The 54,697-nt window shown below is 74.6% G+C and carries 56 protein-coding genes (2 of these 56 running past the window's edge); 33 read left to right on the top strand and 23 right to left on the bottom strand.

The window, feature by feature from the left end:
• Together ABD324_RS15560 and ABD324_RS15555 are read right to left on the bottom strand one after the other, a co-directional pair.
• A protein-coding gene (locus ABD324_RS15560; protein WP_344417130.1) for an SCO5389 family protein crosses the window boundary here: on the bottom strand, positions 1–218 show its 5' portion. It extends 172 nt beyond the left edge of the window; the window shows 218 of its 390 coding nt (coding positions 1–218); the start codon lies at positions 216–218; its stop codon lies off the left edge, out of view.
• Between the two features lie 208 nt (positions 219–426).
• Positions 427–1,353 (bottom strand): ATP-binding protein, encoded by a 927-nt coding sequence (locus tag ABD324_RS15555; RefSeq protein ID WP_344417127.1) that lies wholly within the window; start codon positions 1,351–1,353, stop codon positions 427–429.
• A gap of 141 nt (positions 1,354–1,494) precedes the next feature.
• On the opposite strand from ABD324_RS15555, the gene ABD324_RS15550 reads away from it, so the two are divergent.
• The 5 genes from ABD324_RS15550 to ABD324_RS15530 all read left to right on the top strand — a co-directional run bounded on the left by ABD324_RS15550 (position 1,495) and on the right by ABD324_RS15530 (position 7,538).
• Positions 1,495–1,662 (top strand): hypothetical protein, encoded by a 168-nt coding sequence (locus ABD324_RS15550; RefSeq protein WP_344417124.1) that lies wholly within the window; start codon positions 1,495–1,497, stop codon positions 1,660–1,662.
• A 75-nt stretch (positions 1,663–1,737) separates the two neighbouring features.
• A complete protein-coding gene (locus tag ABD324_RS15545; RefSeq protein ID WP_344417122.1) occupies positions 1,738–3,732 on the top strand; it encodes an ATP-binding cassette domain-containing protein in 1,995 nt (664 codons plus the stop codon).
• Positions 3,729–5,558 carry an ABC transporter ATP-binding protein gene (locus ABD324_RS15540; protein WP_344417119.1) on the top strand — a complete coding sequence of 610 codons (1,830 nt, stop codon included), beginning with the start codon at positions 3,729–3,731 and terminating at the stop codon, positions 5,556–5,558. The genes ABD324_RS15545 and ABD324_RS15540 overlap by 4 nt, the downstream gene beginning before the upstream one ends.
• A gap of 108 nt (positions 5,559–5,666) precedes the next feature.
• A complete protein-coding gene (locus ABD324_RS15535; protein ID WP_344417116.1) occupies positions 5,667–6,596 on the top strand; it encodes a proteasome assembly chaperone family protein in 930 nt (309 codons plus the stop codon).
• 141 nt (positions 6,597–6,737) lie between these two features.
• The gene (locus tag ABD324_RS15530; RefSeq protein ID WP_344417114.1) at positions 6,738–7,538 is read left to right on the top strand and encodes a PP2C family protein-serine/threonine phosphatase; all 801 of its coding nucleotides are present in this window, start codon (positions 6,738–6,740) and stop codon (positions 7,536–7,538) included.
• Between the two features lie 48 nt (positions 7,539–7,586).
• Here the strand turns inward: ABD324_RS15530 and ABD324_RS15525 are convergent, their stop codons facing one another.
• Entirely contained in the window at positions 7,587–9,917 is a 2,331-nt protein-coding gene (locus ABD324_RS15525) for a transketolase-like TK C-terminal-containing protein (protein WP_344417111.1), read from the bottom strand.
• A gap of 127 nt (positions 9,918–10,044) precedes the next feature.
• Here ABD324_RS15525 and ABD324_RS15520 point away from each other — a divergent pair, with 127 nt between their 5' ends.
• From ABD324_RS15520 to ABD324_RS15495, 6 genes are all read left to right on the top strand, one after another.
• Positions 10,045–10,521, top strand: coding sequence for an Lrp/AsnC family transcriptional regulator (locus tag ABD324_RS15520; RefSeq protein WP_344417108.1), 477 nt, complete (start codon positions 10,045–10,047; stop codon positions 10,519–10,521).
• Positions 10,522–10,645: 124 nt separating this feature from the next.
• Positions 10,646–11,209 carry a LemA family protein gene (locus tag ABD324_RS15515; protein ID WP_344417105.1) on the top strand — a complete coding sequence of 188 codons (564 nt, stop codon included), beginning with the start codon at positions 10,646–10,648 and terminating at the stop codon, positions 11,207–11,209.
• Entirely contained in the window at positions 11,210–12,607 is a 1,398-nt protein-coding gene (locus tag ABD324_RS15510; protein WP_344417103.1) for a DUF2207 family protein, read from the top strand. It begins immediately after the preceding gene.
• Positions 12,608–12,782: 175 nt separating this feature from the next.
• On the top strand, positions 12,783–14,093 hold the full coding sequence (locus ABD324_RS15505; protein ID WP_344417100.1) for a serine hydrolase domain-containing protein: 1,311 nt from the start codon (positions 12,783–12,785) through the stop codon (positions 14,091–14,093).
• A 180-nt stretch (positions 14,094–14,273) separates the two neighbouring features.
• A complete protein-coding gene (locus tag ABD324_RS15500; protein ID WP_344417097.1) occupies positions 14,274–16,052 on the top strand; it encodes a BCCT family transporter in 1,779 nt (592 codons plus the stop codon).
• Positions 16,053–16,266: 214 nt separating this feature from the next.
• On the top strand, positions 16,267–17,913 hold the full coding sequence (locus tag ABD324_RS15495; protein ID WP_344417094.1) for a hypothetical protein: 1,647 nt from the start codon (positions 16,267–16,269) through the stop codon (positions 17,911–17,913).
• 114 nt (positions 17,914–18,027) lie between these two features.
• Here the strand turns inward: ABD324_RS15495 and ABD324_RS15490 are convergent, their stop codons facing one another.
• From ABD324_RS15490 to ABD324_RS15475, 4 genes are all read right to left on the bottom strand, one after another.
• Positions 18,028–19,227 carry an MFS transporter gene (locus ABD324_RS15490; protein ID WP_344417091.1) on the bottom strand — a complete coding sequence of 400 codons (1,200 nt, stop codon included), beginning with the start codon at positions 19,225–19,227 and terminating at the stop codon, positions 18,028–18,030.
• 56 nt (positions 19,228–19,283) lie between these two features.
• Entirely contained in the window at positions 19,284–19,922 is a 639-nt protein-coding gene (locus ABD324_RS15485) for a GntR family transcriptional regulator (protein ID WP_344417089.1), read from the bottom strand.
• Between the two features lie 55 nt (positions 19,923–19,977).
• A complete protein-coding gene (locus tag ABD324_RS15480) occupies positions 19,978–20,328 on the bottom strand; it encodes a hypothetical protein (RefSeq protein WP_344417087.1) in 351 nt (116 codons plus the stop codon).
• A gap of 75 nt (positions 20,329–20,403) precedes the next feature.
• Complete coding sequence (locus ABD324_RS15475) at positions 20,404–20,973, bottom strand: hypothetical protein (RefSeq protein WP_344417085.1); 570 nt, start codon at positions 20,971–20,973, stop codon at positions 20,404–20,406.
• 238 nt (positions 20,974–21,211) lie between these two features.
• On the opposite strand from ABD324_RS15475, the gene ABD324_RS15470 reads away from it, so the two are divergent.
• The 9 genes from ABD324_RS15470 to ABD324_RS15430 all read left to right on the top strand — a co-directional run bounded on the left by ABD324_RS15470 (position 21,212) and on the right by ABD324_RS15430 (position 28,963).
• Positions 21,212–21,745, top strand: coding sequence for a hypothetical protein (locus ABD324_RS15470; protein ID WP_344417083.1), 534 nt, complete (start codon positions 21,212–21,214; stop codon positions 21,743–21,745).
• Positions 21,746–21,836: 91 nt separating this feature from the next.
• Entirely contained in the window at positions 21,837–22,862 is a 1,026-nt protein-coding gene (locus ABD324_RS15465; protein WP_344417080.1) for a DNA polymerase IV, read from the top strand.
• A 91-nt stretch (positions 22,863–22,953) separates the two neighbouring features.
• The gene (locus tag ABD324_RS15460; protein WP_344417078.1) at positions 22,954–23,742 is read left to right on the top strand and encodes a VOC family protein; all 789 of its coding nucleotides are present in this window, start codon (positions 22,954–22,956) and stop codon (positions 23,740–23,742) included.
• A 72-nt stretch (positions 23,743–23,814) separates the two neighbouring features.
• Entirely contained in the window at positions 23,815–24,264 is a 450-nt protein-coding gene (locus tag ABD324_RS15455; protein WP_344417076.1) for a hypothetical protein, read from the top strand.
• Between the two features lie 9 nt (positions 24,265–24,273).
• Positions 24,274–25,458, top strand: a complete 1,185-nt coding sequence (locus tag ABD324_RS15450) for an MFS transporter (RefSeq protein ID WP_344417074.1) — start codon at positions 24,274–24,276, stop codon at positions 25,456–25,458.
• 232 nt (positions 25,459–25,690) lie between these two features.
• Complete coding sequence (locus tag ABD324_RS15445) at positions 25,691–25,870, top strand: hypothetical protein (RefSeq protein WP_344417072.1); 180 nt, start codon at positions 25,691–25,693, stop codon at positions 25,868–25,870.
• A 198-nt stretch (positions 25,871–26,068) separates the two neighbouring features.
• The gene (locus tag ABD324_RS15440) at positions 26,069–27,649 is read left to right on the top strand and encodes a DHA2 family efflux MFS transporter permease subunit (protein ID WP_344417069.1); all 1,581 of its coding nucleotides are present in this window, start codon (positions 26,069–26,071) and stop codon (positions 27,647–27,649) included.
• A gap of 42 nt (positions 27,650–27,691) precedes the next feature.
• Positions 27,692–28,342, top strand: a complete 651-nt coding sequence (locus ABD324_RS15435) for a TetR/AcrR family transcriptional regulator (RefSeq protein WP_344417066.1) — start codon at positions 27,692–27,694, stop codon at positions 28,340–28,342.
• 201 nt (positions 28,343–28,543) lie between these two features.
• The gene (locus ABD324_RS15430; RefSeq protein ID WP_425565860.1) at positions 28,544–28,963 is read left to right on the top strand and encodes a cupin domain-containing protein; all 420 of its coding nucleotides are present in this window, start codon (positions 28,544–28,546) and stop codon (positions 28,961–28,963) included.
• On the opposite strand, the gene ABD324_RS15425 is transcribed toward ABD324_RS15430, so the two are convergent.
• The 3 genes from ABD324_RS15425 to ABD324_RS15415 all read right to left on the bottom strand — a co-directional run bounded on the left by ABD324_RS15425 (position 28,960) and on the right by ABD324_RS15415 (position 31,450).
• A complete protein-coding gene (locus tag ABD324_RS15425; RefSeq protein WP_344417062.1) occupies positions 28,960–29,838 on the bottom strand; it encodes an alpha/beta fold hydrolase in 879 nt (292 codons plus the stop codon). The two genes, ABD324_RS15430 and ABD324_RS15425, sit on opposite strands and share 4 nt — an antisense overlap.
• Before the next feature lie 106 nt (positions 29,839–29,944).
• Entirely contained in the window at positions 29,945–30,604 is a 660-nt protein-coding gene (locus ABD324_RS15420) for a 2OG-Fe(II) oxygenase (protein ID WP_344417060.1), read from the bottom strand.
• A 42-nt stretch (positions 30,605–30,646) separates the two neighbouring features.
• Positions 30,647–31,450: a response regulator gene (locus tag ABD324_RS15415; protein ID WP_344417058.1), complete on the bottom strand. Its 804-nt coding sequence runs from the start codon at positions 31,448–31,450 to the stop codon at positions 30,647–30,649.
• Between the two features lie 59 nt (positions 31,451–31,509).
• Between ABD324_RS15415 and ABD324_RS15410 the strand changes: the two genes are divergently transcribed.
• Positions 31,510–31,986 (top strand): peptidoglycan-binding domain-containing protein, encoded by a 477-nt coding sequence (locus ABD324_RS15410; RefSeq protein ID WP_344417056.1) that lies wholly within the window; start codon positions 31,510–31,512, stop codon positions 31,984–31,986.
• A gap of 69 nt (positions 31,987–32,055) precedes the next feature.
• On the opposite strand, the gene ABD324_RS15405 is transcribed toward ABD324_RS15410, so the two are convergent.
• The 3 genes from ABD324_RS15405 to ABD324_RS15395 all read right to left on the bottom strand — a co-directional run bounded on the left by ABD324_RS15405 (position 32,056) and on the right by ABD324_RS15395 (position 35,464).
• Positions 32,056–33,810 carry an N-acyl-D-amino-acid deacylase family protein gene (locus tag ABD324_RS15405; protein WP_344417054.1) on the bottom strand — a complete coding sequence of 585 codons (1,755 nt, stop codon included), beginning with the start codon at positions 33,808–33,810 and terminating at the stop codon, positions 32,056–32,058.
• Entirely contained in the window at positions 33,807–34,697 is an 891-nt protein-coding gene (locus ABD324_RS15400) for a 3-keto-5-aminohexanoate cleavage protein (protein ID WP_344417051.1), read from the bottom strand. Before ABD324_RS15400 ends, ABD324_RS15405 begins: the two co-directional genes overlap by 4 nt.
• A 110-nt stretch (positions 34,698–34,807) precedes the next feature.
• A complete protein-coding gene (locus ABD324_RS15395; protein ID WP_344417048.1) occupies positions 34,808–35,464 on the bottom strand; it encodes a response regulator transcription factor in 657 nt (218 codons plus the stop codon).
• Between the two features lie 47 nt (positions 35,465–35,511).
• Here ABD324_RS15395 and ABD324_RS15390 point away from each other — a divergent pair, with 47 nt between their 5' ends.
• Both ABD324_RS15390 and ABD324_RS15385 read left to right on the top strand, forming a co-directional pair.
• A complete protein-coding gene (locus tag ABD324_RS15390) occupies positions 35,512–36,930 on the top strand; it encodes an ATP-binding protein (RefSeq protein WP_344417046.1) in 1,419 nt (472 codons plus the stop codon).
• The gene (locus ABD324_RS15385) at positions 36,927–37,634 is read left to right on the top strand and encodes a class I SAM-dependent methyltransferase (RefSeq protein WP_344417044.1); all 708 of its coding nucleotides are present in this window, start codon (positions 36,927–36,929) and stop codon (positions 37,632–37,634) included. The genes ABD324_RS15390 and ABD324_RS15385 overlap by 4 nt, the downstream gene beginning before the upstream one ends.
• Positions 37,635–37,643: 9 nt before the next feature.
• Here the strand turns inward: ABD324_RS15385 and ABD324_RS15380 are convergent, their stop codons facing one another.
• Entirely contained in the window at positions 37,644–38,138 is a 495-nt protein-coding gene (locus tag ABD324_RS15380) for a carboxymuconolactone decarboxylase family protein (protein WP_344417042.1), read from the bottom strand.
• A 47-nt stretch (positions 38,139–38,185) separates the two neighbouring features.
• Between ABD324_RS15380 and pdxR the strand changes: the two genes are divergently transcribed.
• Both pdxR and ABD324_RS15370 read left to right on the top strand, forming a co-directional pair.
• Positions 38,186–39,706: a MocR-like pyridoxine biosynthesis transcription factor PdxR gene (pdxR, locus tag ABD324_RS15375; RefSeq protein WP_344417040.1), complete on the top strand. Its 1,521-nt coding sequence runs from the start codon at positions 38,186–38,188 to the stop codon at positions 39,704–39,706.
• A 39-nt stretch (positions 39,707–39,745) separates the two neighbouring features.
• Positions 39,746–40,639, top strand: coding sequence for a cation diffusion facilitator family transporter (locus tag ABD324_RS15370; protein WP_344417038.1), 894 nt, complete (start codon positions 39,746–39,748; stop codon positions 40,637–40,639).
• A gap of 45 nt (positions 40,640–40,684) precedes the next feature.
• Here ABD324_RS15370 and ABD324_RS15365 read toward each other — a convergent pair whose 3' ends face one another.
• From ABD324_RS15365 to ABD324_RS15345, 5 genes are all read right to left on the bottom strand, one after another.
• Positions 40,685–41,116: a Zn-ribbon domain-containing OB-fold protein gene (locus ABD324_RS15365; protein ID WP_344417036.1), complete on the bottom strand. Its 432-nt coding sequence runs from the start codon at positions 41,114–41,116 to the stop codon at positions 40,685–40,687.
• Complete coding sequence (locus ABD324_RS15360) at positions 41,116–42,243, bottom strand: thiolase family protein (protein WP_344417034.1); 1,128 nt, start codon at positions 42,241–42,243, stop codon at positions 41,116–41,118. The genes ABD324_RS15365 and ABD324_RS15360 overlap by 1 nt, the downstream gene beginning before the upstream one ends.
• Before the next feature lie 50 nt (positions 42,244–42,293).
• A complete protein-coding gene (locus ABD324_RS15355; protein WP_344417032.1) occupies positions 42,294–42,971 on the bottom strand; it encodes a GntR family transcriptional regulator in 678 nt (225 codons plus the stop codon).
• A gap of 69 nt (positions 42,972–43,040) precedes the next feature.
• Positions 43,041–43,859, bottom strand: a complete 819-nt coding sequence (locus ABD324_RS15350; RefSeq protein WP_344417030.1) for an SMP-30/gluconolactonase/LRE family protein — start codon at positions 43,857–43,859, stop codon at positions 43,041–43,043.
• Positions 43,860–44,027: 168 nt separating this feature from the next.
• Complete coding sequence (locus tag ABD324_RS15345; protein WP_344417028.1) at positions 44,028–46,049, bottom strand: ATP-dependent Clp protease ATP-binding subunit; 2,022 nt, start codon at positions 46,047–46,049, stop codon at positions 44,028–44,030.
• Here ABD324_RS15345 and ABD324_RS15340 point away from each other — a divergent pair.
• From ABD324_RS15340 to ABD324_RS15305, 8 genes are all read left to right on the top strand, one after another.
• Positions 46,048–46,500: a MaoC/PaaZ C-terminal domain-containing protein gene (locus ABD324_RS15340; protein ID WP_344417026.1), complete on the top strand. Its 453-nt coding sequence runs from the start codon at positions 46,048–46,050 to the stop codon at positions 46,498–46,500. The genes ABD324_RS15345 and ABD324_RS15340 overlap by 2 nt on opposite strands.
• Before the next feature lie 84 nt (positions 46,501–46,584).
• Positions 46,585–47,613 carry an iron-siderophore ABC transporter substrate-binding protein gene (locus ABD324_RS15335; RefSeq protein WP_344417024.1) on the top strand — a complete coding sequence of 343 codons (1,029 nt, stop codon included), beginning with the start codon at positions 46,585–46,587 and terminating at the stop codon, positions 47,611–47,613.
• Positions 47,614–47,723: 110 nt separating this feature from the next.
• Positions 47,724–48,047, top strand: a complete 324-nt coding sequence (locus ABD324_RS15330) for a hypothetical protein (RefSeq protein ID WP_344417022.1) — start codon at positions 47,724–47,726, stop codon at positions 48,045–48,047.
• Entirely contained in the window at positions 48,047–48,988 is a 942-nt protein-coding gene (locus ABD324_RS15325; RefSeq protein ID WP_344417021.1) for an FAD:protein FMN transferase, read from the top strand. The genes ABD324_RS15330 and ABD324_RS15325 overlap by 1 nt, the downstream gene beginning before the upstream one ends.
• Complete coding sequence (locus ABD324_RS15320) at positions 48,985–49,608, top strand: ferric reductase-like transmembrane domain-containing protein (RefSeq protein ID WP_344417019.1); 624 nt, start codon at positions 48,985–48,987, stop codon at positions 49,606–49,608. Before ABD324_RS15325 ends, ABD324_RS15320 begins: the two co-directional genes overlap by 4 nt.
• Complete coding sequence (locus ABD324_RS15315; protein ID WP_344417017.1) at positions 49,605–50,822, top strand: NADH-ubiquinone oxidoreductase-F iron-sulfur binding region domain-containing protein; 1,218 nt, start codon at positions 49,605–49,607, stop codon at positions 50,820–50,822. Before ABD324_RS15320 ends, ABD324_RS15315 begins: the two co-directional genes overlap by 4 nt.
• Positions 50,819–51,100 (top strand): ferredoxin, encoded by a 282-nt coding sequence (locus tag ABD324_RS15310; protein ID WP_344417015.1) that lies wholly within the window; start codon positions 50,819–50,821, stop codon positions 51,098–51,100. Before ABD324_RS15315 ends, ABD324_RS15310 begins: the two co-directional genes overlap by 4 nt.
• Positions 51,101–51,159: 59 nt before the next feature.
• On the top strand, positions 51,160–51,459 hold the full coding sequence (locus tag ABD324_RS15305; protein ID WP_344417013.1) for a DUF3040 domain-containing protein: 300 nt from the start codon (positions 51,160–51,162) through the stop codon (positions 51,457–51,459).
• A gap of 52 nt (positions 51,460–51,511) precedes the next feature.
• Here the strand turns inward: ABD324_RS15305 and ABD324_RS15300 are convergent, their stop codons facing one another.
• The 4 genes from ABD324_RS15300 to ABD324_RS15285 form a co-directional block, all read right to left on the bottom strand.
• Complete coding sequence (locus tag ABD324_RS15300; RefSeq protein WP_344417011.1) at positions 51,512–52,375, bottom strand: aldo/keto reductase; 864 nt, start codon at positions 52,373–52,375, stop codon at positions 51,512–51,514.
• 58 nt (positions 52,376–52,433) lie between these two features.
• Positions 52,434–53,684 (bottom strand): deoxyguanosinetriphosphate triphosphohydrolase, encoded by a 1,251-nt coding sequence (locus tag ABD324_RS15295; RefSeq protein WP_344417008.1) that lies wholly within the window; start codon positions 53,682–53,684, stop codon positions 52,434–52,436.
• On the bottom strand, positions 53,681–54,298 hold the full coding sequence (locus ABD324_RS15290; protein WP_344417260.1) for a YdcF family protein: 618 nt from the start codon (positions 54,296–54,298) through the stop codon (positions 53,681–53,683). The genes ABD324_RS15295 and ABD324_RS15290 overlap by 4 nt, the downstream gene beginning before the upstream one ends.
• A 77-nt stretch (positions 54,299–54,375) precedes the next feature.
• On the bottom strand, positions 54,376–54,697 hold the final stretch of the coding sequence (locus ABD324_RS15285) for an XdhC family protein (RefSeq protein ID WP_344417006.1). It continues 692 nt past the right edge of the window; 322 of the gene's 1,014 nt are visible here — the last part of the coding sequence; its start codon lies off the right edge, out of view — the gene reads right to left on this strand; it ends in the stop codon at positions 54,376–54,378.

Raw genomic sequence — 54,697 nt, 5'->3', positions numbered from 1 at the left:
CTCGCCAGCGCCCGCAGCAGCTGGCCCCGCTCCTGCTCCGAGGGCGGCGGGACCTCGTGCTCGCCGAACGGCCTGGTGCCGTCCTGGTCCGCGGCGGCGAGCGAGACGACCTCCCAGGCGTACGGCAGGGAGTCACGGACGACGGCGAGGAACTGTGCGTCGTCCATCTCGCGGCGCTGCGCGGCCTCGAGGACGGCGGTGGGGACGTCGAGGGACATGGATGTGTGCCTTTCTGCTTGTCGACCGGGACGGTGGGGACCGCTCCAGGGAGCGTCTGACGGACCCCCGCCGGCCCGCGACGCCCCAGGCGGACGCCCCGCGGCGTTGGCGACAGGCCCGAATACGCCCGGTATGAGGGCCCGGCGCCGCCTTGCGGGGCATCCACCTGGAACGCCGCGGACTCGACGGCGACCCGTCAGACACTCCCTAGCGGGCGTACGCGCTCACCGGGGGGATCTGGTTGTCCGCGTGGGGCGCCCAGGCCCGCACGTTGCGGAGATGGAACTCGACCGTGTCGCGGTGGTAGGCCTCCCAGTCGCGGGTGCGGGCGTCGAGCTCGGCGACGACCCGGTTCAGGACGGCGCGGTTGGCCGGCTCCAGCTCGGCCAGCGGCCGCACCGAGCCGCGCTCCGCGGCCCGGATCCACGGCGACTGGGACAGGCAGCCGATCAGCGACTCCCCCACCTGCTCGCGGAGCCAGGCGACGTCGTCGTCACCGCTGATCTTGTTGCCGAGCACGCGCAGGGCGACGCCGTGGGTCGCGGCGTGCTCGGCGTACTGCTCGTACACGCCCACGCCGCGGCGGGTCGGCTCGCACACCAGCACCGTGAGGTCGAAGCGGGTGAACAGGCCGGAGGCGAAGGCGTCCGCGCCCGCGGTCATGTCGACCGCCACGTACTCCCCCGGCCCGTCGACGAGGTGGTTGAGGTAGAGCTCCACCGCGCCCGTCTTCGAGTGATAGCAGGACACGCCGATGTCGGCCTCGTCGAACGAGCCCGTCACCAGGTACGGGACACCGCCGCCCGCCCCGGCGAAGCGCTGCAGCAGCTCCCCGGCGGGGTCGAGGCCCAGCAGCCGCGAGCCGGGACCGGGCGGCGATGTCTTGATCATGACGTCCGCGCTCGGCAGCAGCGGATTGTCCGCGCGCAGGTGGTCCTTCAGCCAGGTCAGGTCGCCGCCGAGCGCACGCGGCGGAGGTGCGTCCGGGTCGGCGCCGAGCGCGACCCCGAGGTGCTGGTTGATGTCGGCGTCGATCGCGAGGACCCGCGCGCCCCGCTTCGCGACCGTCCGCGCGAACAACGCCGCCGTGGTCGTCTTCCCGCTGCCGCCCTTGCCGACGAACGCGATCCGCACGTCGTCTCCTCTCCTTGTCGACCACGGTAACGATAACGATGTTCACTAACGGGTGATCAGGGTGGTCGGCGAATTCGCGCCGGAGGGGAACCAGCCGGGCGTACCGTTCGTCCAACGGAGGAAAGAAGAGGAGGCCCGACGATGGTGCTCAAGGTGCTCGGAGCCGCACTGCTGATCTTCCTGGCGCTCTCGCTGGTCGGGGCCGTGTTCAAGTTCCTCGGCGCCGCGCTCGTGATCGGGGCGATCGTCCTCGTCGGGGCCGCGGGGTACTCCGCGCTCAAGGGGGCCAAGCGCAAGCAGCTGCCGTGATTCGCCGGAGATGCCCGGAAAGGGCCTGATCAACCGGGTCGTCGTCGGCCCGGCGGGGGTTCTAGCCTCCGGGCCGTGAGCACCCTGAGTCCGGCCCGGCAGGCCGCTCGTTCGGCCGCCGGCGCGGTCCCCGGCGAACGGGCCACCGGTCGTCAGGCCATGCGGCTGCTCGCCGCGTCGAGCCGGCCCCTCGTGGTGGGCGTCGTGGCGTGGACGGTGGCGAGCGCGCTGGCGCCGGCACTGGTCGTCGTGGCGCTCGGCGCCGTGGTCGGCGCGGTCACCGCCGCGGCGCAGCACGGCCTGGGCTCGGCGGACGGGCACCGGCTGCTGGTCGCGCTCGGCCTCGCCGCGCTCGTCTACGCGTTCTCGCTGGTCCTGGAGCCGATCGGGACCGCGCTGGGGACTGCGGCGCGCAGCAGGATCACCGGGGCGTTGCAGGGCAGGCTGCTCGCCGCCGTGGCGACCCCGGTCGGGACCGGCCATCTGGAGGACCCGGACGTCCTCGACCGCCTCGCCCGCGCGGAGGGCGGTCTCACCGGTTTCTTCCCCGGCGACGCCCCCGTGACCTGGGCCGGCGCGCTGGCGACCCGGCTCTCGGGCTACCTCGGCTGCGTCGTCGTGGCGGTCGCGAACTGGTGGATCGGCCTCGGGCTGCTCGTGATGTGGGTGCTGGTGCGTCGGATCGTGCTGGCCGCGGTCGTGCGGCAGGCCACCGAGCACCGCGGCCGGACCACCGCGATGCGCCGTGCCTGGTACTTCGCGGCGCTCGGCTCCAAGGCGGCCGCGGCGAAGGAGATCCGGGTCTTCGGGCTCGGTCCCTGGGTCGCCGGCCGGTTCGGCGACGAGTTCGGCGCCGCGATCCGCTCGGGCGCGGCGGGGTTGCGCAGCCTGCACCGCCGGGCGGCCGGCACCTTCCTCGTGGTGCTCGCCGGCACGACCGCCGCGCTCCTGGTGATCGGCGGGGACGCGCGGGGTCCGGCCGGAACAGGGCTGACCGGGACGGGGCTGGTCGGGACGGGGCAGATCGGGACGGGGCTGGGTCTGGCGGCGCTCGCCACGCTGCTGCCGATGCTCGCCGTCACCATGTCCGCGGGCACGGTCACGTTCGACGACATCACCCTCGCCTGGACGCTCGCCGGTCTCCCGGACGTCGACGGCCTGGAAGCCCGGCTCGCGCCCGCCCCGATGACCGGCGCCCGGGACGCCACCGGGCTGCCCCGCGGCGCGATCCGCCTGGAGGGGGTGCGCTTCCGCTATCCCGGCCAGGAGTCCGACGTCCTCGCCGGGGTCGATCTCGAGCTGCGCGCCGGCACCTCCACGGCGATCGTCGGGGTCAACGGCGCGGGCAAGACGACGCTGGTCGGGCTGCTCTCCCGGCTGCGGGACCCCGGCGGCGACGGACCGGCCGACGGCGACCCGATCCTCGGCGGCGGCCGGACCCCCGACGGCAGCCGGACCCCCGACGGCAGCCGGATCCTCGGCGGCGGCCGGATCCTGGTGGACGGCACCGACGCGCGCGAGCTCGACCCCGCGAGCTGGCAGCGGCAGGTGGCGATGGTGCCGCAGGCGCCCGTCCACTACCCCGCCAGCGCCTACGACAACGTCGCCTTCGGCGCGCCCGAGCACCTCGACGACCGCGAGGGCGTGCTCGCGGCGGCCGAGCGGGCCGGGTTCGCCGCGGTCGTCGCGACCCTGCCGGCGGGCTGGGACACGATGCTCGCCCGCGAGCTGCCCGGCGGGGTCGATCTGTCCGGTGGGCAGTGGCAGCGGCTCGCGCTGGCCCGGGCGCTGTTCGCGACCCGGCACGGCGCCGGCGTCCTGGTGCTCGACGAGCCCACGGCGGCGCTCGACGTGCGCGGCGAGGCCGACTTCTACGACCGGTTCCTCGGCATCACCGAGGGCCTGACCACGGTCGTCATCTCCCACCGCTTCTCGACGGTCCGGCGGGCCGACTCGATCTGCGTGCTCGACGGCGGCGTGATCACCGAGCGCGGCACGCACGACGAGCTGGTGGCCGCGGGCGGCACCTACGCCCGGATGTACGCCCTGCAGGCGGAGCGGTTCGCGTGAGCTCCCCCCGGCGTCCACTCCTGAGCCCACCCCGGAGCTCACCCCGCCGCGCCCGCCGGCTGCTGAACCTCCTGCTCCTCGACGGCTTCCGCACGGCGCCCCTGCAGATGTCGGTGATGACGGCGCTGCTCGTGCTCGGCGGGGCCGCGGCCGTCTGCTACCCGCTCGGGTTCCGCGTGCTCGTCGACGGGGCCCTGGCCGGGAACACCGGGCAGACGGTGACCGGTGCGCTGGTCGTCGGCGGGCTGCTGTCGTTGTCCTGGGTGCTGCAGGCGATCGGCGCGACGGAGGCGATGACGCTCTCCGACCAGGTGTCGGTGGCGCACACCGGCCGGCTGGTGCGGCTGATCAGCGGTGTCGACGGCCTGGAGCACCTGGAACGCCCGGAGTACCTCACCGAGGTCGAGCAGATCAGCACCCATCGCCGTCAGCTCGCGTCGGCGCCGCGGCTGCTGATGGGCAACGTCGCGTCCGTGGCCCGGATCGTCGCGTTGCTGGTGCTGTTGGCGTCGGTGTCCTGGTGGCTGCTCCTGGTGCCGCTCTGCGCGGTCCCGCCGCTCGTCGCGGACCGGTGGGCGAAGCGGATCACCCGCCGCACCGAGGACGACGCCGCCCACGACCGCCGCCGGGCCGGGATGCTGTTCTCGCTGGCCACGAGCGCGGACGCCGCCGGCGAGCTGCGCTCCTACGGGCTCGTCGGCCACCTCGCCGCCGAGCACCGCCGGCTCTCCGAGGCGGTGGACCGGCGCAGCGCCCGCGAGGCCGTGGCCGTGCTCGCGGTGCAGGGCACGGGCTGGCTGCTCTACGCGCTCGGGCTGATGGGGGCGATCGCGCTGGTCGTCGTCCAGACCACCCACGGGCTGCTCTCCTACGGGGCACTGCTCATGGCCGTCACGCTGATCCGGCGGGCCCGCGCGCAGCTCGCCACCGCGACCACCCGCTCCGGGCAGATGCTCACCACGCTCACCACCGCGGACCGGCTGCTCTGGCTGGAGGACCACGCGGCCGCGGAGTCCGCGCGGCGCGGCACCGGACCGGCGCCCGGGCACCTGCGCGGCGGCATCCGGCTGCGCGGGGTGGAGTTCACCTACCCGGGTACGGAGCACCCGGTGCTCGACGGCGTGGACCTCCTGCTGCCCGCGGGCGCCACCGTCGCGATCGTCGGCGAGAACGGCGCCGGCAAGTCGACCCTGGTCAAGCTGCTGCTGGGGATGTACCGGCCCGACGCCGGGAGCATCGACGTCGACGACGAGCCGCTCGCCGGCATGGACCCCGCGGCCTGGCGCGAGCGCTGCACCGCGGCGTTCCAGGACTTCGCGCGGCTGCACGAACCCGTCCGGACCTCGGTCGGCGTGGGTGATCTTCCCCGCATGGCCGACGAGGACGCCGTCACCGGAGCCCTGGACCGGGCGGGCGCCACGACCCTGGTGACGCGGCTCCCCGAGGGCCTCGACACGCTCGTCGGCAGCGCCTACACGGGCGGGCACGGCCTGTCCGGCGGACAGTGGCAGAAGCTCGCGCTGGGCCGCGGCCTGATGCGCGACGACCCACTGCTGGTCGTCCTCGACGAGCCCACGGCCAGCCTCGACGCCCAGGCAGAGCACGCCCTCTTCGCGCGCTACGCCCGGGCCGCACAGCGCGGCGCGGCCCGCTCCGGGGCCGTGACCGTGCTCGTCTCCCACCGCTTCTCGACGGTCCGGGCCGCCGACCTGATCGTCGTGCTGGAGGACGGCCGGGTGCGCGAGCGGGGCAGCCACGAGGAGCTGCTCGCGGCGGGCGGGCGGTACGCCGAGCTGTTCGCGCTGCAGGCGGCCGGGTACCGGTAGCGGCGCCCGTCGGGGGATGCTGTGCGCACGCCGGGGCGTTGCACGCGAGGATGGGTACCCGGCACCCGCCGTACTCGCGCGCTGTTCCGACCGACGGAGGACGTCACTGTGCTGGATCCCGCGGACCTGTACCGGGTCGAGGAAGGCGCGGAGGACAACCCCGCCGCCGACACCGACGGGTCGGTGCTGCTGGTGGTGCTCGACGGGTTCGTCGACGCCGGCAACGCCGGGCGGCTCGCGGTCGCGGCGCTGCGGGAGGGGAAGGAGCCCCGCGTCGTCGCCTCGTTCGACGTCGACCAGCTCGTCGACTACCGCTCCCGCCGGCCCCCGCTGACCTTCGACACGGACCGCTGGGCGGGCTACGAGGCCCCAGTGCTCGACGTCGTGGCCCTCACCGACTCCGCGGACACCGAGTACCTGCTGCTCGCCGGGCCCGAGCCGGACACCCAGTGGGAGCGGTTCGTCGCGGCCGTCGAGCAGATCGTGCGCCGCTTCAACGTGCGCCTGGTCGTCACGCTGTCGGGCATCCCGATGGCCGTGCCGCACACCCGGCCGATCGGCGTCACCGCGCACGGTTCCCGCAAGGAGCTGATCGAGGGCCACGAGCCCTGGTTCGCCGAGGCGCAGGTGCCGGGCAGCGCGCTGGCGCTGCTGGAGTACCGGCTCGGCGAGGCGGGGATCGACGCGATGGGCTTCGCCGTGCACGTCCCCCACTACCTCGCCCGCGCCGAGTACCCGCAGGCCGCACGGATCCTGCTGGACCACTCGTCGGTGTCGTCGGGGCTGTACCTGTCCACCGAGGAGCTGTCGAAGGCCGCGGAGCGCACCGACGCGGAGATCGCCGAACAGGTGGCCGGGTCGAGCGAGGTCGCCGAGGTCGTCGAGGCGCTGGAGAAGCAGTACGACACGGTCGCGGCCGGGCGCGAGAGCGGGATCGGGCTCGACGACCTGCCCAGCGCGGACGAGCTGGCCGCCGAGGTCGAGCGGTTCCTGGCCGGGCGCGAGGACCGCGACGACAAGGACGAGACCGGCCAGTAGCGGACAACAGGGCCGTCTCAGCGCCTCCACAGACGGGCCACAGGAAACGGGGGCATCCTCGGTCGTACGGCGCGGGTCGGTGGCCGACATCCCCCCTCACGGTCATCGGCCCGTGCCTCCGACATCTCCGGGAGGTGCCCCGTGCAGACCCCTCAGCGCACCCGCCCGATCCCCGCGCCGCGAGGGTCCGACGGACCGGCCACTCCCGCCGACCGGCTCGGTGAGACCGGCCCGCTCACGCCCGTCCTCTCCCGCGTGCCCGGGGTCCCCGGCCCCTCCGGGTCCGCCTCGGTGCGCGGGCTGCGCCGGGTGGCCGCGGACGCGACGGCGGTGCAGGGCGTCGGCGCCGGTCTGGCGCTCGCCGTGGCGGACGGCATCGGGGACTCCGCCGACGCCGCCCGGGCGGCGCACGTCGCCGCGGACGTGGCCGCCGCGGTCGCGCCCCGGGTCGGCAGCTTCCACGCGGTCCTCGCCGCCGGCGACGCCGTGCGCGCGGACTGCGCGACCGGCGACACCGTGCTCGTCGTCGCCGCCGGGTTGCCGGACGGCGGCTGGAGCGTCTCGTGGGTGGGCGACAGCCGGGCGCTGCTGGTCACCGAGCGGGACACCGAGGCGCTGACCCACGACCACACGGTCGCCGAGTACTTCCGGGAGCGCGGGGAGACCCCCGGCCCGCGGTGGGAGAACGTCGTCACCACGACGGTCCGCACGGCGACCGCCGACCAGGTCGGCACCGCCCGCGGCCCCGCCGTTCCCGGGACGCTCGTCCTGCTCAGCGACGGCATCCACCGCACCCTGGACCCGGAGACCATCGGCTTCCTCGTCCGCCGCGGCCCCGGCCCCGCCCGGGCCGCCCGCGCCCTGGTCGACGCGGCCCTCGCCGCCGGCACCCGCGACAACGCCACCGCCACCGTGGTCCCGCTGCCCCGTGAGTGGCGGTAGTCCGGAGCGCTCTGCTCACCGGCCCCCGGCCGCCGCTCGCGAGCTGGGTTACAGCAGGTCGAGGGCGGCGGCGACGACCGAGTCGGCGTCGATGCCGTGGTAGCGGTACACCGAGTCGAGGTCGCCGGACTGGCCGAAGCGGGTCACCCCCAGGTGCGTGGCCCGCACCTGGTTGATCCCCGCCAGGAACGCCAGGGTGTGCGGGTGGCCGTCGAGGAGCGTGACGAGCGGCGCGGCGCGGCGCGCCGGGAAGGCGGCGTCGAGGACCCAGGTGTCCGCGGCGCCGTGGCCGGCGCGGGCCTGGACCGCGTCGAACAGCAGCCCGGGGCTGGTGACCACCACGACGTCGACCGCCGTGCCGAGCGACTCCAGGCGCTCGGCCGCGGCCAGGGCCTCGGGAACCATCGCGCCCATCGCCGCGATCGTCACGGCCGGGTTCTCGGTGGAGCGCGGAGACGGAGCGTGCGGAGTCGACCATGAGCGGAGTGGGTAGGCGCCCGCGACGACCTGCTTGCGGCGGCGCTCCCGGGCCGCGGGATCGGCCGGGACAGATGCGAGTGACTGGTCCACCGGGCGCGTCGAGAGCCGCAGGTAAGCGCTGCTGCCGTCCGGGCGCCCGAGCCGCGCCAGCGAGGCCAGCAGCGTCCACTCGACGTCGATCGCGAACGCCGGCTCGTAGGTGAGGCAGCCCGGCTGCTCCAGACCCACGGACGGCGTGGTGATCGACTGGTGCGCCCCGCCCTCCGGCGCGAGCGACACCCCCGACGGCGTGCCGACCAGGATCGACTGGCCGCCGGCGTAGATCCCGAACGACCACGGCTCCAGCGCGCGCTCGACGAACGGGTCGTACATGACCCCGATCGGCAGCAGCGGCTGCCCCCAGCGCGACCAGGTCGCGCCCAGCTCCCCCAGCGCGCCGACGAGGTTGCCCTCGGCGATGCCCAGCTCGATGTGCTGCCCCGTGGGCTTCTCCCGCCAGTGCAGGATCGTCTCCGGGTCGTCGTCGAACCAGTCCCGGCGCTCGTCCGGCGACCAGACGCCGACCTTGTTCACCCAGCCGCCCAGGTTGGTGCTCGACGAGACGTCCGGGCACAGGGTGACCACCCGTCGCGCCGCCTCGGGGGCCTCGCGGGTGAGGTCGAGCAGCGCCCGTCCGAGCGCGGCCTGGGTGGTCGCCCGCCCGCTCGGCGTGCGGCCGATGTCCGTGGGCAGCACCGGGGCCGGCACCGCGGCGATCGGGTCCCGGCGCAGCCGCGACGCGGTCTCCGCGCACACCCGCCCCGCCGCGCTCGCCTCGGCGAACCGCTCCCACGGCTGCTCGGCCGACATCCCGGAGGCCGCCGCCAGCTCCCCGAACTGCTCGGCCGAGAGCAGCGACGAGTGGTTCTGTGGGTGCCCCTCGCTCGCCAGCCCGAAGCCCTTCACCGTGTACGCGAAGATCACCGTCGGGCGGGTGTCGTCGATCGCGGCGAAGGCGTCCCCGACCGCCGCCAGGTCGTGCCCACCGAGGTTGCGGACGGCGGCGTGGAGCGTCTCGTCGTCGAGCGTCGCGACGAGCGCGGCGAGCTCCGGGGAGTCGGGCAGCCGTTCGCGCTGCTGGGCCGGGGTGCAGCGCAGCAGCCGCTGGTACTCCGGGTTGGCCATCTCGTCGATCCGGCGGCGCAGCGCCTCACCCCCGGGCCGCTCGAAGAGCTCGGTGAGGATCCGCCCGTACTTGACGGTGAGGACCTGCCAGCCCGCGGCGGCGAACATGCCCTGCAGCCGCGGCGCCCCGATGTTCGGGACGACCCGGTCGAGGCTCTGCCGGTTCAGGTCGACGATCCACACGACCTCGCCCAGCTCGGCGACCATCGGATCGAGGATGGCCTCCCACACCGCGCCCTCGTCGAGCTCCGCGTCCCCGACCAGCGAGTACTGGCGACCCGCGCCCGCCTGCTCCCCCAGCGTCGTCACGTAGCGGCGCGCCAGCGCGCCCCAGATCGGGGCCGTGGCGCCGATGCCGACCGAGCCCGTGGAGTAGTCGACGGGATCGGGGTCCTTCGAGCGCGACGGGTAGGACTGCAGCCCGCCGAACGCGCGCAGCGTGGTCAGGTACTCCTCGTCGAGCTCGCCGAGCAGGTAGTTGATCGCGTGCAGCACCGGCGAGGCGTGCGGCTTGACCGACACCCGGTCCCCCGCGCGCAGCTGCTCGAACCACAGCGCCGTCATCAGGGTCGTCATCGACGCCGACGACGCCTGGTGCCCACCGACCTTCAGCCCGGTCGGGTTGGGCCGCACCCGGTTCGCATGGTCGATGATCGCGGTGGAGAGCCAGCGCACCCGCTGCTCGATCTCACCCAGCACCGCGAGACGGTCCGCTGTGGGGGCCGGCGCTGACATGGGGCTCCTCTCGACGCACACTGCTTCACACAGGCCATCACTTCCGATGATCCTGCACAACTCCGGGCCTCACGACCGTGCAGAATGCACGTTGACGGACCCCGGACCCCGCACGGAGGCGAGCAGAGTGCCCAACCCGATCGACGCCCTGGACGCGCGGCTGCTGCGCGCCCTCACCGCCCACCCGCGGGCCACCGCGCTCGCGCTGGCCGAGCAGGTCGGGGCCTCCCGCAACACCGTGCAGGCCCGGCTGGGGCGCCTGGAGGAGGCGCTGGGGAGCTTCGAGCGCCGGATCGACCCGGCGTCGCTGGGCTATCCGCTGTCCGCGTACGTCACGGTCACGGTGGTGCAGCGCCTGCTCACGCCGGTGTCGGAGGCGCTCGCCGCGGTGCCGGAGGTGCTCGAGGTCCTGGGCATGACGGGCGACGAGGACCTGCTGGTGCGCCTCGCCGCCCGCGACGCGGACGACCTCTACCGGATCGCGGGCCGGCTGCTGGCGATCGAGGGCGTGGAACGGACCTCGACGTCGATGGTCATGCGCACGCTCGTCGAACACCGCGTCACCCCCCTCCTCGACCGCATCACCGCACGTCAAACCCCGTGAGTGGCAATAGTCGCCAGAGCGACTATTGCCACTCACGAGGGTTCCCGGGCCTACTTGTACGAGTTCGGCCCGTTCGTCGCTCTTCTCCCCGAGAACCCGCCTCCCCGCCCCCCGGAGACCCGTCATGACCACCGTGCTGATCGTCATCGTGCTGCTCGTGGTGATCGTCGTCGTGGCCGGCGCGCTCGCCGTCGTCGTCTACAACCGGCTCGTGACCTCGCGCAACGCGGTCGACAACGCCTGGTCGCAGATCGACGTGCAGCTGCGCCGCCGCCACGAGCTCATCCCCAACCTGGTCGAGACGGTGAAGGGGTACGCCGCGCACGAGCGGCAGACCCTCGACTCGGTCACCGCCGCCCGCGCCGCCGCCGTGTCCGCCACCGGGCCCGCCGAACAGGCCGCCGCCGAGAACCAGCTGACCGGCGCGCTGCGCAGCCTGTTCGCGGTGGCCGAGGCCTACCCGCAGCTGCAGGCCGGGCGGAACTTCTCGGAGCTGCAGGCCGAGCTCGGCGAGACCGAGAACCGCATCGCCTACTCGCGGCAGTACTACAACGACGCCGTCCTGACCTACAACAACGCCTGCCAGACGGTGCCCACGAACATCGTCGCGGGCATCGCCGGCTTCCGGACCCGCGACTACTTCACCGCGCCGGACGCCGAGCGCGGCCCCGTCCAGGTCCGGTTCTAGATGTCCGTCGCGCTCGCGCTGCTCGGCGTCCTGATCGCCGGCGGCGCCTGGTTCGCGCTGCTCACGGTCGTGATGGCGGCCTCCCGCACACCACCGGTGCGGCCCGGACCCGCGACCGGCGCGCTCGGCCCGGAGTCGCCGGCGATCGTCGACCTGGTCACCGGCGGCTGGGAGCTCTGCGACGAGGCCGCCTCGGCGACCCTGCTCGACCTCGCCGCCCGGCGGGTGATCGGCATCGAGGAGATCGGCCCGGAGCTGTCGCTGGTCCGGCTCGGCCGCGGCGATCCGCCCGCGCTCGCCCCCTACGAGAAGCTGGTGCTCGACCACGTCCGGACGCTGGCGACGGCCGACGGCGTGGTCGCCACCGGCGCACTCGCCGAGGGCGCCCGCAACCTCGGGAGCTGGTGGAAGAGCTTCACCAAGGCCGTGATCGCCGAGGCCCGCGCGGCGGGGCTGTCCCGTCCGCGCTGGAGCGCGGCACAACGGACGCTGCTGCTCGGCGCGGCCGTGGTTCCCGCCGCGGTCGTCGGGATCGCCGCCGCGGTCTGGCTGACGAAGCCGGACGACGGCCCGATAGGCCCCTTCGCCGGCGGCGCGGTGCTCGCGTTCGCGGGGCTGTCCGCGCTGGTCGGCAAGCTGGATCGGGAACGCGGCACGCAGGCCGGGGCCGACGCCGCGGGACGCTGGCTCGGGGTGCGCGAGCACCTCGCGGGCGCCCGGTTCGCCGAGGCGCCGGCCGCGTCCGTGACGATCTGGGGCCGCCCGCTCGCCTACGCCGCGGCCCTCGGGCTGGCCGGCCGGGCCGTCGCGGGGCTGCCGGTGAGCACCCCCGCGGACGACAGCCGCGCCTGGTCGGACCGGGGCGGGATGTGGCACGTGGTCCACGTCGACTACCGCGGGCCCGGCCCGTGGGGGCGGTTCTTCTGGGGCCGCTCGCCGCTGCACACGGTCGGCCGGCTGGCGCTGGCGGCGATCCCGTCGTGGGGGTTCGCGTTCCTCCTGGGCATCCTCGCCCGCGCCCTGCTGGACTCCCCGTTCCCGCCGGAGGCCGTCGGGTTCGTGGGGCTGGTGCTGGTCGTCGCGGTGCCGCTGGTGAACCTGCTGCTCGACGCCGCCGGGAGGTCCACCGTGGAGGGTCAGGTCGTGCGGCTGCGCACGAAGGTGCGCAAGCAGAACGACAGCTCCACCACCTACGACCACTACGTCGGGCTCGACACCGGGGCCGCCCGCGGCGTCCACGCGGTGGGCACCGACGAGACCCGCTGGAACTCCCTGACCGAGGGGGACGTGGTGCGGGCGACGATCTCCGGACGGATCGGCTGGCTCCACGAGGTCGAGATCCTCACCCCCTCCCGCATGCGCCCCACCGGCCCCGCCGCCGCCCCCACCCCGGACTGAGCGAACGGCACTCTCGCTCAGTCCTAGTGAGCGAGCGGCACTTTCGCTCACCGGCCCCGGTGCCGGCAGCGGCAGCCGCCACCCCGCGCCCGCCCAATGAGCGAACGGCACTTTCGCTCGCTAGGTGTGAGCGACCGCGCCGCTCGCTCATTCGGCGTCGCGATAGCGTCCGATCATGTCGCTGTTCCCCTCCACCGAACGGACCCTGCTCGCCCGCGTCGCCCGGGCCCAGTGCGACGGGCGGTGTCCCTCGCTCGTCGCCGGGGTCGTCCGCGAGGGGAAGCTGGTGTGGCACACGGGAAGGGGGGCTGTCGAGGAGCCTGCCGACGACGTCCAGTACCGCCTCGGCTCGATCTCCAAGACGGTCTGCGCGATCACCGTCCTGCGGCTGCGCGACGAGGGCCTGCTCGACCTCTCCGACACCCTCGAGCAGCACCTCCCCGGCACCCCGCTCGGCGACCGCACGCTCACCCAGCTGCTCTCCCACACCGGCGGCGTGACGAGCGAGTCCCCCGGCCTGTGGTGGGAGCGCACCCCCGCCCAGGAGCTGCCCCTCTCCGCCGCCGACCGGGTCCTCCCCGCGGGTCGCCGCTTCCACTACTCCAACCTCGGTTTCGGGCTGCTCGGCGAGCTGGTCGCCCGCGCCCGCGGCCGTTCCTGGGACGTCGTCGCGACCGACGAGGTGCTCCGCCCGCTCGGCATGACCCGCACCACCCCACGCCCCGAAGGCCGTGCGGCACAGGGCTATGCCGTGCACCCGTGGTCGGACGAGGTGCTGCCCGAGCCCGAGCACCACGCCGGGATCATGGCTCCCGCGGGCCAGCTCTGGGCCACCGCCCGCGACCTGGCCCGCCTGGGCGCCTTCCTGCTCGGCGACGGCGGCGGAGTCCTCTCCCCGGACACCGTCGAGGAGATGACGCTCCCGGCCGGCGTGGACTTCTCGGGCGCCTGGGGCTCGTACGGGCTCGGAGTGCAGGTGCAGCAGAAGGACGGGCGCACCCTCGTGGGGCACGGCGGCTCGATGCCCGGCTTCCTGGCCGGCCTCTGGTGCGACCGCGAGGAGGGCACGGCGGCGCTCGCGCTCGCCAACGTCACCTCCGGGCTGGACGGCGCCCTGCCCGCGACCCTGCTGGCCGATCTCCGCGAGGCCGAGCCGACGATCGTCGCGGAATGGTCGCCGTCGCCCTCGCCGGTGCCCGCGAGCCTGCTCGGACCCTGGTACTGGGGCCCCTCGCCGTACGTGCTGCGCGCGGTCCCGGGAGGACTGCTGCACCTGGGCGGGCTCGGCAGGCCCGGGCGCTCGTCGCGGTTCCGGGCCCGGGAGGACGGCACCTGGGTCGGCCTCGACGGCTACTTCGCCGGGGAGACCCTCCGGCTCGACCCGGTCGCCCTCAACCTCGCCACGTTCGTCTTCACCCGCACCCCGTACGACCCGGCCGCACCCGTCCCCGGCGGGGTCGACGCCGGAGGCTGGCAGGTCCCGTGACGTTCGGGTAACGATCACCGCACCGCTGCCCCACGGTCGTCGGGCACGTTCCGGCAGGTCGCCGCAGTGCGCAACACGGCGCAACTCGCGAAACAAATCCGGACTCATCGGTTGACGACGGCGAATTCGGGTCCGATGGTGACGAACACGACCACCGGACCCGACCCGAGGACGCCGCCGATGACCGTCAAGGAACCCACGACCGGGCCCGACACCGCGCCGGACCCCGACCCGGAACCGCGTCCCGATGCCGCAGCGGAGACGGGCGCAGCGGAGACGGGCGCGGCGGAGCGGCCCCGCTCGACCGACCGTGTGGTGTTCGGCGTCTCGGCCGCCCTCGTGGTGGCGTTCATCGCCTGGGGGATCCTCGGCACGGACACTCTGTCCTCGGTGGCCACGGCGGCACTCGGCGGGATCATGAGCGGCGGCGGCTGGTTCTTCATCCTGGCCGCCAGCGGGTTCGTGGTGTTCGCGCTCTGGCTCGCGATCAGCCGCTACGGCCGCATCCCGCTGGGGCGCGACGGCGAGCGTCCCGAGTTCCGGACGAGCTCGTGGGTGGCGATGATGTTCTCCGCCGGCATGGGCATCGGGCTGATGTTCTACGGCGTCGCGGAGCCGCTGTCGTTCTTCACCTCACCGCCGCCGGGCTCCGGCGCCGCGCCGGGCACCCCCGCCGCGCTCGACGCCGCGATGGCGACCACGCTCTTCCACTGGACCCTGCACCCGTGGGCGATCTACGCCGTCGTCGGGCTCGCGATCGCCTACGGCACCTTCCGCAAGGGCCGCAGCCAGCTCATCTCGGCCGCGTTCGCGCCGCTGCTCGGCACCCGGCGCACCGAGGGCCCGCTCGGCAGGGCGATCGACATCTTCGCGATCTTCGCGACGCTCTTCGGCTCGGCCGCCTCGCTGGGCCTCGGCGCCCTGCAGATCGGCGGCGGGCTGAAGGCCGGCGGCTGGATGGAGAACCCCGGCACCGGGCTGCTCGTCGGCATCATCGCGGTGCTCACGGTCGCGTTCATCGTCTCCGCGGTGTCGGGTGTCGCCAAGGGCATCCAGTGGCTGTCGAACATCAACATGGTGCTCGCCGCGATCCTGGCGTTCTTCGTGTTCGTGGTCGGCCCGACCGTGCTGATCCTCAACCTGCTGCCGGGCACCGTGGGGCACTACCTGTCCGACCTGGCGTCGATGGCCGCCCGCACCGGCGCCGACGGCCCCGAGGCGGCCTCGTGGCTGCAGAGCTGGACGGTCTTCTACTGGGCCTGGTGGATCTCGTGGACGCCGTTCGTCGGCATGTTCATCGCGCGGATCAGCCGCGGCCGTTCGGTCCGCCAGTTCATCGCCGGCGTCATCCTGATCCCGAGCGTCGTGTCGCTGGTGTGGTTCGCGATCTTCGGCGGGGCGGCGATCTCGCAGCAGCAGTCCGGCAACGACCTCGCGTCGGCGAGCACCGAGGGCCAGCTGTTCGGGCTCCTGCAGTCCTACCCGGGCGGGGCGATCCTGTCCGTGGTCGCGATGCTGCTGGTGGCGATCTTCTTCGTCTCCGGGGCGGACGCCGCGTCCGTCGTCATGGGCACGATCTCCCAGAAGGGCTCCATCGAGCCGGGCCGCGGCATCGTGATCTTCTGGGGCACGGTGATGGGCGCGATCGCGGCGGTGATGCTGCTGGTCGGCGGCTCGGACGCGCTGTCGGGCATTCAGAACATCACGATCATCATGGCGCTGCCGTTCGTGATCGTCATGGTGGCGCTGTGCGTCTCGCTGTTCAAGGACCTGCGCTCGGACCCCTTGATGCGCAGGGAGAACAAGGCCAGCGAGGCGGTCGAGCAGGCGGTCGAGTACGGCATGGAGGCCCACGACGGCGACTTCATCCTCACCGTCAAACCGCGCACGATGGCGGAGGGCGCGGCGGAGGCGAAGTCCCGCGGCGGCGGCACGAGGCTCCCCGGCGAGCCGCGGTAGCCCCGGTAGCCCCGATCGCCCCGCGAGCCGGAACCACCCGCGAGTCGACACTTCTCGGAGGCCGAAACACACATCTGCGACGTCGGCGGGTGAGCCGAGCAGACCCTTCCGCACCGCGAGCCGGGGTCCGGCACGGCTATACCCGATCGTCCCGTCCGGGTGCCCGGCCACCCCCTCTGTCCCCCCGCCCCGGGGAGCTGAGAGGGTGGCCGGAATGCGTCTCGTCTTCGCCCCGGGTGACGACCAGGGATACGCCGGAGCGCGGGACCGGTTGCTGGAAGCGTTCCTCACCTGGTCGCGCCGGCGCCGCGTCTCCGCCGACGTCTTCCTGGTCGCCGCCGCACTCGACTACAAGTACGCGCTGGACCGCCGGCTCGGCCGCTGGACCCGCGCGCACGTCGCCGATGCCCTGGGCATGTGGTTCCCCCGGCACGTCACGGTGCTCGACGCCGACGAGGTGCCGGAGGCCTTCCACGCCCTGATCGACTTCCTCGGCGACTCCGACGGCCTGGACTCCCGGAGCTCGTCGCGCGCGGAGCTGCACGCCCAGGTGCGGGACTCCACGCCCGCCCTGCTCGACGGCATCGCCGACGAGCGCAACTACGACCTCGGCAAGTTCTGGGGCGTCCAGCTGCGCCGCCACGGCGTCGACCCGGCCGATCCCCGTGCGGTGCAGCGTTTCCTCGACCGGGCCCGGTCCGGCGAGGTCGACATCGACCGGGCCGCGCTCGCCGAGATCACCCGCCGCGAGGAGCAGACCCCGCGCGATCCCGCGCCCCCGCCCGAGCTGCCGCCGGTGCTGCTGCCCAGCGCGGCGGACATGGTGCAGGCCGCCCAGGACAGCGTCGCGCTCGACCTGCTGCGCAGGCTCACGGGCTGGGTGCGCGCGGGCCGCCGGCTCACCCGCGACGGCCGCCTCGGCCTGGCGGACGCGCTGAGCCTCGCCGAGCTGCTCGGGCTCGACCAGCTCTACCGGGACACCGCGCGCAAGAGCACGGACCTGCCCGACACGTCGATGATGCTGCACTGGGCCAAGGCCGCGCGGCTCGTCCGGCCGGTCAACGGGCGACTCGTGCAGGTCAAGAGCGCGGCGCGGGACCTCCACCGGCCCATCGAGCTGTGGCGACGCGTGTTCGGCTCGGTCGGGCGGATCGGCGACCACCTGGGCGGCACGGACGTCTTCGGCGCGCCGTCGCTCTTCGGCATGTCCCTGGCCGACGCGTTCCCGATCCTCTGGCTCGAGCTCTACGCCGCGGGCGGCGGGCCGATCCCGGTCGAGCTGTTCCACCGGCTGGTCCGCGAGGCGGTCAACGACTCGTGCGGCTGCGTCGTCGACGACCTCGCCGGGGACGCCGAGGGCCGGCTCTGGCGCCGGGACGTCACCGCCCTGCTCGACGCGTTGGAGCTGCTCGGCGCGGTGGAGCTCGGCGAGCTGCTCGACACCGACGAGCTCGACGGGCTCGTCGAGCTGTCCGGCCGCGAGGACCCGGACCCGACCATCGTCTCGCTCACGCCGATGGGGCTGTGGGCGGTGCACGAGATGCTCATCGACCAGGGCCTGCACGCCCCGCTGCCGGGCGAGCTCGCGGACGAGGACATCGAGTACGTCTGCGTGCGGATGTCGGACGTGCGGCCGGCCGTCGCGGAGGCGGAGCTCGACGCGTGGGTGGCGGCCCGGGCGTCGAGGGACGCGGCCCGGGAGCTCACCCGCTTCCTCGCCCGCACGGACGATCCCCTGCACCGCGACCTCGCCCTCCACGCCCTGGCCCGCACGGGCTCGCGGGGCCTGGCGGAGGCCAAGCGCCTCCGCTCGGTCACCGACCCCGCCGACCCGAGGGACGACGAGCTCCTCCTCTCGTAACCCCGCTCAGACCCGCGAGTCGGCACGTTCGGGAGGCCGAATGTGACGTTCGCGCGCGTCGTGAGCGTGTGTTTCGGCCTCCGAAAAGTGCCGACTCGCGGGTCTGGTGGGGGTCTAGACGGGCGTGGGGAGGTCGCGGCGGGAGTGGCGGAGGATCACCGCGGTGCCGGCCAGGGCGAGCAGGACGAGGCAGCCCAGCAGGAACGGGTAGCTCGCCAGGCCGCTGAGCAGGGCGAGGACGCTCGGGAGCAGGAAGCCGACGTAGGCCAGGGCGTAGTAGGCGCCGGTCATCGCGGCGAGGCGTTCCGGGCGGACCAGGCGCTGCAGCTCCAGCAGGCCCCCGACCAGCGCGATCCCGTAGGCGGCGCCGAGCACGAGCGCGGCGGCGAGGGCCGGCCACGGCGAGCGGAGGGCCGCCGCGACCGCGCTGACCGCCAGGCCCGCCGACATCAGCACCATCCCCGACAGCACCGCGCGGGCGCTGGTGGTGCGGTCGAGCCGGCGGGCGAACGGCTGCACCAGAGCCCCCGCGCCGAGGGTCGCGACCGTGATCAGCGTCGAGAAGGCGAGGCCGTGCGACCCGAGCTTCTCCCCCACGACCTGCGGGAGGATCGCGTAGGCCACCCCGGCCGAGCCGAAGATCCACGGCGCCATCGGGGCGATCACGCGCAGGAAGCGGGGACGGCGGGCGTCGGCGAAGCGGGCCGACGACGCCGCCGGACCCGCCCCGCGGGTCTCCGGTACCCGGACCAGCGAGACGAGCGCACCTGCGGCGAGCACCGCGTGCAGGACGAAGGGCCACACCCGCACCCCTGGCACGTCGAGCCAGGTCAGGAGCTGGGCGAACGCGCCCGCGACGCCCGCGCCGAGGCCGAACCCGAGGGTGAGCCAGAGGGCGCCGCGCCGGGTCCCGGTCGGGGCCGGTGCCCCGCCCAGCACGGAGAGCTCGGTGACCCACGTGGATCCGACGGCCATCGCGACGGCCACCCCGAAGCCCGTCACGAAGCGGCCGGCGGCCACCCAGCCCACGCCGAGCGGGCCGAGGGCGATCAGCACGCTGGCCAGCAGCGACAGCGCCGTCCCCGCCACCATCACGGGTTTGCGGCCGAAACGCTCGCTCAGCGAGCCGGCCAGCAGGAGGCCGGGCACGAGCCCGATCACGTAGGCGCCCAGGAGGGCGTCGACCGTGACGATCGAGAGCCCGGCCTCGCGGTAGACCACGAGCAGCGGGGTGAACTGGTTGCCGCCCCAGCCGCACGCGAAGACCGCGACGGCGGCGGGCCACCAGATGGACCTCGCGGCGGACCGCGGCATCGAACCTGCGGCGGGCCGCGGCGTCGAACCTGCGGTCGCCGTCCGGTCCTGCCTGCTCACCGCCGGTGCGTCCCGTCCAGGTGGGCGCGTAGGGCGGTGGCGAAGCCGGCGTCGTCCCCCGCCTCGACCTGCCCGATCAGCTCCTCGTGCTCCCGCAGCACCACGGCGGTGTGGCCGGGCACCGGGCCGAGGGCGTGCACGCTCATCCGGCGCTGCCGGTCCGCGAGGCTCTCGTAGAACCGCATGGTCAGCGCGTTGCCCCCGGCGGCGACGAGGGTGCGGTGGAAGGCCTCGTCCGCCTCGGCGAAGGCGTGCAGGTCGGTGTGGCCGTGCTGGACGTGGCTGTGCTGGACCTCCAGTGCCGCGCGCAGCTCGGCGACGGCGGCGGGGATCCGGTCGGGCCGGCGCAGCAGCCGGCGCACGGCGGCGATCTCGACCGCCTCGCGCGCGTCGAGCACGTCCTCGGCCTCACCCGGCGGCACCGGGACGACGACCGCGCCGCGCTTGGGGATCAGCCTGAGGAGGTCCTCGGCCTGCAGCCGCAGGAACGCCTCGCGCACCGGGGTGCGGCTCACGCCGAGCCGTCCGGCGATCTCGCCCTCGCTGAAGAGGTGGCCGCCGGGCAGCTCCCCCGACAGGACGAGCTCCTTGGTCAGGGCGTAGGCGCGATCGGCCGCGGGCGCTTCGGGGGACACGCCCGAGACGCTAACAGCACAGGTGCAAGCTTGTATCTATGCTGGCCGTCACGGCTCAGTTCGGAGCGGCGTCCCCGTAGTGGATCATCGGCGCGGTGCCGGACAGCTCGTCGCAGAGATCGGACAGGCGGCTGTCGAGCCGCTGCTGCACCCGCTCGAGCCCGTCGAGCTCGATCATGATCTCGACGGAGCTGCGCGGCCCGTCGATGCCGGACAGCACCCGGCGCAGCTCGGCCCGGAGCTCGGCGATGCGCTCGCGGCACTCCTCGACGGCACTGCGGTGCGCCGCGAGCCGGGCGCGCTGGCTGGCGTCCAGGGACTCCGGCAGGGAGTCGAGGCGGTCCTGCAGGCGGTGCGGGTTCACGGGCGGGTCCTCCCCGGTGATGGTCGAGGTGTCGACGATCACGATGTGATCGTCGACACAGCCGACGGTAGACGAGGACCGGCCGGAGTGAAAGGCGGTCCCGAAGTGTGGGAACGCTCAGGCGGAGCGACGGTCCTGCTGCTGCGGGATGACCACGCCCGACGCCGGGATCCCCAGCGCGCGGCGGCGCTCGGTGGCCAGGTCGGTGGTCAGGTGGAAGTGCCCGTGCCGCGACCGCTTGCACACGTAGGCGCGCTGCGCGCGGGCGCCCAGCTCCTCCAGCTCGCGGGCGGCGGCCTCGGCGGACTCGCGGTCCGAGTAGATGACCTTGCCGTCGCCACCGATGCCCTGCCGGCGCGGGGCGGCGCCTGCCAGCTCGGCGCGGCTCGGCTTGCAGAAGACGGGCCGGCCGGAGTTCATCAGCCGCGCGTAGCGCAGGAGGATCCGGGCACGGTCGCGGTCCACGACGTGGCCCTGGGGCTCGGCCGGCTCGCGGCCGACCGCCACGGACAGCCCTGCGGGGCCACCCTCGGGGGAGACGCGCTGGCGTGGCAGCAGCCGGGCGACCTTGGCCAGGTCGCTCGGGGACGGGGCCTGGCGCGGCACGAAGCGCCGGACATCCGCGAGGTCGCCGGCGCCGTCGCCGGAGCCCGCGTTGTCGCCGATGCCGTGTGCCTGCTCGCTCATGCCGTCCTCCACTGTCCGTGACCGGTGGCTCGTCCGTTGTCTGGTGATCGTGTGGACCATCCTGCCCCGTTACCGGCCTGCGCCGGGGTCCCACGATCGTGTCGATTTTCCGATGACGTAACGGTCCGTAGCAGATCACCGCTGAGGTTGACGACGCTGCGCACACGGTTCGGTACTCGTCGCTGCTGCCCGTATCCGACGCGGCCTATGATGCAGGTCACGTCGGGAGGAGGCGTCGATGGCGGTGGACGTGGGCGACCAAGGGCTCGTCGGCGAGGTCGGCAGAGCGGTCGACCGGGCCGCCGACTGGACCGTCTGGTTCGCCCGCTCCGCGCTCGCCCCGACCGTCTTCGAGGTGCGCCCGGCCGGCCGCTCCGCCGTACGGCGCTGGCTCGCGGGCGAGCACCTCGCGACGGCCGGCGGGCGCGATCCGCACTCCCCCGTCGTCGACGCGTGGGCGGTGCTCGACGGCGGGATCGTCGCCGTGGCGCGCTGGGACCGGCCGGGCACCCCGCCGCCGCCGGACGTGCTGCCGGCCGGGCTCTACGTCGTCGGGTTCGGGGCGTTCCGGCTGCTCACGGCCGCGCTCGGGGTGCCGCGCCCGGAGCGTCCGCTGCCCGGTGAGCCGCTGTACGAGGCGGCCGTGCTCGCCCGCGCGCACGAGGACACGTGCACCGAGGACGCCGACGAGGTGGCCCAGCTGCTGGCCTCCTGCTCCGACTCCCGCGAGCTGCGGCTCGTGGCCGGCGCCCTCGCGGGTGCCCCGCCCTGATCCGCACCGTGAGCCCCGCTCCGAGCTGCGCCGCGAGCCGCGCCGGGCGCACGCCCTGCGCGAGGCGCCGGGCGGACGGCATGATCCCGGCGTGACCCGCTGGGTGCTGCACGTCGACCTCGACCAGTTCCTGGCGGCCGTCGAGCAGCGCCGGCACCCGGAGCTCGCCGGGCGGCCCGTGGTCGTCGGGGGCAACGGGGACCCGGCGTCACGGACGGTGGTCGCGACGGCGTCCTACGAGGCCCGCGAGTTCGGCGTGCACTCCGGGATGCCGATGCGCCTGGCCGCGCGCCGATGCCCGCAGGCCGTGTTCCTGCCCGCCGACAACCCGGCGTACGAGGCCGCGTCGGAGGAGGTGATGGCCGTCCTGCGGGGGTTCGCGGTCGTGGTCGAGGTGATCGGCTGGGACGAGGCCTTCCTCCAGTGGGACGGGGACGATCCCGAGGCCCTGGCCGCCGAGGTCCGCGCGGAGGTCCGCGCCCGCACCGGGCTGTCCTGCGCGACCGGGATCGGCGACAACACCCTGCGCGCCAAGATGGCCACCGCCTTCGCCAAGCCCGGCGGGGTGCACCGGATCACCGCGGGGAACTGGTTCGCCACCTTCGGCACCGAGCCGACGGGCGTACTGCACGGCATCGGCACGAAGACCGAGCGCAAGCTCGCCGAGCTGTGCATCCACACCGTCGCCCAGCTCGCCGAGTCCTCCCCGACCGCGGTGGGCGAGCGGCTCGGCCCGCGGATGGGGCCGTACTACGTGTCGCTCGGGCGGGGCATGGGGCGCACCGAGATGGAGGCGACGCCGTGGGTGCCGCGCTCGCGCAGCCGCGAGACCACCTTCGACGTGAACCTCGAAAACTGGACCGCGGTGCTCGCCGAGATCCGGGTGCTGTCCGCGCGGGTGTCCGGCGACGTGGAGGCGGAGGGTCGGGACGTGGCGCGGGTCGGGGTGAAGGTGCGCTACGCGCCGTTCCTGACCCGCACGCGCAGCCTCACCCTGCCCGCCCCGACCCGGGACCCGGCGGTGCTGGAGGCCGCCGCGCTCGAGGTCGCGGGCTGGTTCCCCCACGACCGCCCCGTCCGGCTCCTGGGGGTCAGGGCCGAGTTCACCCCTGCCTGACGACCGTTCACCGCAGCGCGCCCGGAACTGTCGGTGGGTGGTGGGAGGCTCCGCCCACACCGGACCCGACTCTTCCGTAGGAGCGCGCGCCATGTCCTTCACCGACCAGCCCTGGCCCGACGGCTCGCCCTGCTGGGTCGATCTCGCCGTCCCGGACATCGCGGCGGCCACCGACTTCTACGGCGCGGTGGTCGGCTGGACCTTCCTCGACGCGGGCGAGGAGTTCGGCCACTTCCACGTCTGCCAGACCGAGGGCCGGGCCGCCGCCGGGATCGGGCCGATCATGCAGGAGGGGCAGCCCAGCTTCTGGACGCTGTACCTCGCCACCCGGGACGTCGACGCCACGGTGAAGCTCGTCGGCGACAGCGGCGGCGGCGTGATCGCCGGCCCCATGGACATCCCCGGCAACGGGCGCATGGCCGTGTGCACCGACGCCACGGGCGGGGTGTTCGGGCTGTGGCAGGCGGCCGGGCAGATCGGCGTCGAGGTCTACAACCAGCCCGGCTCGCTCGTGTGGGAGGACGCCCGGCTCACCGACGTCGCGGCCGGCCGCGAGTTCTACTCCGGCCTGTTCGGCTACACCTACGAGGCGGTCCCCGGCCTGCCGGTCGAGGAGTACGGCACGTTCTCCCTGGACGGCCGCCCGGCCGGCGGCATGGGCGGGATGATGGGCGCGCCCGAGGGCGTGCCGAGCCACTGGGTCGTCTACTTCGGGGTCACCTCGGTGGACGCCGCCGTCGCCGCGGCGACCGAGCGCGGGGCGAGCGTGATGATGCCGCCCGAGACCACCCCCTTCGGCCGGATGGCCGTGGTCACGGATCCCTTCGGTGCGCCCTTCGCCCTCCACGAGCCGGTGGCCGAGATGCCGTACGGCGGCTGAACCTCGCACGGAGTCGCCGAGCGAGCATCCGACACCGTCGGCGCGTCGATCACCGCCGTAGGCTCCCGGTCCGTGGCTGCGCACGAGTCGGTGGGGCACGAGACGGTGGGGCACGAGACGGCGGGGCACGAGACGGTGGGGCACGAGACGGCGGGGGACGAGACCTGGGACGCGGCGCGCTGCGCCGAGGAGTGGGGCGTCAAGCCGCAGACCTGGCTCGGGTACGTCTCCCGCGCGCAGGCCCCGGCGGCGCTGCCGGCGAGCGACGGCGCCCGCCGCTGGTCCCCCGCCGAGGTCCGGGCCTTCCCGCGCCCCGGGGTGGGCCGCTCGCGAACCGGCGCCGGCCCGGAGGCCCGGGCGCTGCTGTCCGCGATGGAGCAGGTCGCGGCCCGGATCGCGGACCTGCGCGAGGAACAGCGCCGGCTGCTGGTCGAGGGCCGGGAGCGGGGCCTGGAGATCAGCCCGATGGCCCGCGCCCTCGACATCTCCCGGCAGACCGCCTACGCCTGGCTCAAGGACTGACCCCGCCGGATGACCGACACGGCAGACGCCCGGCCGGGCGCCGGGGCGAGCACGGGTGCGCTGCGCATGCTGCAGCTCGGCGTGGGCACCAGCAGCCTCGACCGCTTCGCGATCGGGCCCCTGCTGCTGATGATCTCCGCGGACCTCGGGGCCTCGCTCTCCGAGGTGGCCGCGGCGGCGTCGGCCTACTTCCTCGCCTACGGGCTTTTGCAGCCGCTGTGGAGCATCCTGGGCGACCGGATCGGGCTCGTCCGGGTCATGCGGATCGCGATGCTGGTCGGCGGGCTGAGCGGGCTGGCCTCCGCGTTCGCGCCGAACGTGCTGGTCCTGGCCCTGCTGCGGACGGTCACCGGTGCCTGCATGGGCGGGATGAGCCCGTCGGGCCTGGTCTACATCGGCACCGTGTGGCCCGAGGGGATCCGCCAGCGCGCGCTGGCGGACATCGCGGTCGCGGCCTCCTCGGGCCTCGCCCTGGCGACCGCAGGCGCGGGCCTGCTCGGCGACGTCGCCGGCTGGCGGGTGGTGCTGGGCGCCACGGCGGCCGCCGCGCTCCTGGTCGCGCTGCTGCTCCGCCGCCTCCCCCGGCCGCCCCGCGTGCGGGCGAGCCCGCCGCTGCGCGCGATCGGCACGGTCCTGCGCGACCGCCGGGCGGTCGCGTTGCTGGTGCTGGCGTTCGTCGAGGGTGCGCTGATGCTCGGCTCGCTGACCTACATCGCGCCCGCCGTCGAGGACCTGGGCTTCACGACCACGATCGCCGGGCTGGCCGCGGCGGGGTTCGGCGTCGGCGTGGTGCTGTTCTCCCGGCTGGTGCGACCGCTCGTCGGCCGCCTGACGACGACCGGCCTGGCCGCGATCGGCGGCGGCTTCCTGGTCGTGGGCTGGGCGGTCCCCGCCGCCGCGGTCACCCTCGCGACCGCGGTCGTCGGCGGTCTGCTGCTCGGCGGTGCCTGGGCCTTCCTCCACTCGACCCTGCAGAACTGGGCGACCGGCGTCGTCCCCCACGAGCGGGCCACGGCGGTCGCCCTCTTCGCCACCAGCCTGTTCCTGGGCAGTTCGGCGGGCACCGCGATCGCCGCCCCGGCCGCGGACGCGGGTGCCTTCGACTGGCTGTTCCGGGTCACCGCCGTGCTGTCCGTGCTGCTGGCCGTGGCGGCGCCCCTCGCGATCGCCCGCTCCCGCCGCCGCCGCGACTGAGCCGCCCGCGGCCCGCCCGGCCGGCGTGCGGGCCACGTGATCACGCCCCGTCGACGCGCCGGTCGCTCGGCGCCGACACGCCGCCGCCCGTCCCTCGTCCGTGGAACGTCGACTCCGGTCGGTGGACATTCCTTGCCTCTGCGTCACCGAACGAGCGATGATTTTCCTGCACGGTCCGGGCACACCTCGTGACGGAACGTGAGTCCGGTCCGGCGGCGACAAGGAGACGACGATGTCGGGCGATCACGATCTCAGCAGTGACTACGGGTACGACCTCGCGCACGAACTCACGATCGCACTGCGGGCGCCCCAGCGGCGGCCGAAGACAGTTGTCTCCGTCCCGGCGCAGATCCTGCGGCGGGAGCTCGACGCGGACTCCGACCTGGGCTACGACGCCGCCCACGAAGTCTGACCGGACCCGACCGAGCCCGACCGGGCCTGACAGCACGACCCTTCCTGTAACGCACACGGGGCCACCGGCGAGATCCAGCCGGTGGCCCCGTGTCGTGTCCATACCCTCTTGTGACGCGGCTCATGAGTATTTCCGTGGCCGGGTGTCGCCGAATCCGGTTCACTATCCGGAGACACCCACTCCACTTAGAGGACGGTCATGTCCAGCAGCCCGGAGCCCCCCGGCCCCGCCACCCTCCCGGCCGACCCGGCCCCGAACTCCACCAAGCTCGACCGCGCACTCCTGGCCGTCGCCTCGGTCACCGTGCTCGGCGCGATCATGTCCATCCTGGACGTGACGGTCGTCAACGTCGCGATCAACACCCTGGCCAGGGACTTCCAGACCTCGCTGACCACGATCCAGTGGGTCGCCACCGGCTACACGCTGGCGCTGGCGACCGTCATCCCGCTCACCGCGTGGGGCGCCCAGCGCTTCGGCACCAAGCGGCTGTACATGATCTCCATCACGCTGTTCGTACTGGGCTCCGTGCTCGCCGGCACCGCGTGGGACGCACCGTCCATCATCGTCTTCCGGATCCTGCAGGGCCTCGGCGGCGGGATGATCATGCCGATCGGCATGATGATCCTGACCCGGGCCGCGGGCCCGCAGCGCATCGGCCGGGTCATGGCCGTCATGGGCGTCCCGATGCTGCTCGGCCCGATCGCCGGCCCGATCCTCGGCGGCTGGCTCGTCGACAGCTTCTCCTGGCGCTGGATCTTCTTCATCAACCTGCCGATCGGCGTCATCGGCGTCTTCCTGGCCGCGCGGATCCTGCCCCGGGATGCCCGCGGCGGGCGCGCCAAGCTCGACCTCCTGGGCCTGGCCCTGCTCTCCCCCGGCCTCGCGCTGCTGATCTACGGCCTGGCCGAGTCCGGCGCCGAGGGCGGCTTCGGGCACGCGAAGGTGCTGGTCCCCGCCCTGATCGGGGTGGTGCTGCTCGCGGGCTTCGTGTGGCACGCGCTGCGCGCCGAGAGCCCGCTGATCGACCTGCGGCTCTACAAGAACAAGGTGTTCGCCAGCTCCAGCATCACCCTGATGCTGCTCGTCATCGCCGTGTTCGGCGGCATGCTCCTGATGCCGCTCTACCTGCAGCTCGTCCGCGGCGAGAGCGCGCTGGACACCGGCCTGCTGCTCGCCCCGCAGGGCCTCGGCGCCATGCTGGCGATGCCGGTGGCGGGCCAGCTCGCGGACCGCACCGGCATCGGCCGGATCGTCCCCGTCGGCCTCGCGCTGGTGGGTGGGGCGTTCGTGTGGCTGACCGGCCTGGAGGCGAACACCTCGTACTGGCACCTGTCGATCGCCCTGTTCGTCATGGGTGTCGGCATGGGCTTCACCATGATGCCGACGATGACGGGCGCGCTGCAGACCATGCGCCGCGCCTCCATCCCGAGCGCGAGCACCTCGCTGAACATCACCCAGCAGGTCGCGGCCTCGCTCGGCACGGCCGTCATGACCGTGCTGCTGGTCAACGCGATGTCCTCGAAGCTGTCGGCCCTGCCCGGCGGCGCCGCGGGCGGGACGGGGAGCCTCGGCGACCTGGCCTCGATGCCGCGTGAGGTGTTCGCACAGGTCCAGCCGCTGCTCGCGGAGTCCTTCGGGCAGACCTTCTGGTGGGCGCTCGGGTTCGTCGGCGTCGCGTTCCTCGTCGCGCTGATCCTGCTGCCCAAGCGCAAGCCGGCCCCGCTCGAGGAGGACGCCGACGCGTCCGACGGCGCCAACGCGCCGGTCATGCTGCACTGACACGCACCTGACACAGCGACCGACACGGCGGCTGACACACCGATGAACACGGACACGACCACCTCCCGCCCGCTGCGGGCGGACGCCGAGCGCAACCGCCGGCGGATCCTCGCGGCGGCGCGGGAGGTGTTCGCCCGCCGCGGTCTCGACGCCGGGCTGGACGAGATCGCCAAGCACGCGGGCGTGGGCACGGGCACCGTCTACCGGCGCTTCCCGGACAAGAAGGCGCTGGTCGAGGCCCTGTTCACGGAGCGGCTCGCGGACCTCACGGCCACGGCCCACCGGGCCGCGGGCCACCCGGACCCGTGGGCCGGGCTCGTCGAGCTGTTGGAGTCCGCGGTCGCGATGCAGATCGAGGACCGCGGCCTGAAGGACCTGCTGTTCGCCTACGGCGACAAGGGGGCCTTCCGCGAGCAGCTCGCCGTCCTGCAGGAGGTGCTGCGCGAGGTGTGCGCGCGGGCGGTCGCGGCCGGCGACCTGCGCCCGGACGTCGACCTGACGGACCTGGCGACGGTGCAGCTCATGACCACCCAGGTGGCGGCGTTCGCCGAGCCGGAGTCACCCGGCCTGTGGCGCCGCTACCTCGGCCTGATGCTCGACGGCCTGTGCACCCGCCGGGAGTCCCCGACGCCCCTGCCCCACCCGCCGCTGGACACGCTCACCTTCGAACGCCTCTGCCACCCACCCCGCTGACCCGACGCCGCCACCCAGGCGGCTCGAATGCCGGTCGCCGGCACTCGCGCGTCAATGTCCGGGCATCTCGGGCGTGGTCCCGCGCACTGCGCGAGGGCTTGGGCCGCGGGCCGTCCGGCGGATAGCGTCGTCGGTGTGAGCGACGCCTTCCATCCCGACTTCCCCACCGACCCGTCTGCCGCTGCCCCCGCCTACGCGCGCGTGCACCACGTCCGCGGCGGCGACCTGTCCGGCGACACCACCCAGACCACCGGCATGCGCCGGCTGGAGGCGGTGAGCGGCAAGACCGTCGGCTCGGAGAAGCTCTGGACGGGCGAGACGCACGTGGCGCCGGCGACCAACTCCGGCGACCACCACCACGGCGAGGCCGAGACCTCGATCTACATCGTGAGCGGCCGGCCCCGGTTCGTCTTCCACGACGGAGACGCCGAGGTCGTGGTGCAGACCGAGCCGGGCGACTACATCTTCGTGCCGCCCTTCGTCCCGCACCGCGAGGAGAATCCCGATCCCGAGGTGCCGGCGGTCGTCGTGATCTCGCGGAGCACGCAGGAGGGCATCGTGGTGAACCTCCCCGAGCTCACCCCGCTGCTCCCCGAGCACCACCCGGACCGGCGTTCCTAGAGGTCGTCGACCGCCCACTGCCGGATCAGCATCCGCAGGGCGGTGACCAGCGACAACGGCTGATCCAGCATGGGATGGTGGCCCGCGTCGGGCAGCTCGACCATGGGGACGCGCGGGCCGAGCAGGCCCGCGATGTCCTCGGCCATCGAGGGCGGGACCAGCCCGAACTCGGAACGGAAGAACGCCGCGCGGCTCTTCAGCTGGGGCAGCAGCTCCCGGAGCAGGAGGCGCTCGGCGAGCATGGCGGGATCGAACTTCCAGGTCCAGCCGCCGTCGATCTCGACGATCGACTCCTCGGCGATGTGGCGGCGCACGTAGGGCAGCAGCACGTCCTGCGGCGGCATGGTGTGGAAGCGGTCCACGATCGTCTCGTGGTCCGGGTAGACGCGCAGCGCCCGTTCCCGCCTGCGCAGCCGCGCCTCCTCCGGCGGCTGGTCGTTGAGCGGCGAGTCGACGATCACGAGCCCGGACGTCCGCTCCCCGTACAGGGCGCCGACCGTCGCGGTGACCCAGCCGCCCATGCTGTGCCCGACCACCAGCGGCGGCCCGGCGATGCCCCCGGCCTCCGCGGTGGCCAGCACCTCCCGCGCCCAGGTGTCCAGGTCGTAGCGCTCCCGGCGGGAGCTGTCGCCGTGGCCGGTGAGGTCGAGGGCGACCACGCGCCCGCCCGATCCCGGTGAGCGACCCGGGGTGAAGAACGGCGCGATGTGGTCCCACCACCCGGAATGGGCCGCCCCACCGTGCACGAACACCACGCCCGGCTCGCCCTCGGGCCCCCAGCAGCGGTAGTGCACCCGTGCGCCGTCGACCTCGACGTCACGGTGCGAGGGTCGCTGCTCGAGAGCCGTCCGGAACCAGCGGGGGGTATCGGTCACGCCTCGATCGTCGCACCCGCCGCGGCACCCCGCCGACACCTGCCCCCGGGATCTCGCACACACGGTCCGACGGGTGTGCGGGCACCCGGGGCGGTGTGCGAGCGGATCAGGGGGCGTCGTGGAAGATGATGCCGAGGACGTGCCGGGTGCCGCTGCGGACCTCGGCCACACCGTGCCGGAGCTGGACGCGGTGGTACCCGCGGGAGCCGCGGACCGGGCGGTGCCGCACCGGGAAGACGATCGCGTCCCCCTGTCCGGGACGGGCGACGACCGGGCGCGACTGCTGGCGCGGGATCTGCTCCACGAACACGCTCTCCCCGCCGGTGAAGTCCACATCGGGCCGGTCGAGCATCACGAGCAGCTGCAGCGGGAAGGTCAGGTCGCCGTAGACGTCCTGGTGCAGCCGGTTGTGCCCGCCCGGCCCGTAGCGCAGCAGCAGCGGCGTCGGGCGGGTCTGCCCCGCGGCGGCACACTCGGCGGTCAGCCCGTCGAGGGTCGGGGGGAAGGTGCGCTCGCCCAGCCGCTGCGCCCACCCGTTGGCGACGGCGGCCAGCGGCGGATACATCTCCCGTCGCAGCCGGGAGACGATGTCCGGCAACGGGTTCGCGAAGTAGCGGTAGCTGCCCTCGCCGAACGAGTGCCGCGCCATGGTGATCGTGCTGCGGAAGCGCGCGTCGTCGTCGAACATGGCCGTGAGCTCGGCGCACTCGTCGGCGCCGAGCAGCCCCGGCAGGTGCGCGAGGCCGGTGCGGTCCAGATCCTGCATGCCCCCATCCGAGCACCGCCGCCCGCCCGCGGCTGGCGGGAATCAGCCGTCGAGCCGGTAGCCCATGCCGGGCTCGGTGATCAGGTGCCGCGGGTGCGCGGGATCGCGTTCGAGCTTGCGGCGCAGCTGCGCGAGGTAGACGCGCAGGTAGTTGGCCCGGTCCTCGTACTGCGGCCCCCACACGTGCCGCAGCAGCTCGCGCTGCCCGACCAGCTTGCCGCGGTGGGCCACCAGCATCTCGACGATCCCCCACTCCGTCGGCGTCAGGTGCACCTCGTCGTCGCCGCGGCGGACCCGCTTGGCCGCCAGGTCGACCGTCAGCTCCCCGATCTCGACGACCGGCTCCCCCGGCCCGGGGACGGTCGCGGCCCGGCGGGCGGCGGCCCGCAACCGGGCGAGCAGCTCGGCCATCCCGAAGGGCTTGGTGACGTAGTCGTCGGCGCCGGCGTCGAGCACCGCGACCTTCTCGGCGGGGTCCGCCCGCGCGGACAGCACGACGATCGGCACCGCGCTCCAGCCGCGGATCCCCGCGATCACGTCGGTGCCGTCGAGATCGGGCAGGCCGAGGTCCAGCACCACGACGTCCGGGGCGCGGTCCGCGGCCGCACGCAGGGCCGTGGCACCGTCGGCGGCGAGGGTGACCTGGTGGCCGTGCGCGGCGAGGTTGATCCGCAGGGCGCGGGCGATCTGCGGATCGTCGTCGACCACGAGGACGTGCACGGGACCAGTGTCCACGATGCCCGCCGCCGGCGGGGTGTCCACCGATCGGTGGACACGCCGTTCGTCCGAGCCGTCCCCCTGCGGGCCGACGGCGCGGAAGGCCTTGCGGCGGAAGACTTTCCTCATCGGGCCACCGAGCCCCGGACGAACCGGGACCCAGACCCGGGGAGACCCAGGAGAACGACATGAACGTCACCACCACCCCCGCCCCCGCGCACCGCGCCCCCGAGGAGAAGAAGACCGGCCGGACCGTCGCCATCGCCGTCGCCTCGGTGCTCGCCGCCGCCGGCATCGCCACCGGCCTGGTGTTCGGCCTGAGCGGCACCGCGCCGACCCCGCCCGCCGAGGCCGCCTCGGCGTCGGTCCCGATGCCCACCCCGGCCGCGCACCACTCGGTCGCCCCGATCGAGCCGGTCACCCCGGCCAAGCCGGTCACCCCGCCGGTGGCGCCCTCGGCCGCGATCAGGACGCTGCAGCAGGAGCTCGGGCAGCTCAACTACTACGAGCGCCCCGTCACCGGGATCATGAACGCGCAGACCACGCAGGCGATCACCTACCTGCAGCGCGACGCCCACCTGCCGCAGACCGGGACCATGAACACCCAGACCGAGGCCGCGCTGGCGCACTTCCTGGCCACCGGCAACAACCAGATGGCCGGCTGACCCACGCGAAACCGACGCCCGCACCTGCTCCCTGGTGCGGGCGTCACCCCGAGCGGTGCGCGGCGAGGATCAGCGCGCGGCCTGCGGACCGCGCACGAGGCGGCCGGGCAGCGCGCCGGTGTGCTCGCCGTCGGTGAAGGTCTCGGCGCCGCCGGTGAACGTGTGCCGGTAGCCGTGCGCCGTCTGCACGAGGCGGCGACCGCCTGCCGGCAGGTCGTGGGCGATCCGCGGCGGCCGCGCCCCGAGCGTCGCCATGTCGATGACGTTGATGTCGGCGCGCAGGCCGGGCGCCAGCACGCCGCGGTCGTGCCAGCCGACGTGGCGGGCGGTGCGCTGCGTGAGGTGGTGGACCATCAGCTCGAGCGGCAGCTGACCCGTGGCGCGGTCGCGCGACCAGAGCGACAGGGCGGTGGTCGGGAAGCTGGCGTCGCAGACCGCACCGCAGTGCGCGCCGGCATCGGACAGCCCGATGATCGTGTGCGGTGACAGCAGCATCTCGCGCACGTCGTCGAGGTTGCCGTGGGCGTAGTTGAACAGGGGCGAGTAGAGCAGGTCGGTGCCCCCGTTGCCGAGGAGGACGTCGATGACGACCTCGATCGGCGCGCGGCCCTGCGAGCGGGCCAGCGCGGCGACCGACGTCGACGGCGACGGCTCGTAGTCGACGGGATCGCCGAGCGGGAAGAGCCGGCCGAAGGTGCCCATCAGCGTGGTGAGCGGTGCGGTGTCGGTGCGCAGCGCCTCGGCGTGCTCGGCGACGAGGGTGGCGCGCACCTCGGGCCGGGCCAGCGCGCCGACGATCTCGGTGAGCGGCCGGCCGGCCAGCGCGGCGAACGACGGGCAGATCATCAGCGGGTGGAGGCTGGCGGTGAGGCCCATCAGGACCCCGATCGGGCGCGGGGCCACCTGTGCCTTGATCGCCAGGCCGTCGGCGGTGCAGGCGTCGATCCAGGCCAGGATCTCGCGCCAGCGGTCGGGGGCGGCGTCCGGCTGCTGCAGGGACAGGCTCAGCGGCCGTCCGGTCGAGGTGGCGAGCTCGGTCAGCATCGCCAGCTCGCTCGCGACGTGGTCGCCGTCGGTGCTGAGGTAGGCGTCGGACACCAGCTGGACGACGCCGTGCCCACCGGCGCTCATCGCGCCGGCGAGTGCCTGCAGCTCGCGACCCGACGAGTGCCGGGTGCCGAGCGCATCGCCGTCGCGGGTCCGGTGGTTGACCGTCCGCGAGGTGGAGAACCCGAGCGCACCGGCCTCGACGGCGGCGCGCACGTGCTCGGCCATCGACGCGAGCTCGGCGTCGGTGGGCTCCTCGGCGGGGTCGGCGCCGCGCTCGCCCATGACGTAGGCCCGCAGGGGCGCGTGCGGCATCTGGGTGCCGACGTCGACGGAGAACCGGCGGGCGGCGAGCGTGTCGAGGTACTCGCCGAAGGTCTCCCACTCCCAGGTGAGGCCCTCGCTGAGCGCGGTACCCGGGATGTCCTCGACGCCTTCCATCATCCGGATGAGCCACTCGTGCTCGTCGTCGCTGCGATGGGCCGGGGCGAAGCCGACACCACAGTTGCCGAGCACGACGGACGTGACGCCGTTGACGCTGGAGGGGGCGAGCAGCGAGTCCCAGGCGGCCTGCCCGTCGAAGTGGGTGTGGATGTCGACGAACCCCGGCGTGACGAGGAGCCCGTCGGCGTCGATCTCGCGATGACCACGACCGTCGATCCGCGGCGCGACAGCGACGACCACGCCGTCGCGCACGGCGACGTCGGCGACCGAACCGGGCGTGCCCGTGCCGTCGACGACGAGTCCTCCGCGGATGACCAGGTCGTGCTCGCTCATGCCGGCACCGTGCTCTGGTCGCGCTCGGGCAGGCCGAGGATCTCGACGGTCTGCGCCGCCGTGGCGACCTGGTGGCCCGCCGCGTCGCACAGGGCGAACGCCTCCTCCAGGAGCTGGAGGTTGGTCGGTGTGCGGTCGCCGCCGAAGAACTCGACGCCGATGTGGAGGTGCCCGCCGAGGTCGAGGGCCATCCGGGCGACCTCGGAGGCGACGAGGTCACCGCCCGCGAGCGACACGGCCCACGGCAGGTCGGTGCCCTCGAGCATCTCGAGGTACGCCTCGAGCGCCTTGCGGGTGGGCGGCAGCCCGAACGGGGCGCCCATCAGGCCGCGCTCGGTCGAGAAGTAGAGCTTGACCATCGAGCCGGCGGGCAGCCGCCCGGCCTCGCGGAAGGCGAGCACGGTGCGCAGGAAGCCCGGCTCGTAGATCGCGAGGCTCGGACCGAGCCGGTGCTCGGTGTGGATGTCGAGCGCGCTCCCGATCAGGTCCGGGGAGTTGGCGTAGACGAAGCCGTTGCAGGGTCCGTCGGCCCCGGCCCGCCCGAGGTTGACCGAGCCGGGGTCGCACAGGCCGATGCGCAGGGACGGATGCGCCGCGAGGTGCGCGATGTGCTGGTAGGAGACCTTGCCCTGCCACGTGTCGACGGTCGGGTAGAGCAGTGCGTCCGGCTGCTCGGCCCACACCGGCAGGAAGCACTCGAGGTAGGCCTCGGCCGACACCTCGGGTCCGCGCCCGTACTCCGCGACGTGCAGGTGGACGATGGAGGCGCCGGCCTCGACGCACGCCGCCGCCTCGGCGGCGATCTCGGTGTGGGTCGTCGGGACGTGCGGGTTCTGCTCGGGGGTGACCCCGCCGTTGATCGCGACCTCGACGATGACGTGCCCCATGGATCGGACCGTACCCGAGCTTCCGGTGGCCGTCAGCAACAAATTTGCCGGCCGGACATTTACCTTGCCCGCGGCGCGTGCGGACCCCGTTCGGACCGGCGCGGTCGCACCTACTCGACGAGGCCCTTCCGCATGGCGACGGCGACGGCGGCGGCCCGGTCCGACACGCCGAGCTTCTCGTAGAGCCGCTGGGTGTGCGTCTTCACCGTGCTGACGCCGATGAACAGCTCGGCCGCGGTCTGCGGCACGGAGAGCCCGCGCGCGAAGGCCGCCAGCACCTGTCGCTCCCGTTCGGACAGTGCCGGGGTGTCGTCCGTGGCGCGCATCCGGATCTCCCCGGCCAGCCCGGCGGCGAGCTCCGGCGGCACCACCGTCTTCCCCCGGGCGACGTCGACGACCGCCTCGACGATCGCGGCGCGCTTGGAGTCCTTGGCCAGGTATCCGGCCGCGCCGGCCTGCAGTGCCTGGTAGACGACCGCGCTGTCGGTGTGCGCGGAGAGCAGCAGCACCCGGGTGGGCAGCTCGTCGCGGACCACGGCGTGGACCACGCCGAGGCCGTCGATCTCCGGCATCTCGTAGTCCACCAGCGCCACGGCGGGCTGCTCGCGGCGGATCGCCTCGAGCGCCTGCCGCCCGTCGTCGGCCTCGGCGACGACCTCGATCCGGCCGCTCTGGACGAGCCCGCGGGCGACGCCGTCGCGGAAGAAGGGATGGTCGTCGGCGATCACGACCCGCACCAGCGGATCGCCGCCCCTGCCAGCGGTCACGGGCGAAGCATGCCAGGGCCTGCCTCCTTCCTGCCAGGATGACGACCATGACTGAGGCTCCGGCGCGTCCCGGCGGTCCGGCGGTGCCTGCCGACGCCGGCCGGCCCGACGAGGCACCTCTGCCCGGCGGTTCGCAGGTGCTGGCGGTGGCCGTCGAGCACGCCCGCCGCGGGGTGCGGTTGCAGGTCACGCTGCGCTGGGTGCTGGTGGCGTTCGTCGGGTTGACGATCGCCGTCGTGCCGCCGACCCGCGGCACCCTGGCCTGCGCGATCATCGCCGCGGGCTACGCGTTCTTCGCCCTGGCCGTGGCGCTGTGGGTGGGGTACGGCGGCGGGCCGCCCCATCAGCCCGGCGGCGAGCCGCCCCATCAGCCCGGCGGCGAGCCGCCCCATCAGCCCGGCGGCGAGCCGCCCCATCGGCCCGGCGGCGGGCCGCCCCGTCGGTACCGCGGGGACCGGCCCGTGCGTCTCGCCTGGGTGGCGTTGCTCGGGGATCTGGCGGTGATCGCCGCCCTCACCCTGCTGACCGGGGTGCACGATCCGCAGAGCTGGACCGCCGACGTCCTCATCACGGGGTTCCTGCTGGTCCCGGTGCTGGCGGCCACCCAGCTGCGGCCCCGGGTGTGCGCCGCCGTGGTGGTGCCGGCCGTGCTCGTCTATCTCGCGGCGGGGATCGCCACCCAGGAGGCGAACCAGGAGCCCTGGGCGTCGCTGCTGCTGCGGACCCTGGCGGCGGCCGGCGTCGCGGCCGGTTGTGTGGGGCTGTCGCGGATCCAGCGCTCCCGCGTGGACACGATCGGCAGGCTGGTGCAGGCGCGCGGCGACCTGCTCGGCGAGCTCACCGATCTCGAGCAGCGCGAGCGCCGCACGATGTCCGAGCACCTGCACGACGGTGCGCTGCAGTACGTCCTGGCCGCCCGGATGGACCTGGAGGACGCCCGCGACTCCGCCGGTCCCGGGGCCGACGCCGAGGCCTTCGCCCGCCTCGACCGCGCCCTGGACGAGTCGGTCCGCCTGCTCCGCTCCACCGTCGCCGACCTGCATCCGGCGGTGCTCGCCCGCGCCGGGCTGCCCGCGGCGCTGCGGGATCTCGCCTCCGCCGCGGCGGCGCGGGGCGGGTTCACCGCCGAGGTCGACACGAGCGGCTGGCCGGACGGGCTGCGCACCACCGCCGACGCCCTGCTGCACCGCACCGCCCGCGAGCTGCTGGCGAACGCCGCCTCGCACGCGAGGGCCTCGTCGGTCCGGGTCACGCTGGGTTTCGACGGCGTCCGCGCCCACCTCGTGGTGTCCGACGACGGCGTGGGGCTCGATCCCGAGGTCGCCTCCCGCCGGCTGGCGGGCGGGCACATCGGGCTCGCGTCCCACGTCGTGCGGGTGGAGGCGGCAGGCGGCTCGCTCGCGCTCGCGCCCGGCTCCCCCGGCACGAGCGCGTCGGTCGAGCTCCCTGCTGGAATAGCGGCATGAGCACCGTCCCCGAGGCCTTCGACCGGCACGCCGCCGTCTACGACCGGCTGGTCGGCGCCAACCCCGGCTACCACGAGCACCTGGCCCTGTCCGCCCGCCGGCTCGGGCTCGCGGACCGCGGCGCCGGCCTGCGCCTGCTGGACATGGGCTGCGGCACCGGCGCGTCCACGGCTGCTCTGCTCGCCGCCTACCCGGAGGCCGAGATCGTCGCCGCGGACGCCTCCGCCGAGATGCTCGCCGAGGCCCGCCGCAAGCCGTGGCCGGACACGGTGACCTTCGTCCACGCCCCCCTCGACGGCCTCGCCGAGGCGGGCGTGCGGGGCCCCTTCGACGGCGTCCTCGCGGCGTACCTCGTCCGCAACCTGCCGGACCGGGACGAGGGCATCGCCACCCTCACGTCCCTGCTCGCCCCGGGCGCACCCCTTGCGCTGCACGAGTACTCGGTGCGCGACAGCCTCCGCAGCCGTCTGGTGTGGACGGTCGTCGCCTGGACGGTGATCATCCCCCTGGGCCGTTGGCACAGCGGCTCCTCGGACATCTACCGCTACCTGTGGCGGAGCGTGCTCGCCTTCGACGGCGTGTCCGCGCTGACCCGTCGCCTGTCGGCGGCCGGGTTGGACGCGGTGCAGGTCCTTCCGGTGGACGGCTGGCAGCGCGGGATCGTCCACACCGTCCTGGGTCGCCGTCCGGCGGGTACCGCCTGAGCCGGCCCGTCAGCCCGCCGGGCGGTAGTGGCCGGGAACCATGCGCGTGGTCACGGCGAAGCGGTTCCAGGAGTTGATCGCGGCGATGGCGGCGATCAGCTGGGCCAGCTCTGCGGGCTCGAACCGGGCGGCGGCCCGCTCGTAGACGTCGTCGGGGACGAAGCCGTCCGTCAGCACCGTCACCGCCTCGGTCAGCTCGAGGGCCGCCACCTCGCGGGCCGTGAAGAAGTGCTGCGACTCCGCCCACGCCCCGACCTGCACGATCCGCTCCACGGACTCGCCGCCGGCCAGGGCGTCCTTCGAGTGCATGTCGAGGCAGAACGCGCAGTGGTTCAGCTGCGAGGCGCGGATCTTCACCAGCTCCACGAGAGCGGGCTCGAGACCCTGGCCCGCGGCCTGGGCGAAGCGGGCCATCGCCCGGTAGACGTCGGGGGCGAGGGCGGCGAGGTCGAGGCGCTGGGGGTGCTCGGGGTTGCGGGTCTGGTTCTCCTGGACTGCGGTCATGGGAACGACGCTACGACCGAAGCGGCCCACGCGTATGGTCCAGTTCCGTGTCGAATCCCTGGGCCACTTCGCGCGGTGAGGACCTGCATCTCGATCTCGGCCCACCGGGTGCGGGGGCCCGGGCGCGGTTGATGGAGGCGCTGCGGGAGGCGGTCCGCAGCGGCCGCCTCGCCCCGGGAGTGCGCCTGCCGTCCTCCCGCTCCCTCGCCGCCGACCTGGGCATCGCCCGCAACACGGTCGCGCAGGCCTACGCCGAGCTGGTCGCCGAGGGCTGGCTGACGGCGCGGCAGGGCTCGGTGACCCGGGTGGCACAGCCCCGCGCGGGCGTCGGCGCCATCGGAGGTGCTCCGGCGACGGGAGGGCTCGGCGACGCGCCCCGGCGCGGCACCGGCGGTCGCGGGGACACGCCAGGACGCGGTCCGGGAGCGGCGACCGGCGGCACGTCCGGCGGGCCGGGCGGCGCGGGCGCCGGTGTTCCCCGGCATCCGGAGCGACCGCGCCACGACCTGCGCCCCGGCCGTCCCGACGTGTCGTCCTTCCCGCGTGCGGAGTGGCTGCGCGCCACCCGCCGTGCGCTCGCCGCCGCTCCCGACGAGGCCTTCGGCTACGGGGGCCCGCGGGGCCGTCCCGAGCTGCGGGAGGCGCTCGCGACCTATCTCGCCAGGGCCCGCGGGGTCCGCACCGATCCCGGCCACATCATGATCTGCTCCGGCGCCGCGCACGCCCTGCAGCTGATCGCGACGGTGATGCGGCACAGCGGGATCGCGGTGGAGTCCCACGGCCTGCACGTCCATCGCGAGCTGCTGGCCGTCGCCGGCGTCCGCACCCCGGCCCTGCCGATCGACGAGCACGGCGCCCGCGCCGGCGAGCTGGCCGGCCTCGACGTCGGCGCGGCCCTGCTCACCCCGGCCCACCAGTTCCCGACCGGCGTCGCGCTGCATCCCGAACGGCGGGCCGCCGCCGTCGACTGGGCCCGCACCCGCGGCGGCCTGCTGATCGAGGACGACTACGACGCCGAGTTCCGCTACGACCGCCAGCCCGTCGGCGCGCTGCAGAGCCTGGATCCCGACCACGTCGCGCTGCTCGGGACGGTCAGCAAGTCGCTCGCCCCGGGCGTCCGGCTCGGCTGGATCGTCGCGCCCGCCGCGCTGCTCACCGAGCTCGACGCCGCCAAGGGCCACGCCGAGCACCACACCGCGACCGTCGACCAGCTCGTGCTGGCCGAGCTGCTCCGCTCCGGCGCCTACGACCGCCACGTCCGCGCCCGCCGCCTCGCCTACCGGCGCCGCCGCGACCAGCTCGTCGCCACCCTCGCCGAGCGGGTCCCGCAGGTCCGGGTCCGGGGCCTGGCGGCCGGTCTGCACGCGACGGTCGAGCTCGCCCCCGGCACCGCACCCGCGGTGGCGCGGTCCGCGGCCTGGCACGGCGTCGCCACGGAACCGCTGTCGCTGTTCCGCCACCCCGACGCCGCGCCCCTGCCCGACGCCCTGGTGGTCGGCTACGCCACCCCCTCCGACAGCGCCTGGCCCACCGCCCTCACCGCCCTGACCACGGTCCTCACCCCCTGACCCCGCGGGCCGGTTCGCCGGGCGGGCAGGATCGCGCGGGTGGAGTCACGAACGCTCATGCTCTCGGTCGCGGCCTCGGCCGGGTTCGGGGTGCTCGCGCTGGTCTGGGGGCTGTTGTCCGGCTCCCAGCTGATCGTGTTCGACGGGCTGTACTCGTTCGCCGCGGTCGGGTTGTCGCTGCTCGCGGTGCTGGCCCTGCGGACCTCGCGGCGCGGCCCGGACGAGCGCTACCCGTGGGGGCGGGAGGTCTGGGAGCCGCTCGCGGTGGTCGTCAAGGCCACGGCACTGGCGGGGCTCTGCCTCTATGCGCTGGTGGAGGCGGTGGCGCGGATCCTCGCCGGGCCCGAACCCGTCGAGACCGGGGCCGCGGTGGTCTACGGCGCCCTGTCGACGGTCGCGGGGCTGGTCGTCACGATCGTCCTGCGGCGGCGGGCGCGGGGCGGGTCCGACCTGGTGCGCGCCGAGGCGGCCGAGTGGGCGGGAGACACCCTGCTGAGCCTCGGGGTGCTCGTCGGGTTCTGCGTGGCGCTGGTGCTCGAGGCGACGGGGCACGCCGACCTCGCCCGCTACGTGGACCCGGTCATGGTGATCCTGGTGTCCGCCGCGTTCCTGCCGGTGCCCGCGCGGCTCGCCGCCACCGGCTTCCGCGAGATCCTCACGATGTCCCCCGCTCCCGAACTGCGGCAACGGATCCGCGACGCGGCCGAGGCGACGCGCGCGCGGGAGGGCTTCGCCGAGGTGTTCGTGCGCGCCGGGAAGGTGGGCGGGCGGCTCGACGTCGAGATCGACTACGTGGTGGGCGGCGCGGACCCGACGGTCCGCGCCTGCGACGAGGTGCGCGCCGCCCTGGAGGAGGAGCTGCGCCCGCTGGCCACCCCGGGTGCCCTGTCCCTCTCGGTCGGCTTCACCGCCGACCGCGACCGCGTCACCTGACCCGCCCCCGTGAGTGGCGATGGTCGCCAGGGCGACCATCGCCACTCACGAGGTCGGTGGGTGTTCCCGTCCTGCCGGGGCGGGGCGGAAACGGACCCTCGGCTCGCCGTCGTCGTCCGAGAACACCGCCTCCACCGCCATGCCGATCCGCAGGTCGTCGGTGTCGATCACGGTGGTGACCAGCTTCGAGCCCTCGTCGAGCCGGACGACCGCGACGGTGTACGGGGGCTGCGGGGCCGGCGGGGGCAGGTAGGCCTTGTGGAACACGCAGAACGACCACACCGTTCCCCGCCCGGAGGCGGTGACCCACTCGCCGGTGCCGATCCGCGAGCAGTGCGGGCAGGCGGTGCGCGGCGGGAACTGGACGGTGCCGCAGGCGCTGCAGCGGGTGGTGCGGAGCTCACCGGCGGCGAGGCCCTCGGTGTAGGGCGCGAGGGCCGCGGTGGGCGTCGGGGACCGGGGGTCCGAGGCGGCCATCAGGCGTCCTTCCCGAGGATCAGCGTCGACACCACGGGCGACGCGCACGCGTACTGGATCGTCTCGGCGCCCTGCACCTGCCGGGCACCGCACTCGCCGCGCAGCTGCCGGACGGCCTCCGCGACCAGCGCCCAGCCCTGCATGTAGCTCTCCGACAGGTGCCCGCCGGAGGTGTTGGTGGGCAGCGGCCCGCCGAGCGCGAGCCGTCCGCCCTGCACGAACGCGCCGCCCTCCCCGATCCCGCAGTAGCCCAGGCCCTCCAGCGCGAACAGCACGTTGCAGGAGAAGTTGTCGTAGATCATCAGGGCGTCCATGTCGTCCCGCGTGCGGTCCGCCATCGCGAGCGCCCGGTCGCCGGCCTCCCGGATCGCGCCGGCCCAGAAGTCCTCCGGCGGGAAGTCCGAGTTCACGAGCTGGGCGCGCTGGGCCAGGCCGAGCACCGGGACGACCGGGCGGGGCAGGTCGCGGGCCCGCTCGCGGCTGGTCAGGACCAGGGCCACGCCGCCGTCGTTGATCAGGCAGTAGTCCAGCAGGTGCATCGGCTCGACGACGTACCTCGACGTCAGGTAGTCCTCGAGCGACACCGGCGTACGCATCACGGCGCCGGGGTTGAGCCGCGCGTGCTCGCGGAAGGTCATCGAGACGGCGGCCAGCTCCTCGCCGGTGCCGTAGAGGTGGCGGTGGCGCTGCAGCATCAGGGCGTAGAAGGCGCCGGGCGAGGTCAGGCCGTACGGGAGCGTGAGCGAGGCCGCGGTGCCGTAGCCCTCGCCCGCGCCGCCGTAGGTCGCGCCCGCGGTGGCGCCGTCGTTGCCGTAGACCAGCGCGACGGTCGAGCACTCCCCCGCCGCGATCGCGGCCACCGCCTGCGACACCGCGACGCCGGCCATCCGGCCCTCGGCGGGCAGCCCGGACACCCACCTCGGGCGCAGCCCCATGTCGCTGGCGACGGTCTCGTACCCGACCCGGGCGGTGACCAGCCCGTCGACGTCGGCCGGGGTGAGCCCGGCGTCGGCCAGCGCGTCGGTGAGCGCCCAGGCGGCGAGCGAGCCCGCGTCGTGCCCGGGAAGCCTGCCGAAGGTGGTGGTGCCGACGCCGGCGACGGCGGCGACTCCGGCGAGAGGATTCATAATGTATATCTTCTACGGACGTACCTGACGCGCGTCAAGGGCGCGGACCGTCAGTCGGCGAGGACGCCGCGGCGGGCGAGCTCGGCCACCACGGCGTCACCCTCGCGGCGGACGTGGCGCTGGTGCACGGCGTCGAGCGCCGGCCGGTCCCCGCAGCGCAGCGCCGCGATGATCGCCTTGTGGTCCGCACAGGCCTGCTCGTCCGCCGCGGGCGGCACGGTGAACACCTCGTCGGAGAAGTTGCGGGACAGGTGCCGCAGCACCGCGCGCACCCGCTTGCTGCCCCCGGTGCGGTTGACGAGCTGGTGGAACTCGGCGTTGAGCGGGTGCGGGTCCTCCTGGCCGGCGACCATCCGGACGTGCAGCTCCTCGAGCTTCTCCAGCACCGGCTCGGTGATCCGGTCCGCCGCCCGGACGGCGGCGAGGGCCTGGATCATCCCGTACATCCGGTAGTGGTCCTCGACGTCCTCGGCGCGGATGGGCAGCACGAACATGCCCCGGTGGGGCTCGGAGGCCACCAGCCCGCTCTCCTCGAGCGTGATCAGCGCCTCGCGCACCGGCACGCGGCTGACGCCGAGCTCGGCCGCGATCGCATCCTGCGGGACCCGGGTGCCGGCCTTGAGCGTGCCGTCGAACACGAGGTTCTTGATGTGCTCGACGACCTGGGAGGACAGGCTCGCGCGACGCACCCGCCCGGCAGGCCGGGGAAGGGACAGGTCGGCCGTCATCGCCGCTCCTCGTGCAGGGGGATCCACTCAGGAAGCCGCCAGGATAATGGATAAGTTCTGCGCTTCCGGTCAGGCGGGGGCGCCCCGCCCGATCCCGTCGAGCGCCAGCACCCGGCCGCCCTTCGCCGCGGTGACCACGAGGACGTCGAGATCCGGGCCGGCGAAGCAGAGGTTCGTGGGGAAGGCCGGTTCGGCGAAGCGGATCGGCTCGAGCGCCGAGCCGTCGGGCGCGAGCACCGCGATCAGGTCCCGGTCGGGCACGGCGACCAGGATCCGCCCGTCGGCCGCGAGGGCCATCCCGTCGCCGCCGCCGGGCAGGGTGGCGAACACCTCGGTCGCGCCCCCGGTCACGGCCAGGACGGCACCCGTGCGCGTCTCCGCGACGAGGAGCACGTCGCCGACGAACAGCAGGCCGTTGGGGTAGTCGATGCCGTCGGCGATCAGCGTGGTCGTGCCGGTGCCCGGGTCATGGGCGTACACCTGGCCGGGGCCCTCGTCGTGCGGGCCGGGATCGGTGAACCAGATCCGCCCGTCCGGGCCCGCGACCAGGTCGTTCGGGGCGCGCAGGCCGCTCGTGGGCTCCTCGGTGACGGCGGTGCTCCCGAGCCGGCCCTCGATCCGCTGCAGGCCGGGCGCGACCCGCACGCCCGAGCGGGTGGGCATGGTCCGGCCCCCGCTCTGCGCCACCCAGATCCGGCCCGCGGCGTCCTCGGCCAGGCCGTTGGGCCCGCCGCCGGTCTCGATCGCGTCCAGCGCACCGCCGCCGTCGAGGTCGATCTCGCGGACCTGCCCGCGGGACACGCTGGTGACCAGCAACCGGCCGTCGGCGGTCCAGAGGGGGCCCTCGGTGAAGCCCAGCCGGGCTCCGAGCAGGCGCTGGTCTCCCACGGGTACCTCCTCGTCGCACTCTTCGCAGAAGATATACCTTATTCATCGCCCGGCCGACAGCACCGGACGACCGCGCCGGGACCGCCCGGACTGCGCGGCCGGGAGTAGGGACCCGCCCGGTCCGGTCCGGTCGTGAGTGGCGATGGTCGCCCTGGCGACCATCGCCACTCACGGGGTGGTCAGGCGCAGGGTTCCGTCGTCGGCGAGGTCGAGGAGGAGGCGGTCGCGGACCTCGCCGGAGAGGAGCAGGCGGGCGGCCTTGCGTTCGACCTCGCGCCCGATCAGGCGGCGCAGGGGCCGGGCACCGAAGTGGGGATCGTGGCCGCGTTCGGCGAGGCGGTCGAGGGCGGCGGGCGTGACCTCGAGGGTGATGCCTTGGGCCGCAAGGCGTTCCCGGGTGCCGGTGAGCAGCAGCTCGGTGATCTCCCGCAGGTGCTCGCGGCCGAGCGGATGGAAGAGCACGACGTCGTCGATCCGGTTGAGGAACTCCGGTCGCAGCCGGCGGCGGGCCAGCGCGAGCACGGACTCCTCGACCGCCTCGGTCGACCCGGCCGCGAGGATCTCCTCGGCGCCGAGGTTGCTGGTCATCACGAGCAGCGCGTGGCGGAAGTCGACGGTCCGGCCGCGCGCGTCGGTGAGCCGGCCGGCGTCGAGCACCTGCAGCAGCGTGGCGAGGACGTCCGGATGGGCCTTCTCGATCTCGTCGAGCAGCACGACGGTGTAGGGGTCGCGGCGGATCGGCTCGGTGAGCTGCCCGGCCTCCTCGTGCCCGACGTACCCCGGGGGCGCCCCGATCAGCCGGTTCACCGCGGACCGCTCGCCGTACTCCGAGAGGTCGAGGCGGACGAGCCGGTCGACGGAGCCGAACAGGGCGGCGGCGAGGGCGCGGGCCAGCTCGGTCTTGCCGACGCCGGTGGGCCCGAGGAACAGGAACGACCCGACCGGCCGGTCCGGGCCGGCGAGCCCCGCCCGCGCGCCGCGGACCGCGTCGGCCACCGCCTCGATCGCCGCGTCCTGCCCGACGACCCGCCGGTGCAGCACCGCCTCCAGGTCCAGCAGCCGCTGCCGCTCGGACACCGACAGGTCCGCCACCGGGATGCCGGTCCGCTGGGCGACGACCTCGGCGACGTCGTTGCCCGTGACCTGCGGCGTTCCCGGGCCGGGCGGCCCCTTCTCCAGCACCAGCCGCTCGAGCTCGCGGTCGAGCATCGCCACCCGCTCGTCGTCGCCGGCATCGGCGGCGACCTCGCGGGCGCGCACGAGCGCGTCGACCTGCCCGTCGGGAGCCTCGGGGACGGTGCCGCGCAGGGCGGCCCGGGCCGCGGCCCGGTCGACGAGGTCGAGCGCCTTGTCCGGCAGGAACCGGTCCCGCAGGTAGCGCACGGACAGTGCGACCGCGGCGTCGAGCGCCCCGTCCGTGATCCGGACGCGGTGGTGCTCCTCGTAGCGGGCGCGCAGGCCGCGCAGGATCCCCGCGGTGGCCTCCGGCGTCGGCTCGGGCACCCGGACGTACTCGAAGCGGCGGTCGAGCGCGGCGTCGCGCTCGAGATGGCGGCGCCGGTCCTCGGGGGTCGTGGCGCCGACGAGCTGCAGGTCGCCGCGGGCGAGCGCGGGCTTGAGGATCGCGCCGGCGTCCATCGCCTGGTCCTGGCTCGATCCGGCGCCGACGACCGTGTGGATCTCGTCGACGAACAGCACCACCGACCGTCCGGCCGCCACGACCTCGTCGACGACGGCACCGAGCCGCTCCTCGAAGTCCCCGCGGTAGCGGGTGCCCGCGACCATGCCCGCGAGGTCCACCGAGATCAGCCGGACGTCCCGGAGCGCCGCCGGCACGTCGCCCGCCGCGATCCGCGCGGCGAGGCCCTCGACGATCGCGGTCTTGCCGACGCCGGGCTCCCCCACCAGCACGGGATTGTTCTTGGTGCGCCGGGCCAGCACCTCGACGACCTGGTCGAGCTCGGCGTCGCGGCCGAGCACGGGATCGAGCCTGCCGGCGCGGGCGTCGGCGGTGAGGTCGTGGCCGAAGCGGTCGAGGACCTTCGTCGAGGTACGTGCCCCGGGTTCCTCCCCGGGCTCGTCCCCGGGCATGCCGAAGCCGGAGACGAGCCCCTTGAGCAGCTCCTCGAGCGGACCGAACGGCTCTTGCGCCATGCCTTCGTTGTACCCGCGTGCGAGAGTGATCGTCATGTCTGCGCCCACGCTCCTGCGCGCCGAGGAGCTGCCGGTCGGCACGCCGATCGAGCTGGGCGCCTACACGGTCACCCGGGACGAGATCGTGGAGTTCGCCCGCGCGTGGGACCCGCAGGACTTCCACGTCGACGAGGAGGTCGCGGCCGCGGGCCGGTTCGGCGGGCTGATCGCCAGCGGCATCCAGACGCTCGGGGTCTACCAGCGGCTCGCGGTGCTCGGGGCGTTGCGGCACTGGGACGTCGTCGCCGGCCGGACACTGCGCGAGATCCAGCTCCCGGCGCCGGTTCGGCCCGGGATGACGCTGCACGGTGTGCTGGTCGTCGAGGAGGTCGCGCCCACCCGTCCGGACATGGCCCTGGTGACCCAGCGCGGCACGCTCACGGCCGACGGGCGGCTGCGGATGGAGCTGGTCTGCGAGACGTATGTGCGGCGTCTGCACGCAGGGTGACGTCCCGATGCCACACGGCATCGTGTCCGGATCGAAACCGGATGAGTTGGACACCGTAAGGAAGGTGATCCTACCCTTACTGACGTGGTGAGCATCCGTCGGCCGATCCGCCGACTCCTCCAGTCCGTCGGCCTCGTGGCGGCCGGCGCCCTCGTCCTCGCTGCATGCGGATCGGGCTCCGGGTCCGGCTCCGGGAGCACCGCCCCGGCCTCCGCTGCGGCGGCCTCGGGCGCGTTCCCCGCGACCGTCACCCACAAGTTCGGGACGACGACGGTCCCGGCCGCCCCGCAGCGCGTGGTCTCCCTGGGCTACACCGACCAGGACGCGATCCTGGCGCTCGGCGTGGTCCCGGTCGCGATCCGCGAGTTCACCGGCAGCAAGCCCTCCGCCACCTGGGAATGGGCGCAGAGCAAGCTGAACGGGCAGAAGCCGCAGGTGCTGCCGATCGGTGAGATCGGCACCGAGACGATCGCCGCCCTGAGGCCGGACCTGATCATCGGCATCTCCGCGGGCCTGACCCAGGACCAGTACGCCACCTACTCGAAGATCGCCCCGACGATCGCGGCCCCGGCCGGCTTCGTCGACTACGGCACCCCGTGGCAGGACGCCACCAGGATCACCGGCCAGGCACTCGGCAGGACCGCCGAGGCCGCGAAGCTGGTCTCGGACCTCGAGGCGAAGATCGCCGCGGTGAAGCAGCAGTACCCGGCCCTGCAGGGCCGGACCGTCGCCGCGGTACGCCCGAGCACCACCAACGACGGCTACTTCGTGTGGAGCTCGCAGGACCTGCGCGGCCGGTTCCTCACCTCGATCGGCATGACGGTCCCGCAGGAGTTCGACCAGCTCGCCGGCCAGAACTTCTACGCGACGATCTCGAAGGAGGAGATCGGCAAGCTCAACCCGGTCGACTCCCTCGTGCTGATCACCGCCAGTGCCGCCGAGCGCCAGGCCATGGAGGCCTTCCCCGGCTGGTCGCAGCTGCAGCCGGTCACCGCGGGACACCTGCTCTCGCTCGACGACACCCAGTCGGCCGCGCTCTCCTTCTCCAGCGTGCTGAGCCTGCCGACCGTGCTCGACACCATCCCGAAGGACCTCGCGGCCAGGCTCGGCTGAGCCCGCGGCTCGTCGGGCGGCGTCGCTCACGACCGCGACAGGAGGGGCACAGCAGACCCACAGCGGGCGCCTGAACCCTCGCGGATGCACCCGATCCGCGAGGAGCCCCCATGTCCCAGCAGGACCCCCACCCGCCGGCGGCGCGCGACCGCGCCCGCCGGCGGGTTCGTGTCGTGACGGCTTCCGTCGCGGCAGCCGCGGTCGCGGGGACCGCGGGGATCGCCGGCCTGGTGGCCGCGACCCGGGCCGAGGCCTCGACCACCTCCACCGCCACGTCCTCCGACTCCTCGTCGCCGGACGCGAGCTCGTCCGGCTCGTCCGGGTCGTCGAGCTCGTCAGGGTCATCGAGCTCGTCGGGATCGTGGAGCCCGTCGGGCTCCGGGATGCACTCCGGCGGATCGTCGGGCGGCGCCGCCACCTCGGGCGGTTCGTGATGCCGCTCCTGGAGACCCTGCCGATCGGCCCGGACACCGCCCAGTGGCCGCTGTGGGGGACGACGGCCCGGCTCGTCGTCACCGATCCGGCGGTGCTGCCCGCGGCCCGCGCGGTCGTGGCGGAGCGGACCGCCGCCGTCGCCGCGGCCTGCAGCCGGTTCGCCGACTCGGAGCTCACGCGGCTGGTCGCGGGTCGCCCGACGCTGGTCAGCCCGCTGTTCGCCGAGCTCGTCGGGGCGGCCCTGGACGCCGCGGCGCACACCGGGGGCGCGGTCGATCCGACGTTGGGCAGCGAGCTCGCGGCGCTGGGCTACGACCGGGACCTGCTCGCGATCGCCCCGGTGAGCTCGGCGGCCGGCGGGATCCGGCTCGTCCCGCGGGCCCGGTGGGACGCGGTCCGGGTGGAGTGGACGGCCGACGGCCCCCTGCTCACCGTGCCGGCGGGCTGTCGCCTCGACCTGGGCGCGACCGCCAAGGCCTGGGCCGCGGACGCCTGCGCGACCGCGGTCGTCGCGACCTGCGGGGGTGGGGCGCTGGTCGCGCTCGGCGGGGACATCGCGACCGCCGGCGAGCCGCCCGCACCCGCCGACGGCGCGGGGTGGCCGGTCCTCGTCCAGGACGGGCCCGGTGAGCCCGCGCAGGTCGTCCGGCTCGACGCGGGCGGCGCGATCGCGACGTCCAGCACGATCTCCCGGACCTGGACGGGCGGGGGACGCACCCGTCACCACGTCCTGGACCCGGCCTCCGGCTTGCCCGCGGATCCGGTGTGGCGCACCGTCTCCGTGGTCGCGGCCCGCTGCCTGGACGCCAACACCGCGAGCACCGCCGCGATCGTCCACGGCGCCGCCGCGGTGCCCTGGCTGCGCGGGCTGGGGCTGCCGGCGCGGCTGGTGTCGCGGTCCGGCCGGGTCGTGACGACCGGCGGGTGGGCCGGGGCATGACCGACGCGCTCTGGTATGCCGGGCGGGGCTCCGGCCTGATCTCGCTCGTGCTGCTCAGCCTCGTGGTCGTGCTGGGCATCGCCACCCGCTCGGGCCGGCCGCTGCCCGGGCTCTCCCCGTACGTGGTGACCGCCGTGCACCGCAGCGCGGGCCTGCTGTCCGTGGTGTTCCTCCTGGTCCACGTCGTGACGCTGCTCTTCGACCCCTACGCCCAGCTCGACCTGATCGCGCTCGTGGTGCCGTTCACCGCCGCCAGCAGTCCGTTCTGGTACGGCCTCGGGGCCCTCGCGCTCGACCTGCTGGCGGCGGTGACCGTCACGAGCCTGCTGCGCACCCGGCTCGGGCCCCGCACCTGGCGTGGCGTGCACTACCTCGCCTACGCCTGCTGGCCGATCGCCGTGCTGCACGGCGTCGGCTCCGGCTCGGACACGACGACGGCGTGGTCCCTGACCGTGCTCGGGATCTGCGTCGCGGGGGTGCTGGGGGCGGTCGGCTGGCGGCTGTCCGAGCGGTTCGGGCAGGCCGACCGGCCCGCGGCGGGCCGCGCGCCCGGCCGGGGCGGCCGGTCCGCGACGACGCTGCCCGAACCGACCACCCGACCCGTGGAGCTGCGGCCATGACCGTCCTCGATCCGACGACCCGCCGCGCCGGCCTGCTCGACGCCGCCGAACCCGATCCCGACGCCCACCGCGGGCGGCACGGCCCGCTCCCGGAGATCGACCTGGTCACCGAGCTGCAACGGGCCGGGCTGACGGGCCGCGGCGGCGCGGCCTTCCCGGTCTGGCGCAAGCTCGCCGCGGTCTCGCCCCGGACCACCGGTTCGGCGGGCCCCTCGACCCGCTCGACCTTCGCGCGGCGCCGGGCAGCCGCCGCGACAGGGCCGGTGCTCGTGGCGAACGGCGCCGAGGGCGAGCCGCGCAGCGCCAAGGACCGCACCCTGCTCACCCACGGACCGCACCTGGTGCTCGACGGGCTGGAGGCCGCCGCCCGCGCGGTCGGCGCCCGGCGCTGCGTGCTGCTCGCCCATCCGGACGTCGTCGAGCGGGTGCGGCCCGCGGCGGCCGAGCGCGGGATCGCGGTCGTCGCCGGGGACGGCGGCTTCCTCGACGGCGAGGAGACCGCCGCCGTCGCCCGGATCGAGGGCCGGCCGCCGGTGCCCGCCGACAAGACCCGCCGGCTCGTGGAGCGCGGGATCGCCGTCCTGAACGTCGAGACGCTCGCCCACATCGGACTGGTCGCCCGCCGCGGGGCCGACTGGTTCCGCTCGGCCGGCACCGCGGACGAACCGGGGACGATGCTGGTCACGGGCCCCGGCGGGGTCGGCGAGGTGGAGCTGGGGACGCCGCTGCCGGAGGTCCTCGGCGAGGTGCGCGGGCCCGTCCTGGTGGGTGGCTTCCACGGCGCCTGGCTCGCACCCGGCGAGGTCCTGCGGGCCCGGCTGTCGCGGGAGTCGCTGCGGGAGTTCGGGGCCGCGCCGGGAGCAGGGGTGCTGCACGTGCCGGCACCCGGCCGCTGCGGACTGGTCGAGACGGCGGAGATCACCACGTTCCTCGCCGGTGCCTCGGCCCGGCAGTGCGGGCCCTGCCGCAACGGGCTGCCCGCGCTCGCGGACCTGCTGCACCGGCTCGCCGCGGGGCACCCGCACACCGCGCCCGAGATCGCCCGGATCTCCGCCCTGCTCACCGGCCGGGGCGCCTGCCACCATCCCGACGGCACGGTGCGGCTGGTCCGCTCGGCGCTGCGGGTCTTCGCCACGGACGTCGACGCCCACCTGCGGGGCGGCTGCCTCGCGACCGGGCAGAGCTCCCCGCCCCACGCAGAGGCACCCCGATGACGCACGCCGCCCACCCGAGCCCGCCGCCGTCGGAGGGCCTGCGCATCGACTGGACCCGGTGCACCGGCCGGGGGGTGTGCGCCGAGCTGCTGCCCGAGCTGCTCGACCGCGACGACTGGGGCTACCCGCTCCCCCGCGAGGACGGCGTGGCTCCGCGAGGGAGCAGCGCCGCCCCGGGCAGGGGCGGGGGGATCCCGGTCCCCCGGGCCCGCCGGCGCGACGCCCGCGAGGCCGTCCGTCTCTGCCCCCGGCTGGCCCTTCGGCTGGAACATTCCTGAGGGAGGAATGAGAACCCGCCGGACCGGGTACAGGCTGCCAGGCGGTCCGAGGAGGCGCGATGCTCGACGGTGCGGAGTGGCAGGCGTTGCGGGCGATCGAGCTCAACCTCGAGCGGGAGGACCCGGCCCTGGCCGAGGCCCTCACCCGGGGCGTGGCCCGCGCCCCCGCCCATCTCGACGACGCCGACGCCCGCATCGAGCTGCTGGGCGCGGCGCTGGTGATCCTGATCGGCGCGGTCGCCGCCGTCGCCGGCGCCGCCACGCTCACGGTCGGCCTGATGGTCGCCGCGGTGGTGGTGCTGGTCGCCGGCGTGATGTGGGCGCAGCGGGCCCGGCGCCTGCTCCGCGGCGACGGCTGAGCGTTCCGGTCGCGCCCGAGGCGACCACCGACGGACTACGCCCACCGACGGACTACGCCGCGCCGAGGGTGTCCAGCCGGGCGAGGCTCCGCTCGTCGAGCACCAGGTCGCCCGCGGCCAGGTTCTCGTCGAGGTGGGCGGGATCGGTCGTGCCCGCGATCAGCAGCGTGCCCTCGTAGCGGGCGAGCAGCCAGGCCAGGCCGACCTGCGCCGGGGTCGCGCCGAGCGTCGCGGCGACCTCCCGGACCACCGGGTCGTCCGCCACCTTGGGGTGTCCGGCGAAGGCGGAGCCGAGCGGGCAGAAGGGCACCCACGCGATCGCGTGCGCCCGGCAGAGGTCGAGGACCGGCTCGGCGGCGCGGTCGAGCACGCTGTGCGAGTTCTGCACGCAGGCGATCCCGGCCGGGAGTGCCCCCTCGAGCTGCGCGGCGTCCACATTGCTCAGTCCGATACCGCCGATCTTCCCGTTGTCGCGCAACGTGATCAGCTCGGCCAGCTGGTCGTCGAGCGGGACCTGCTGCTCCCCCGTCGCGATGATCCCGGGTGGCGCGTCGGCCCGCCGCACGTTCACCACGCCGAGCCGCTCCACACTCAGCGAGGCCAGGTTCGCCTCGACCTGCGCGCGGAGCTCGGCCGGGCGCTGCGCGGCGGCCAGCGTCCCCCCGGAGCGCACGGCTCCGACCTTGGTGGCCAGCAGCAGCTCGTCCGGATACGGCGCGAGCGTGTCCCTGATCAGGGCGTTGACGGCGCCGTCGCCGTAGAACTCGGCGGTGTCGATGTGCGTGACGCCGCGCTCGACCGCCCGCCGCAGCACCGCCACCGCCCGCTCCCGGGGCACCGGCCGGTGCCCCACCAGCTGCATCGCGCCGAAGCCGATCCGCGGGACGGCCCGCCCGGCCAGTGTGTACGTGTTCATTCGGAGCCTCCTCCGTTTCACCGTAACACGTATGCGGAGGAACCTCCGATTGAATCGGTCAGGTGAGGCGGCGGTGCCAGGCGATCGCGCCGGCGTCGGTCAACATCGCCACCTGGTCCACGACGACGCGGAGCCGGGCCCCGTCGTCGGCCGCGGCCCGCCAGTCCTCGGCCCGCACCGGATCGAGGCTCTCCGGGGCACCGGCCAGCAGGGCGGCGGCCAGCTCGGCGATCAGCTCGCGCTGGCGGGCCTGCATCCGCAGCCGTTCGGGATCGCTCATGACGTACCGCAGCGCGACCGCCTTGAGCAGGGCGACCTCGGCGGCCGCCTCGGCCGGGACGACGAGGTCGGCGGTGTAGCGCAGCACCGGGCCGTCGCCGCACTCGTCCAGGGTCGCGTCCGTGGCGGCGCGGACGAACCGGCCGACGAGCTCGCTGGTCAGCCGCTTGAGCGCCGCGTGCCCGGCGGCGGGGGCGGTGGCGACGTCGAAGCCGCGCACGGCGTCGACCACGGGCAGCCCGGCGAGGGTCACGGCGGCCTTCTCGCAGGCCTGCGGATCGGCGCCGAAGTGGGTGCTAGCCAGGATCGCCAGCACCGCGCGCTCCTCCGGGGAGCCGAGGGCGGCGAGGTCGATGCGGCCGGAGAGCACGCCGTCCTCGACGTCGTGCACGGAGTAGGCGACGTCGTCGGACCAGTCCATGACCTGCGCCTCGACCGCCCGGGCGTCCCCGCGCGCTCCCTCGCGGACCCAGGCGAACACCTCCGCGTCCTCGGCGTACGCGCCGAACTTGCGCAGCCCGCCCCGGCGCGTCCACGGGTACTTGCAGGAGGCGTCGAGCGTCGCGCGGGTGAGGTTCAGCCCGCCCGAGCCCTCCTTCGGCTCCAGCCGCGTGAGGATCCGCAGGGTCTGGGCGTTGCCCTCGAAGCCGCCGCAGGCCGCGGCGATCTCGTCGAGCGCGCGTTCGCCGTTGTGCCCGAACGGCGGATGGCCGATGTCGTGGGCGAGCCCGGCGGTGTCGACGACGTCCGGGTCGCAGCCGAGCTCCTCGGCCATCCCGCGGCCGATCTGGGCGACCTCCAGCGAGTGGGTCAACCGGGTGCGCGGGATGCCGCTGATGTCCGCGTCCTCACCCGGGCCCACGACCTGCGTCTTCCCCGCGAGCCGGCGCAGCGCGGCGGAGTGCAGCACGCGCGCGCGGTCCCGGGAGAACGCCGAGCGGCGCTCGCGGCGGTGGTGCTCGCCGAGCCCGGAACCCTTGGGCGGCTCCGGGAGCAGGCGCTCCCGGTCGTGGTCGGTGTAGCCGCTCATCCGAGGCCGGAGCTCTCGGTCTCCGCCGAGGCGTGGGTGAGCCGGTAGTAGAGCAGCGCGCCGGTCTCCCGGACGATGTAGCGGGCCTGCGTCTCGCGGGTCTGCACGATCGGGCCGCTGCGCGTCGGCGAGGTCCAGGCCTCGAGGCCCTCGTCGCGGGCCATGGTGCGGGCGCGCAGCGAGTGCCACGGGTCGGAGACGATCAGGGCCGACCCCCAGCCCGCCGCCCGGGCCGTGGCCGCGACCGCCTTGAGGCTGCCGAGCGTGTCCGAGCCCTCCGCGACCGTGGTGATCGCGGACGCCGGGACGCCGCCTCGCACCAGGTAGCGGGTGCCGGCCTCGGCCTCGGTGTACTCGTCGCCGACGCGGTTGCCGCCGACCGTGACGATCCGCGGGGCGAGGCCCTCCTTGTAGAGCGCGATCGCGTGCTTGAGGCGGGCGGCGAGGATCGGGCTGGGCTCGCCGTCGTACTGCGCGGCGCCCAGGACGACCACGGCGTCGACCGGGCGGTCGCCGTCGACCCGGGCGGTCTGCCACACCCGGAACATGGTGCCGCCGAGGATCACCGCGCCGATCAGCAGCGTGCCGAGCAGGAGCCGCCAGAACCAGTTCAGGCGCCGGTGCGCGACCGCGGCGAACCGGACGGTCGTCGGCTCGGAGCCGGACGCGGCCTGCCGGATCGGGGCGGTGCTCACCCCCCGATCTTCCCGCCCGACGCGTCCAACGCCACGCCGACGCGCCCGGAGCGGGCCGCGATGACCTCCGCGACGATCGAGACGGCCGTCTCCGCCGGGGTGCGGGCGCCCAGGTCCAGCCCGACCGGCCCGTGGATCGTGGCCAGCTGCTCCTCGGTGACGCCGGCGGCCAGCAGCCGCTCGCGGCGGGCGGACTGGGTGCGGCGCGAACCGAGGGCGCCGAGGAACCCGCGGCCGTGGGCGAGGCCCGCGAGCAGCATGGCGTCGAAGCGGGGGGCGTGGTCCAGGAGCACGACGACGTCCGCGTCCGTGAACGCG

It is taken from the genome of Pseudonocardia ailaonensis, assembly GCF_039531635.1.
Classification (GTDB): domain Bacteria; phylum Actinomycetota; class Actinomycetes; order Mycobacteriales; family Pseudonocardiaceae; genus Pseudonocardia; species Pseudonocardia ailaonensis.
The sequence above is the reverse complement of the archived record's forward strand: the minus strand, read 5'-3'. Positions and strand labels throughout refer to the sequence as shown.

Bases quoted from the DNA above. Each gene is read 5' to 3' on its own strand.
- ABD324_RS15550 (WP_344417124.1), top strand. From the start codon at position 1,495: ATGGTGCTCAAGGTGCTCGGAGCCGCACTGCTGATCTTCCTGGCGCTC.
- ABD324_RS15525 (WP_344417111.1), bottom strand. From the start codon at position 9,917: ATGTCAGCGCCGGCCCCCACAGCGGACCGTCTCGCGGTGCTGGGTGAG.
- ABD324_RS15515 (WP_344417105.1), top strand. From the start codon at position 10,646: ATGACCACCGTGCTGATCGTCATCGTGCTGCTCGTGGTGATCGTCGTC.
- ABD324_RS15510 (WP_344417103.1), top strand. From the start codon at position 11,210: ATGTCCGTCGCGCTCGCGCTGCTCGGCGTCCTGATCGCCGGCGGCGCC.
- ABD324_RS15505 (WP_344417100.1), top strand. From the start codon at position 12,783: ATGTCGCTGTTCCCCTCCACCGAACGGACCCTGCTCGCCCGCGTCGCC.
- ABD324_RS15500 (WP_344417097.1), top strand. From the start codon at position 14,274: ATGACCGTCAAGGAACCCACGACCGGGCCCGACACCGCGCCGGACCCC.
- ABD324_RS15495 (WP_344417094.1), top strand. From the start codon at position 16,267: ATGCGTCTCGTCTTCGCCCCGGGTGACGACCAGGGATACGCCGGAGCG.
- ABD324_RS15490 (WP_344417091.1), bottom strand. From the start codon at position 19,227: ATGCCGCGGTCCGCCGCGAGGTCCATCTGGTGGCCCGCCGCCGTCGCG.
- ABD324_RS15475 (WP_344417085.1), bottom strand. From the start codon at position 20,973: ATGAGCGAGCAGGCACACGGCATCGGCGACAACGCGGGCTCCGGCGAC.
- ABD324_RS15470 (WP_344417083.1), top strand. From the start codon at position 21,212: ATGGCGGTGGACGTGGGCGACCAAGGGCTCGTCGGCGAGGTCGGCAGA.
- ABD324_RS15460 (WP_344417078.1), top strand. From the start codon at position 22,954: ATGTCCTTCACCGACCAGCCCTGGCCCGACGGCTCGCCCTGCTGGGTC.
- ABD324_RS15450 (WP_344417074.1), top strand. From the start codon at position 24,274: ATGACCGACACGGCAGACGCCCGGCCGGGCGCCGGGGCGAGCACGGGT.
- ABD324_RS15445 (WP_344417072.1), top strand. From the start codon at position 25,691: ATGTCGGGCGATCACGATCTCAGCAGTGACTACGGGTACGACCTCGCG.
- ABD324_RS15440 (WP_344417069.1), top strand. From the start codon at position 26,069: ATGTCCAGCAGCCCGGAGCCCCCCGGCCCCGCCACCCTCCCGGCCGAC.
- ABD324_RS15435 (WP_344417066.1), top strand. From the start codon at position 27,692: ATGAACACGGACACGACCACCTCCCGCCCGCTGCGGGCGGACGCCGAG.
- ABD324_RS15420 (WP_344417060.1), bottom strand. From the start codon at position 30,604: ATGCAGGATCTGGACCGCACCGGCCTCGCGCACCTGCCGGGGCTGCTC.
- ABD324_RS15415 (WP_344417058.1), bottom strand. From the start codon at position 31,450: ATGAGGAAAGTCTTCCGCCGCAAGGCCTTCCGCGCCGTCGGCCCGCAG.
- ABD324_RS15410 (WP_344417056.1), top strand. From the start codon at position 31,510: ATGAACGTCACCACCACCCCCGCCCCCGCGCACCGCGCCCCCGAGGAG.
- ABD324_RS15405 (WP_344417054.1), bottom strand. From the start codon at position 33,810: ATGAGCGAGCACGACCTGGTCATCCGCGGAGGACTCGTCGTCGACGGC.
- ABD324_RS15400 (WP_344417051.1), bottom strand. From the start codon at position 34,697: ATGGGGCACGTCATCGTCGAGGTCGCGATCAACGGCGGGGTCACCCCC.
- ABD324_RS15390 (WP_344417046.1), top strand. From the start codon at position 35,512: ATGACTGAGGCTCCGGCGCGTCCCGGCGGTCCGGCGGTGCCTGCCGAC.
- ABD324_RS15385 (WP_344417044.1), top strand. From the start codon at position 36,927: ATGAGCACCGTCCCCGAGGCCTTCGACCGGCACGCCGCCGTCTACGAC.
- ABD324_RS15380 (WP_344417042.1), bottom strand. From the start codon at position 38,138: ATGACCGCAGTCCAGGAGAACCAGACCCGCAACCCCGAGCACCCCCAG.
- ABD324_RS15365 (WP_344417036.1), bottom strand. From the start codon at position 41,116: ATGGCCGCCTCGGACCCCCGGTCCCCGACGCCCACCGCGGCCCTCGCG.
- ABD324_RS15360 (WP_344417034.1), bottom strand. From the start codon at position 42,243: ATGAATCCTCTCGCCGGAGTCGCCGCCGTCGCCGGCGTCGGCACCACC.
- ABD324_RS15355 (WP_344417032.1), bottom strand. From the start codon at position 42,971: ATGACGGCCGACCTGTCCCTTCCCCGGCCTGCCGGGCGGGTGCGTCGC.
- ABD324_RS15340 (WP_344417026.1), top strand. From the start codon at position 46,048: ATGTCTGCGCCCACGCTCCTGCGCGCCGAGGAGCTGCCGGTCGGCACG.
- ABD324_RS15345 (WP_344417028.1), bottom strand. From the start codon at position 46,049: ATGACGATCACTCTCGCACGCGGGTACAACGAAGGCATGGCGCAAGAG.
- ABD324_RS15330 (WP_344417022.1), top strand. From the start codon at position 47,724: ATGTCCCAGCAGGACCCCCACCCGCCGGCGGCGCGCGACCGCGCCCGC.
- ABD324_RS15325 (WP_344417021.1), top strand. From the start codon at position 48,047: ATGCCGCTCCTGGAGACCCTGCCGATCGGCCCGGACACCGCCCAGTGG.
- ABD324_RS15320 (WP_344417019.1), top strand. From the start codon at position 48,985: ATGACCGACGCGCTCTGGTATGCCGGGCGGGGCTCCGGCCTGATCTCG.
- ABD324_RS15315 (WP_344417017.1), top strand. From the start codon at position 49,605: ATGACCGTCCTCGATCCGACGACCCGCCGCGCCGGCCTGCTCGACGCC.
- ABD324_RS15310 (WP_344417015.1), top strand. From the start codon at position 50,819: ATGACGCACGCCGCCCACCCGAGCCCGCCGCCGTCGGAGGGCCTGCGC.
- ABD324_RS15305 (WP_344417013.1), top strand. From the start codon at position 51,160: ATGCTCGACGGTGCGGAGTGGCAGGCGTTGCGGGCGATCGAGCTCAAC.
- ABD324_RS15300 (WP_344417011.1), bottom strand. From the start codon at position 52,375: ATGAACACGTACACACTGGCCGGGCGGGCCGTCCCGCGGATCGGCTTC.
- ABD324_RS15295 (WP_344417008.1), bottom strand. From the start codon at position 53,684: ATGAGCGGCTACACCGACCACGACCGGGAGCGCCTGCTCCCGGAGCCG.